The sequence below is a fragment of the Mycobacterium sp. E3251 genome (assembly GCF_001666835.1).
Lineage (GTDB): Bacteria > Actinomycetota > Actinomycetes > Mycobacteriales > Mycobacteriaceae > Mycobacterium.
This window is the reverse complement of sequence record NZ_LZJF01000057.1, coordinates 1-57,144: the sequence shown is the minus strand read 5'-3', so window position 1 is coordinate 57,144 and position 57,144 is coordinate 1. Positions and strand designations below refer to the sequence as shown.

50 protein-coding genes, 1 pseudogene and 1 riboswitch are annotated in these 57,144 nt (G+C 68.9%); of the genes and pseudogenes, 29 read left to right on the top strand and 22 right to left on the bottom strand.

Annotated elements, in window-relative coordinates; all coding sequences use genetic code 11:
• Window positions 1-24 precede the first annotated feature (24 nt).
• Together A5697_RS07600 and A5697_RS07595 are read right to left on the bottom strand one after the other, a co-directional pair.
• Entirely contained in the window at window positions 25-843 is an 819-nt protein-coding gene (locus tag A5697_RS07600; protein WP_068009394.1) for an SDR family NAD(P)-dependent oxidoreductase, read from the bottom strand.
• Window positions 844-1,257, bottom strand: coding sequence for a nuclear transport factor 2 family protein (locus A5697_RS07595; protein WP_068009392.1), 414 nt, complete (start codon window positions 1,255-1,257; stop codon window positions 844-846). It lies immediately after the preceding gene.
• 179 nt (window positions 1,258-1,436) lie between these two features.
• Between A5697_RS07595 and A5697_RS07590 the strand changes: the two genes are divergently transcribed.
• The 4 genes from A5697_RS07590 (at window position 1,437) to A5697_RS07575 (ending at window position 5,559) form a co-directional block, all read left to right on the top strand.
• Window positions 1,437-2,300, top strand: coding sequence for an IclR family transcriptional regulator (locus tag A5697_RS07590; protein WP_067944438.1), 864 nt, complete (start codon window positions 1,437-1,439; stop codon window positions 2,298-2,300).
• 9 nt (window positions 2,301-2,309) lie between these two features.
• A complete protein-coding gene (locus A5697_RS07585) occupies window positions 2,310-3,239 on the top strand; it encodes a LysR family transcriptional regulator (RefSeq protein ID WP_068009390.1) in 930 nt (309 codons plus the stop codon).
• 111 nt (window positions 3,240-3,350) lie between these two features.
• Window positions 3,351-4,739: an MmgE/PrpD family protein gene (locus A5697_RS07580; RefSeq protein WP_082953288.1), complete on the top strand. Its 1,389-nt coding sequence runs from the start codon at window positions 3,351-3,353 to the stop codon at window positions 4,737-4,739.
• A gap of 55 nt (window positions 4,740-4,794) precedes the next feature.
• A complete protein-coding gene (locus A5697_RS07575) occupies window positions 4,795-5,559 on the top strand; it encodes a DUF2127 domain-containing protein (RefSeq protein WP_068009385.1) in 765 nt (254 codons plus the stop codon).
• 2 nt (window positions 5,560-5,561) lie between these two features.
• On the opposite strand, the gene A5697_RS07570 is transcribed toward A5697_RS07575, so the two are convergent.
• Window positions 5,562-6,176: a PaaI family thioesterase gene (locus A5697_RS07570; RefSeq protein ID WP_067944626.1), complete on the bottom strand. Its 615-nt coding sequence runs from the start codon at window positions 6,174-6,176 to the stop codon at window positions 5,562-5,564.
• Window positions 6,177-6,217: 41 nt separating this feature from the next.
• On the opposite strand from A5697_RS07570, the gene A5697_RS07565 reads away from it, so the two are divergent.
• Both A5697_RS07565 and A5697_RS07560 read left to right on the top strand, forming a co-directional pair.
• Window positions 6,218-7,069: an SDR family oxidoreductase gene (locus tag A5697_RS07565; RefSeq protein WP_068009379.1), complete on the top strand. Its 852-nt coding sequence runs from the start codon at window positions 6,218-6,220 to the stop codon at window positions 7,067-7,069.
• Window positions 7,070-7,374: 305 nt separating this feature from the next.
• Window positions 7,375-7,974 carry a bifunctional 2-polyprenyl-6-hydroxyphenol methylase/3-demethylubiquinol 3-O-methyltransferase UbiG gene (locus A5697_RS07560; RefSeq protein WP_068009410.1) on the top strand — a complete coding sequence of 200 codons (600 nt, stop codon included), beginning with the start codon at window positions 7,375-7,377 and terminating at the stop codon, window positions 7,972-7,974.
• Here A5697_RS07560 and A5697_RS07555 read toward each other — a convergent pair.
• On the bottom strand, window positions 7,954-8,559 hold the full coding sequence (locus tag A5697_RS07555; protein WP_231972000.1) for a CGNR zinc finger domain-containing protein: 606 nt from the start codon (window positions 8,557-8,559) through the stop codon (window positions 7,954-7,956). The two genes, A5697_RS07560 and A5697_RS07555, sit on opposite strands and share 21 nt — an antisense overlap.
• 84 nt (window positions 8,560-8,643) lie before the next feature.
• Between A5697_RS07555 and A5697_RS07550 the strand changes: the two genes are divergently transcribed.
• Window positions 8,644-9,339: an SDR family oxidoreductase gene (locus A5697_RS07550; protein ID WP_067944638.1), complete on the top strand. Its 696-nt coding sequence runs from the start codon at window positions 8,644-8,646 to the stop codon at window positions 9,337-9,339.
• Between the two features lie 239 nt (window positions 9,340-9,578).
• Window positions 9,579-10,037: an SRPBCC family protein gene (locus tag A5697_RS07545; RefSeq protein ID WP_067944628.1), complete on the top strand. Its 459-nt coding sequence runs from the start codon at window positions 9,579-9,581 to the stop codon at window positions 10,035-10,037.
• 18 nt (window positions 10,038-10,055) lie between these two features.
• Here A5697_RS07545 and A5697_RS07540 read toward each other — a convergent pair whose 3' ends face one another.
• The 3 genes from A5697_RS07540 to A5697_RS07530 form a co-directional block, all read right to left on the bottom strand.
• Window positions 10,056-10,802 (bottom strand): methyltransferase domain-containing protein, encoded by a 747-nt coding sequence (locus tag A5697_RS07540; protein ID WP_068009377.1) that lies wholly within the window; start codon window positions 10,800-10,802, stop codon window positions 10,056-10,058.
• A gap of 78 nt (window positions 10,803-10,880) precedes the next feature.
• A complete protein-coding gene (locus A5697_RS07535; RefSeq protein ID WP_068009375.1) occupies window positions 10,881-12,257 on the bottom strand; it encodes an adenylate/guanylate cyclase domain-containing protein in 1,377 nt (458 codons plus the stop codon).
• A gap of 40 nt (window positions 12,258-12,297) precedes the next feature.
• Window positions 12,298-12,897, bottom strand: a complete 600-nt coding sequence (locus A5697_RS07530; protein WP_068009372.1) for a TetR/AcrR family transcriptional regulator — start codon at window positions 12,895-12,897, stop codon at window positions 12,298-12,300.
• 105 nt (window positions 12,898-13,002) lie between these two features.
• Here A5697_RS07530 and A5697_RS07525 point away from each other — a divergent pair, with 105 nt between their 5' ends.
• The gene (locus tag A5697_RS07525; protein WP_068009371.1) at window positions 13,003-13,965 is read left to right on the top strand and encodes an oxygenase MpaB family protein; all 963 of its coding nucleotides are present in this window, start codon (window positions 13,003-13,005) and stop codon (window positions 13,963-13,965) included.
• 28 nt (window positions 13,966-13,993) lie between these two features.
• Here the strand turns inward: A5697_RS07525 and A5697_RS07520 are convergent, their stop codons facing one another.
• Entirely contained in the window at window positions 13,994-14,434 is a 441-nt protein-coding gene (locus A5697_RS07520) for an SRPBCC family protein (RefSeq protein ID WP_231971999.1), read from the bottom strand.
• A 219-nt stretch (window positions 14,435-14,653) separates the two neighbouring features.
• Between A5697_RS07520 and A5697_RS07515 the strand changes: the two genes are divergently transcribed.
• Both A5697_RS07515 and A5697_RS07510 read left to right on the top strand, forming a co-directional pair.
• The gene (locus tag A5697_RS07515) at window positions 14,654-15,748 is read left to right on the top strand and encodes an AMP-binding protein (RefSeq protein WP_068009368.1); all 1,095 of its coding nucleotides are present in this window, start codon (window positions 14,654-14,656) and stop codon (window positions 15,746-15,748) included.
• Between the two features lie 35 nt (window positions 15,749-15,783).
• Entirely contained in the window at window positions 15,784-17,154 is a 1,371-nt protein-coding gene (locus tag A5697_RS07510; protein WP_068009408.1) for an aldehyde dehydrogenase family protein, read from the top strand.
• Window positions 17,155-17,198: 44 nt separating this feature from the next.
• Here A5697_RS07510 and A5697_RS07505 read toward each other — a convergent pair whose 3' ends face one another.
• Window positions 17,199-17,939 (bottom strand): cutinase family protein, encoded by a 741-nt coding sequence (locus A5697_RS07505; protein WP_068009365.1) that lies wholly within the window; start codon window positions 17,937-17,939, stop codon window positions 17,199-17,201.
• Window positions 17,940-18,227: 288 nt separating this feature from the next.
• Between A5697_RS07505 and A5697_RS07500 the strand changes: the two genes are divergently transcribed.
• Both A5697_RS07500 and A5697_RS07495 read left to right on the top strand, forming a co-directional pair.
• On the top strand, window positions 18,228-19,118 hold the full coding sequence (locus tag A5697_RS07500) for an SDR family NAD(P)-dependent oxidoreductase (RefSeq protein WP_068009407.1): 891 nt from the start codon (window positions 18,228-18,230) through the stop codon (window positions 19,116-19,118).
• Window positions 19,115-20,692 (top strand): AMP-binding protein, encoded by a 1,578-nt coding sequence (locus tag A5697_RS07495; RefSeq protein WP_068009362.1) that lies wholly within the window; start codon window positions 19,115-19,117, stop codon window positions 20,690-20,692. The genes A5697_RS07500 and A5697_RS07495 overlap by 4 nt, the downstream gene beginning before the upstream one ends.
• A 16-nt stretch (window positions 20,693-20,708) precedes the next feature.
• Here the strand turns inward: A5697_RS07495 and A5697_RS07490 are convergent, their stop codons facing one another.
• Window positions 20,709-25,532: a cation-translocating P-type ATPase gene (locus A5697_RS07490; protein WP_068009358.1), complete on the bottom strand. Its 4,824-nt coding sequence runs from the start codon at window positions 25,530-25,532 to the stop codon at window positions 20,709-20,711.
• 158 nt (window positions 25,533-25,690) lie between these two features.
• Window positions 25,691-26,671 (bottom strand): annotated as a pseudogene (locus A5697_RS07485) (sigma-70 family RNA polymerase sigma factor); the annotation flags it as partial.
• 119 nt (window positions 26,672-26,790) lie between these two features.
• Here A5697_RS07485 and A5697_RS07480 point away from each other — a divergent pair.
• Both A5697_RS07480 and A5697_RS07475 read left to right on the top strand, forming a co-directional pair.
• On the top strand, window positions 26,791-27,555 hold the full coding sequence (locus A5697_RS07480; RefSeq protein ID WP_067946947.1) for an SDR family oxidoreductase: 765 nt from the start codon (window positions 26,791-26,793) through the stop codon (window positions 27,553-27,555).
• A 30-nt stretch (window positions 27,556-27,585) separates the two neighbouring features.
• On the top strand, window positions 27,586-28,323 hold the full coding sequence (locus tag A5697_RS07475; RefSeq protein ID WP_067946945.1) for a DUF899 domain-containing protein: 738 nt from the start codon (window positions 27,586-27,588) through the stop codon (window positions 28,321-28,323).
• A 98-nt stretch (window positions 28,324-28,421) separates the two neighbouring features.
• Here the strand turns inward: A5697_RS07475 and A5697_RS07470 are convergent, their stop codons facing one another.
• Together A5697_RS07470 and A5697_RS07465 are read right to left on the bottom strand one after the other, a co-directional pair.
• Window positions 28,422-28,646, bottom strand: a complete 225-nt coding sequence (locus A5697_RS07470; protein WP_007167137.1) for a hypothetical protein — start codon at window positions 28,644-28,646, stop codon at window positions 28,422-28,424.
• Between the two features lie 60 nt (window positions 28,647-28,706).
• Window positions 28,707-29,066, bottom strand: a complete 360-nt coding sequence (locus tag A5697_RS07465; protein WP_082953284.1) for a nuclear transport factor 2 family protein — start codon at window positions 29,064-29,066, stop codon at window positions 28,707-28,709.
• Window positions 29,067-29,164: 98 nt separating this feature from the next.
• Here A5697_RS07465 and A5697_RS07460 point away from each other — a divergent pair, with 98 nt between their 5' ends.
• A complete protein-coding gene (locus tag A5697_RS07460; protein WP_082953283.1) occupies window positions 29,165-30,031 on the top strand; it encodes a rhomboid family intramembrane serine protease in 867 nt (288 codons plus the stop codon).
• Window positions 30,028-30,489, top strand: coding sequence for an SRPBCC family protein (locus tag A5697_RS07455; protein WP_068009350.1), 462 nt, complete (start codon window positions 30,028-30,030; stop codon window positions 30,487-30,489). Before A5697_RS07460 ends, A5697_RS07455 begins: the two co-directional genes overlap by 4 nt.
• On the opposite strand, the gene A5697_RS07450 is transcribed toward A5697_RS07455, so the two are convergent.
• The 4 genes from A5697_RS07450 to A5697_RS07435 are packed head-to-tail and all read right to left on the bottom strand — an operon-like array spanning window position 30,490 to window position 35,235.
• Entirely contained in the window at window positions 30,490-31,263 is a 774-nt protein-coding gene (locus A5697_RS07450; RefSeq protein WP_068009348.1) for an SDR family NAD(P)-dependent oxidoreductase, read from the bottom strand.
• Between the two features lies 1 nt (window position 31,264).
• Entirely contained in the window at window positions 31,265-32,863 is a 1,599-nt protein-coding gene (locus A5697_RS07445) for an AMP-binding protein (RefSeq protein ID WP_068009344.1), read from the bottom strand.
• Window positions 32,864-32,872: 9 nt separating this feature from the next.
• Window positions 32,873-33,622: a GntR family transcriptional regulator gene (locus A5697_RS07440; RefSeq protein WP_068009340.1), complete on the bottom strand. Its 750-nt coding sequence runs from the start codon at window positions 33,620-33,622 to the stop codon at window positions 32,873-32,875.
• Window positions 33,619-35,235: an SMP-30/gluconolactonase/LRE family protein gene (locus tag A5697_RS07435; RefSeq protein WP_067946931.1), complete on the bottom strand. Its 1,617-nt coding sequence runs from the start codon at window positions 35,233-35,235 to the stop codon at window positions 33,619-33,621. The genes A5697_RS07440 and A5697_RS07435 overlap by 4 nt, the downstream gene beginning before the upstream one ends.
• A 148-nt stretch (window positions 35,236-35,383) precedes the next feature.
• Here A5697_RS07435 and A5697_RS07430 point away from each other — a divergent pair, with 148 nt between their 5' ends.
• The 7 genes from A5697_RS07430 to A5697_RS07400 all read left to right on the top strand — a co-directional run bounded on the left by A5697_RS07430 (window position 35,384) and on the right by A5697_RS07400 (window position 45,002).
• Window positions 35,384-36,244, top strand: a complete 861-nt coding sequence (locus A5697_RS07430) for an SDR family NAD(P)-dependent oxidoreductase (RefSeq protein ID WP_067946929.1) — start codon at window positions 35,384-35,386, stop codon at window positions 36,242-36,244.
• A gap of 48 nt (window positions 36,245-36,292) precedes the next feature.
• Complete coding sequence (locus A5697_RS07425; RefSeq protein WP_231972001.1) at window positions 36,293-37,636, top strand: SRPBCC family protein; 1,344 nt, start codon at window positions 36,293-36,295, stop codon at window positions 37,634-37,636.
• Complete coding sequence (locus tag A5697_RS07420) at window positions 37,633-38,808, top strand: LLM class flavin-dependent oxidoreductase (protein ID WP_067946925.1); 1,176 nt, start codon at window positions 37,633-37,635, stop codon at window positions 38,806-38,808. Before A5697_RS07425 ends, A5697_RS07420 begins: the two co-directional genes overlap by 4 nt.
• Window positions 38,805-40,646 carry an NAD(P)/FAD-dependent oxidoreductase gene (locus A5697_RS07415; RefSeq protein WP_067946923.1) on the top strand — a complete coding sequence of 614 codons (1,842 nt, stop codon included), beginning with the start codon at window positions 38,805-38,807 and terminating at the stop codon, window positions 40,644-40,646. The genes A5697_RS07420 and A5697_RS07415 overlap by 4 nt, the downstream gene beginning before the upstream one ends.
• Complete coding sequence (locus A5697_RS07410; RefSeq protein WP_067946921.1) at window positions 40,646-41,575, top strand: SDR family NAD(P)-dependent oxidoreductase; 930 nt, start codon at window positions 40,646-40,648, stop codon at window positions 41,573-41,575. Before A5697_RS07415 ends, A5697_RS07410 begins: the two co-directional genes overlap by 1 nt.
• Window positions 41,568-42,770 (top strand): CaiB/BaiF CoA-transferase family protein, encoded by a 1,203-nt coding sequence (locus A5697_RS07405; protein ID WP_067946919.1) that lies wholly within the window; start codon window positions 41,568-41,570, stop codon window positions 42,768-42,770. The genes A5697_RS07410 and A5697_RS07405 overlap by 8 nt, the downstream gene beginning before the upstream one ends.
• Window positions 42,771-42,998: 228 nt before the next feature.
• On the top strand, window positions 42,999-45,002 hold the full coding sequence (locus A5697_RS07400; RefSeq protein ID WP_068009337.1) for an acyltransferase family protein: 2,004 nt from the start codon (window positions 42,999-43,001) through the stop codon (window positions 45,000-45,002).
• A gap of 3 nt (window positions 45,003-45,005) precedes the next feature.
• Here the strand turns inward: A5697_RS07400 and A5697_RS07395 are convergent, their stop codons facing one another.
• Entirely contained in the window at window positions 45,006-45,665 is a 660-nt protein-coding gene (locus A5697_RS07395; protein WP_068009334.1) for an O-methyltransferase, read from the bottom strand.
• A 125-nt stretch (window positions 45,666-45,790) separates the two neighbouring features.
• Window positions 45,791-45,976, top strand: a riboswitch (M-box (ykoK) riboswitch).
• A 277-nt stretch (window positions 45,977-46,253) separates the two neighbouring features.
• On the opposite strand from A5697_RS07395, the gene A5697_RS07390 reads away from it, so the two are divergent.
• Window positions 46,254-46,463 (top strand): hypothetical protein, encoded by a 210-nt coding sequence (locus tag A5697_RS07390; RefSeq protein WP_067946913.1) that lies wholly within the window; start codon window positions 46,254-46,256, stop codon window positions 46,461-46,463.
• A 125-nt stretch (window positions 46,464-46,588) separates the two neighbouring features.
• Here A5697_RS07390 and A5697_RS07385 read toward each other — a convergent pair whose 3' ends face one another.
• Window positions 46,589-47,533 (bottom strand): NADP-dependent oxidoreductase, encoded by a 945-nt coding sequence (locus A5697_RS07385; RefSeq protein ID WP_068009331.1) that lies wholly within the window; start codon window positions 47,531-47,533, stop codon window positions 46,589-46,591.
• Between the two features lie 129 nt (window positions 47,534-47,662).
• Here A5697_RS07385 and A5697_RS07380 point away from each other — a divergent pair, with 129 nt between their 5' ends.
• Entirely contained in the window at window positions 47,663-48,271 is a 609-nt protein-coding gene (locus A5697_RS07380) for a hypothetical protein (RefSeq protein ID WP_067946978.1), read from the top strand.
• A gap of 10 nt (window positions 48,272-48,281) precedes the next feature.
• On the opposite strand, the gene car is transcribed toward A5697_RS07380, so the two are convergent.
• Window positions 48,282-51,872: a carboxylic acid reductase gene (car, locus tag A5697_RS07375; protein ID WP_082953282.1), complete on the bottom strand. Its 3,591-nt coding sequence runs from the start codon at window positions 51,870-51,872 to the stop codon at window positions 48,282-48,284.
• 116 nt (window positions 51,873-51,988) lie between these two features.
• The gene (locus A5697_RS07370; protein ID WP_068009330.1) at window positions 51,989-52,744 is read right to left on the bottom strand and encodes a L,D-transpeptidase family protein; all 756 of its coding nucleotides are present in this window, start codon (window positions 52,742-52,744) and stop codon (window positions 51,989-51,991) included.
• Window positions 52,745-52,907: 163 nt separating this feature from the next.
• Here A5697_RS07370 and A5697_RS07365 point away from each other — a divergent pair, with 163 nt between their 5' ends.
• Both A5697_RS07365 and A5697_RS07360 read left to right on the top strand, forming a co-directional pair.
• Window positions 52,908-53,558 (top strand): cysteine hydrolase family protein, encoded by a 651-nt coding sequence (locus tag A5697_RS07365; RefSeq protein ID WP_068009326.1) that lies wholly within the window; start codon window positions 52,908-52,910, stop codon window positions 53,556-53,558.
• Window positions 53,559-53,600: 42 nt separating this feature from the next.
• Window positions 53,601-54,533, top strand: a complete 933-nt coding sequence (locus A5697_RS07360) for a LysR family transcriptional regulator (protein WP_068009405.1) — start codon at window positions 53,601-53,603, stop codon at window positions 54,531-54,533.
• Here A5697_RS07360 and oxc read toward each other — a convergent pair.
• Window positions 54,517-56,247 (bottom strand): oxalyl-CoA decarboxylase, encoded by a 1,731-nt coding sequence (gene oxc / locus A5697_RS07355; protein ID WP_068009323.1) that lies wholly within the window; start codon window positions 56,245-56,247, stop codon window positions 54,517-54,519. The two genes, A5697_RS07360 and oxc, sit on opposite strands and share 17 nt — an antisense overlap.
• Window positions 56,248-56,496: 249 nt before the next feature.
• Here oxc and A5697_RS07350 point away from each other — a divergent pair.
• The coding region (locus A5697_RS07350; RefSeq protein WP_156673199.1) for an AMP-binding protein at window positions 56,497-57,144 on the top strand (648 nt) is incomplete at its 3' end.

The following is a 57,144-nucleotide window of genomic DNA, read 5'->3' as shown; positions in this document are numbered from 1 at the left end:
AGCCGCGAGGCGGGGAGGTTCCCGCTACCTATCGGGGCCCATGGCCGCGGCCGCGGCTTGGGCGAACAGCGCGACGGCCTGGTTGCGGGTTAGCGACGCCAGCATTTGCTCGGCGGCGCGCATCATGTCGCCGACCATCAGGGTCGGCCCGTTACCGAGATTCTCGAACGCCTCCGCGATGACGTCGGCAACGTCGGCCGCGCCCGGCGGCACCTCGTCGAGCGAACCGATCTGGCCGCGGCTGTGTTCGAGTTGCCGCAACGCGGGCGTGTCGGTCTTGCCCAGGATGAGGCCGAGGACGTCGACGCCCTTGTCGTGCAGCTCGGCCCAGAGCGCTTCCGCGAAGACCATGTCGAAGGCCTTCGAGGCGCCGTAGGCCACCATGTTGGCGCCGCCGGCCAAGCCGGCGCCCGACCCGAAGAGCACGATCCCGCCGCGGCCCCGCTCGACCATGGGGGCCGCGAAGTGGTGGCACAGCTGCATCGGCACCATGCAGTTGCGTTGCACCATCGCCTCGGCGGCTTCGACCGGATTGGCGAGGAACGGCTCGAAGTTCGGGTCGGCGCCCGCGCAATACACCAGGAGGCCAACCTCCAGGTCGCTGGTCGCCGCGGCGATCGCCGCCGCCGCGCCCGGCTCGGCGAGATCGATGGCCAGGGCCCGCGTGGACGCCGCCGTTTCCCGCTCGATCTCGGCCGCGACTTCATCGAGGAGGGCCTGCCGGCGCGCGATCAGCACCACGTTGATGCCACGCTCGGCGAGCGCGCGGGCGAACGCCGCGCCCACTCCGTCCGAGGCGCCGGCGACCAGCGCCCACGGGCCGTACTTGGCTGCGAACGTCATCTAAGTGCTCCCCACTGTCGTCAGGCGCACCTGGGTGTAGCGCCGGCGGGCGATGCGCCAGCCATCACGGGTGCGCACGATCTCGTCGTCGTAGTAGCCGATCGCGTTGACGCCGGAGTTGTTGTCGCCGGCCATGATCAGCCCGTCGATGTAGGTCCGCGCCGTGGCCTTATCGCCGTCGATCGTGATGGCCTGGTTGGTCAAGCGGTGCAGCGTGTGCCCGGCCAGGGCGTGCACCCGCTCCATGAAGTCCGCGACGGCGTCGACTCCGGTCCACGACCCGATCTCGCCGTAGTCGAGCTCGCAGTCGGCGGTGAACACGGTGCGAAACAGCGGCCAGTCGCGCCGGTCTATTCCGGTGGCGTAGCGCACCAGCAGCTCCGAGATGTCTTGGCGGTCATCACGTTCGGTCATGGCAGGTCTCCGTTCGGGTGAACCGCGATCCACCGCGGGCCGTCCCTTAACGAAACCGCACGCAATGCGTTACTCTCTCGGATAGTCGAAGAAAAACCTCGAAAATATTCGCCTTACTCTAAATCGTATGGCAGAGGAGTCAACCCATTCGCGGATCGACGTCTGCGCCGACCGCCCGGGTGCTCGACGTTGTCGAGCTCCTGGCCCGGTCCGGGAATGCGCGGCCGCGGTTCTCGGACATCGTGCGCGAGCTCGGGCTCACCCAGGCGACCGCGCACGCGATTCTGAAGACGCTGTGCGACCGGGGGTGGGCCAGCCGCGATCCGGTCACCAAGACTTTCACCCTCGGGCCTGCGTTGGCCGTCGTGGCGGCGCGGACGGACACCGCCCGGCCGCTCGCGCACGCGGCCCGTTCCGTGGCACTGCGGTTGTCCGGCGAGGTCGGCTACGCCTGCTCGGTGGTCGAGCGTTTCGGAGACTCGTTGGTGGTCACCGCTTTTGAGGGCGAGCCCGCCACTCAACCGTCCGGAATTCCGGGCGATCGGATCCCGTACGCGCCGCCCTTCGGGGTCGCACTCGCCGCGTGGGACGACGACGAGCACCAACGCGCGTGGATCCGCCGCGGTGCGGGCAACAATCCCGATCGCGCCCGACGGCTCGAGCAGGTGCTGGAGCACACGCGCGAGCGCGGCTACGACGTCGACTGGACCACACCCGCACTGGCCCAGGCGGTGCAGGTGGTCGGCACGCTGGACAGCGATGAGATGCCCACGCCGGTGCGGCACATCTTGGATCAGCTGCTCGTCGAGTTCACCACCATCGGCTTCCTCTCCGATGACAACCCGGGACGGCGCAAGCAACCCGTGGTGACCATCGCCGCACCGGTTTTCGAGGACGGCCGGGTTGCGCTGATGGTGGCCGTCCATCCGCTGTGCCCGCTGTCGGCGCGGCAGATCCGGGTCATCGGCAAACGCCTGACGGACGAAACGACGGCGATCAGCCTGCCCCCGCCGCGGCCGGACGCGGTCGATCGTGCCGTCTAGGCTCGGCGTATGGAACTGCGGCAGGTGCGCTACTTCGTGGCCGTCGCAGAGGAGTTGCACTTCGGCCGCGCCGCGCAACGCGTGCACATCTCCGGACCGGCCCTGTCGCAGCAGATCATCTCGCTGGAGCGCGAACTGGGTGCCGACCTGTTCGTGCGGGACCGGCGGAGCGTTCGGCTGACCGAGGCCGGACGGACCTTCCTTCCGGATGCGCGCCGAATCCTTTCGCTGGCCGACGATGCCAAGCACCGGCTGCGGCAGGCCGCCGCGCGCAGCACGCCGGTGCGCCTGGGTTACGTCAGCTGGCTGCCGGAGGGCATCACCACGATGCTGGGACCGGCGGCGGATGTGCGCCTCGACGAATGGGTGCTGCCGTCGCACGCGCAGGCCGACCGCGTGGCCGAGGGCACCCTCGACATCGCGCTGGCATGGGTCACCGCCGGCCAGGTCGAGGAGCGCGGCCTGACGGCGCACCTGCTGCGGACCGAGGCGCTGCACGCGGTCATGCCCGGCATGAGCTCGGCGAAACCCGTTGCCGCGCAACGAGTCAGCGTGCTGATCGACGCGGACGAATCGGCATGGTCGTCCTGGAACCGGTACGCCAAGGAGTTCGCCGCCCACACCGGTGCCCGCGTCGTCCCCATCGACGACGGCGGCATCGCCGGCGACGCGTTCTACGCGCACGTGCGAAGGGTCGGCGGGCCGGTGCTCGCGTCGCCCAAGCGCCACACCGCGGCGCTCCCGCCCAGCCTGGGTCAGCGTCCCGTCGCCGAACCGGTGCCGCTGTGGACGTGGTCGCTGCTGCACCGCCGCGACGACGACCGCGCCAGCGTGCGCGGCGCCGTGGAAGCGCTGCTGGCCGTGGCCCGCTCCCGCGATTGGCCGGCCCCTCCCGCCGGCCCGTGGTGGGCGCCGGCCGACGACCCCCACCTGCGGTGAGAAGTCTCACCGAGCACTGGTAGGAGAACGGTCCTGGACGGCGGGCCGGCGCTGGGCTTCAGTGAAAGTAAGCAGCCCGGAAGGCGAAAAGGCATGGCAGAGAACTACCTTGTGGATGACCTGGCCGGATTCGTCGTCGGCGCCGAGTGGGCCGATCTGACCGAGCGTCCGCGCGCGCTGATGAAACGCAATGTGCTCGACAGCGTCGCGTGTGCCGTCGGTTCCCTGGACGGGAAGCTCGTCGCGTCGATTCGCGAACACACCGACCAGTTCAGCGGAGTGCCCACCGCGACTTTGGTGGGCGGCGGACGCGCGTCGGTGGACCAGGCCGCGTTCTTCAACGCGGTGCTGGTGCGCTACCCCGACCTGCTGGACACCTATCTGACGGTCGGCGGCCTGTGTCATCCCGCCGACAATTTCGGCGCCGTCCTGGCCGTGGCCGAGCACACGGGAGCCAGCGGGGCGGACTTCCTGCTGGCGCTGGCGGTCGCCTACGAGGTGCAGTGCCGATTCAGCTCCCAGGTGCCGGTCATGGCCCGGGGTCTCAATCACGCGTTGCAGCTGTCGATGTCGGTGGCGGCGGGCACGGCCAAGCTGCTCGGTCTCAGCGTCGAGCAGACCGCCAACGCCATCGTGGCCGCCGCGACCGACAATGTGTCGCTGGCGACGGTGCACGCCGAGCCGGTCTCGAACTGGAAGGGCATCTCGCCTGCCATCACCGGCATGCGCGCGGTATACGCGACCATGCTGGCCGGCCGCGGCGTCACCGGGCCCAGGTCGCTGTTCGAGGGTCCACACGGCCTGGTGCAGCTCTTCGATCAGCCCATCGACCTGGCCACCACCGACCGGCGGCTCACCTGCGTCGAACAGACCTACCTCAAGCAGTACTGCGCCCTCATCCACGGGCAGGTCGTGATCGACGCGGTCCTGGGCCTGCGCGCCGAGAACAACCTGTGCGGCGAGGACGTCGCACGGGTGACGCTCGAGGTCTTTCAGGGCGCGTACGACTTCGCTGGCGGGGGAGCCTACGGCGGCAAGGACGATCCGCGCACCAAGGAGCAGGCAGACTACAACCTCAAATACCTCAGCGCGGTGGCACTCCTCGACGGCGGGGTGGGCCCCGAACAGCTAGAACCCGAACGGGTTTCGCGGGCCGACGTGCGGGACCTGTTGACGCGTGTCGACGTCAAACCGGCCGCCGACCTCACCGCCGACTATCCTCGACGCACGGCGGCCCGGGTGCACCTGGTGACCCGCGACGCGCGGGAATTCGACCGCGAGCAAGCCGATTACGAGGGGTCGCCGACCCGCCCCATGTCCTGGGAACGCGTCGTGGACAAATTTCATTGGCTGGCCGAGCCGTTCTGTGACGAAGCGCTGCGCGCCGAGATCGTCACGGCCGTGGATCGCCTCGACGAGAGCCCCGTCGCCGAACTCACCGGCCTGCTGGGTGCGGCGAGCCCGACCGCCCAACGGCCACGCACCAAGTCCCGATTCTGACGCGCGCCGTGCGCGCCCCCTTGCGTCGCCCGCTGCCCGCGGTCGATGATCGGCCATGCGCAAAGATCAGGGCGGCAATCGGTGGGAGCTGGTCACCTGTGCGGTCGCGGGCCACGCCACCTACGCGCCCGACGAGGAGGACCTCGCCGCGCGGCTGAGCGGCAGCACCGGGTTGGGTGAGGTTTGGCGTTGCCTGCGCTGCGGGGAATTCACCGTGGGCGACCCGCACCGGCGGGGTCCGGCCGAGGACGCGCCAATGATCATGCGCGGCAAGGCGTTACGCCAGGCCATCATTATCCGGACGCTCGCGGTGGAACGCCTGTTCCGGGCGGTGGTGATCGCGCTCGCCGCGTATGCGGTGTGGAAGTTTCGCGGTGCACGGGGCGCGATTCAGGCCACCCTCGAACGCGACCTGCCGATCTTCCGCGCCGCCGGGTTCAAGGTCGATCAGATGACGATCGTGCACGAGTTGGAAAAGGCGCTGGCCGCCAAGCCCTCCACCCTGGCCCTGCTGACGCTGATGCTGGCCGCCTACGCGCTGCTGGAGGTCGTCGAAGGCGTCGGCCTGTGGCTGCTGAAGCGCTGGGGCGAGTACTTCGCGGTGATCGCCACCTCGGTGTTCTTGCCCCTGGAGATTCACGACCTCGCCAAGGGCATCACGATGACCCGGCTGGTCACCTTCACCATCAACGTGGCCGCCGTGATCTACCTGCTGTTCTCGAAACGTCTGTTCGGCTTGCGTGGCGGCCGCGAAGCCTACGACGAGGAACGGCGCGGCGAGCAACTGCTCGATGTCGAGAAGGCCGCCGCCAAAGCCTGACGTCAGGCCGGTGGCTGCCTGGGGTGGATGAAGATTCCTTCCGCCTCGACGGTGACGCCGTGCTCGTCGGCCAGGTGACCAACGGCGAACGTCTTGACGCCCTCGGTGCGCTCGACATGCGCCTGCACGCGCAGCGGCCGCTCCAGCTCGGTTCGGCGCCGGTAGCGCAGGGTGAGGGTCCCGGTGTAAGCGGGCCGGCCGGGCCGGTGCGCGGTCGCCCCGAGCACATGGTCGAGCACCAGCGCGCAGATGCCGCCGTGCACATGGCCGGGCGGTCCCTCGTAGGCCGCGCCCAGCGTGAATTCCGACCAAACCACGCCGTCGGGCTCGTGGTGGACCACCAACGGCGGTGCCACCGGGTTGCGCACACCGACCACCGCGTTGCCCCACGCGACGGTCTGGCCGTCGGGCAGGTAATGCACGCCGACGGGTCCGGGCTGCGCCGCCTCGCCCAATTCGGCTGCGGCCGCGTCGATCTTGGCCTGGGCCGCGGCCACCGCCGCGGGTTCCGCTTCGGTGCGGATGCTGACGTCGATGAGCCGGCGGATCGACGTGGCCAGCGGCGCGTAGACGGACTCGAGCCGGCCGAGGTCGATACAGGGCGTTTGGTCATGCATCCCGGCAACCTAACAGGACGGCGGCTGGTAAGAACGGAGCGATGGGCACTTATGCGGTCACCGGATCGGCTTCCGGAATGGGCCACGAGACCGCGCGGCGGCTCAAGGCCGATGGGCACACCGTGATCGGCGTCGACATCAGGGACGCCGATATCGTCGCCGACCTGTCCACGCCGCACGGTCGCAAACAGGCCGCCGACGGCGTGCTGGCGGCCGCGGACGGCAAACTCGACGGTGCGGTGCTGGCCGCGGGCCTCGGGCCCAGCCCAGGTCGAGAGCGCCTGCGCCAGATCGGCCAGGTCAATTACTTCGGCGTCGTCGAACCGCTCGTCGCCTGGCGGCGGGCGCTGGCGGCGGCCGAAAGCGCGAAAGTGGTCGTCGTGGGGAGCAATTCGTCGACGACGGTGCCGCTCGTGCCGCGCCGGACGGTGAAGGCGCTGCTCGCCGATGACGCCGACAAGGCGCTGCGGTCGGTGCGCCCGTTCGGTCCGGCGGCCTCGACGATGATGTATGCGGCGTCGAAGATCGCCGTCAGCCGCTGGGTGCGACGGCACGCGGTGCTGCCGGAATGGGCGGGCTCTGGGGTGCGCGTGAACGTCCTGGCCCCGGGGGCCATCATGACGCCGTTGCTGCAGGAACAGCTGGCGAATCCGCGGCAGGCCAAGGCCGTGCGGTCCTTCCCGGTGCCGCTCGGTGGCTTCGGCCAGGCGGGGCACATGGCCGACTGGATGTGCTTCATGCTGTCGGAGTCCGCCGAATTTCTCTGCGGGAGCGTAATTTTCGTCGACGGCGGCACCGACGCCTATTTCCGTGCCGACGATTGGCCGAAAGCGCCGCCGGCGCACGGGTTGCCCGGCTACTTGCGGCGGTTCAGACGTCCGCCGACTGTGTGACCAACGGCGGGTGCTGCGGCGGGTGTGGGTCGCGCCACAATGCGGCTTTTCGTGGCGTTCACCCCGGCGCGGCGCATCCGTAAAGCGGGCGCGGTGGAATTCAATGATTCGGCGCACAGGCCGAACAGACGAAGGATCGAAACCGTGGCAACACTGCCGTCCTGGATCAGCCAGAGCCCTGCCAACTTCGACATGGTGACGCCCATCAAGGCGCGGGCCTGCGACGCGTGGCAGGCGGTGCGCAGAAGCGCGCCACCCCGAACACGCACCAACGTGACGCTTATGCAGAGGGGCGTCGAGCGCTGCTGACGGCGCCCAATTACTGGAACCACAACAGCGCGTATCACGGCTGGCTGGTCCAACTCGCGGCGCGCCACGCCGGCGATGTCCTGGATGTGGGGTGCGGTGAGGGGCTGCTGGCCGAGCGGCTGGCCTCGGTGTCGCGCAGCGTCGTCGGCATCGATGCCGACCCATCCGCGATCCGTCGGGCCAAGGATCGACTGCAGTCCGCAACCAACGTGTCGGTGCGGCGCGCTCGATTCGAAGCCTTTGAGGCTCAACCACATTCGTTTGACCTCATCACCTTCGTGGCGAGCCTGCATCACCTGCCGCTGCGTGAGACGCTGTGCAAGGCGCGCGAAATGCTCAGGCCGGCAGGAGAGCTCGCCGTCGTCGGTTTGTCGGCCAACAAGACCGTCGGCGACTGGGCATGGTCCGCCCTGTGCACACCGGCGGCGCGCGTCGGGTCGTTACTGCATCGGGAGACGCGCGGCATCGGCGTTGCCGTGGCCGATCCCCGGGAAAGTTTGCACGAGATCCGTCGGGTAACCGCGGACGTGCTGCCGGGAGCGCTCATTCGGCGAGGCCTGTACTACCGGTACCGCCTACTGTGGCGAAACCGCTGAGCCGGTCACGCGCTCGCGTTCGCGTCGGCGGGCCCGGGACGCGCGCAGGTTGGCGGCGTTGCCGCACGTTTTGACGTCGTGCCATACCCCGCTGTTGTTTTTGGAGCGGTCGTAGAACGTCGACCCGCAGCGCGGGTTATGGCACTGCTTGATGCGCCGCCAGGTGTCGTCCTGCTGACTGAGCAGAATCTCGGCCCACAGCGCCGAGGCGAGCCAGCGCCAGCCCGTGCCGCTGGGCTCCAACCGCACCTCACCGGCATCGGTGACCACGAGGGCTGCGGGGACGGCACTTCGTCCACCGGGTGCCTCGCCGACGACCAGGGAATCGATCCTGGCCCGTAAGGCGCGCAGCTTGGCCAGGTCCGCGTCGTCGAACGTGGGCACCGGCGCGTCCATCCCGCGGGCGGCCGACCAGGCGTGCACCGCGTCCGCTACCCATTCGCCGGCGAGCGCGGGGTCGGCGAGCAGGTCCGGTCCGTACCCGTCGATGCCCCTCGTGTTGAGGAAGTCCTGAACCAGGCCCAGGCCTCCCGGTGCCGGGATGATGATGCCGTAGCGCTGTGACGCAGGCCATGGAATAGACATAGGTAAAGAATACTTGACTATGTCGTCGCCGGCACGACGGTGACAGAATCAAAATCGATACAGCTACGTCAAGGAGTGCGGATCATGGTCAACATCAAGGGGTCGACGGTCGTCGTCACCGGCGGACAGCGCGGGCTCGGCAAGGCCATCGTGGACGAGTTGTTGCAACGCGGCGCTGCCAAGGTGTACGCCACGGCGCGGACGCCCAAACCGAGTACGGATCCGCGGGTGGTCGGTGTCGAGTTGGACGTCACCAAGCCGGAGTCGGTTGCGGCCCTGGCCGTTTCGGCTCCGGATGCCGGCATCGTGATCAACAACGCGGGTGTCCTCGGCGCGCGGACGCTGCTCGACAGCGACATCGAGGAAGTGCGCGCGGTGTTCGAGACGAATTACTTCGGCGCGCTCCGCGTCGCCAAGGCGTTCGCGCCCATCCTGGCGGCCAACGGTGGCGGGGCCCTCGTCGACATAGCCTCGATCTTGTCCTGGATGCCCGGCTCCGGTGGGTACGGAGACTCCAAGGCGGCGTTGTGGTCGACGACGAATTCGTTGCGGATAGAACTCGAGAAGCAGGGCACCCTGGTCGTCGCCGCGCACCTCAGCTTCACCGACACCGACATGACCGCGGGCTTCACCGCCCCCAAGAACGACCCGCGCCAGGTGGCGCGCGCGATCGTCGACGGCATCGAAAACGACGACACCGAAGTGCTGGCCGACGACGACACCCGCTACGTCAAGGCGGCGCTATCGGGACCGGTCGACGCGCTGCCCCGGATGCCGTGAGCATGAAGGTCTGCCCGAAGGCAGATCCCCGTCCTGCGACGGTGGGTCAAGCAGGCCCTTGCGGATGGCCTCGCCCAAAAATGGGCTTGCTGCACTTCGGGCAGACCACCGGGTTGTCCCGGCATCACCACGGTCGCATCCCCGGGCCGGCGCTTCGACGGCCGAAGGTCCCCGATGCTTCGGCCGAAGGTCACATTCACACCGTGCCCCGCCGACCGTCCGCGTGTTTGGATAGCGATATGTCCGACACGGAAGCAGAACGCATCGTGAGCGCCACGCGCGTCATCGCGGCCAACGCCGCGCGGATTTTCGAGCTGATCGCCGATCCCTCCCGCCACCCCAGCTGGGACGGCAACGACAACCTCGCCTCGTCCGCTCCGGGGCAGCGGGTGCGTGCGGTCGGTGACGTGTTCAAGACGACGCTGACGAACGGCGCCGTGCGGGAGAACCACGTCGTCGAATTCGTCGAGGGCAGCAAAATCGCCTGGTGCCCAGCCGAACCCAGGAGACAGCCGCCCGGTCACCTCTGGCGCTGGGAGCTCAGCCCGGTGAACGCCGAACTCACCACGGTGACGCACACCTACGACTGGACGGCGCTGACCGACGCCACCCGCCTCGAGCGCGCCCGCGCGACGACACCGGACATGTTGCGCGAGTCCATGGACCGGCTCGCGGTGGTCGCGCAGACGCCCTCCTAAGGCCGAAGCGCGCCGGACTCAGCCGTTCTTGCCGCGGACCCACTGCACCGTGCCGAGGTTCTTCACCCGCACGCTGAGGAACCCGTGGTCTTCCAGGATGTCGGCGATCTCGTCGTCGTCGAAGACATGCGCCCCCACGTTCGGCAGCCTCTGGAAGAGCCGGGCGGCCGGGCCGACGGTGGGGACCATGACGGCGAGCCTCCCGCCCGGTCGCAGCACCCGCGCCATCTCGCCGAGGGCCGCCGCCGGATTCGGAACCAGCTGCAACACGGCCGTCGAGATGACGACGTCAACCGTGTCGTCGCGCAGCGGAAGTCGTTGCGCGTCAGCCTTGATGAAGCCGACCTGCGGCCCCGCTTCGTTGCGGACGGCGCGGGCGAGCATGGCCTCGGAGATGTCGATCCCCAGGGCCAACCCGTCCGGACCGGCCGCGCGCGCCAGGGAGGCGGTGACGTTGCCCGGGCCCGAGCCGACGTCCAGCGCGATGCCGCCCGGCGGAATGTTCAACCACTCGAGGGGCGTCTGCCACGCGGCGATCAGCCGCCGCGACAGGGCCTGGGCGTTGTCGTAGAGCATCGACCCGATCGGTGACGCCCACGCGGCCTGGATCGGTCCGGTGTTTTTCGCGACGCGGTCGCCCTCGTCGGCTCCGCTGCCGAGCAGATCGAGGTAACCCTTGCTCACGTCGGGATCCGCCGGCGGATCGGCGAGCAGATCCAGCGCTCGCCGCAGCGCGGGAGGCAATGAGACATGCACGTCAGTCATGCGTACTCCTTCGAGTGAAAAACCAAGCTGTGCGCCAGAACTCGGATCAGGGGCCAGCCTACGCCGAGCCGCGCCTGCTCACCGCCGGACGATCGCGTGCTCGCGCACCAGGGAGTACAGCCGCCACTGGCCCGGCACGCCCTTGAGCGCGGTCTCGCCGCGGTCGCCGAAGCGGTGTCGCGACCCGGTGACGATGTCGCGCAACGTCGAGGACACCAGCACTTCGCTGGCGCCGGCGAGTGCCGCCACCCGCGCGCCGATGTGCACGGCCATACCGGCGACGTCGTTGCCGCGCACCTCCACTTCGCCCGCGTGAATGCCCACCCGCACCTCGATGCCCAGCACGCGGACCGCGTCGACGATGGCGTCGGCGCAGGCGATCGCGGCGCTCGGGCTGCTGAATGTGGCGACGAATCCGTCGCCGGCCGTGTTGACTTCGCGCCCGGCGAACCGCTGCAGCTCGTGGCGCACCAGGGTGTCGTGGTTGTCCAGCAGATCGCGCCAGCGGTGATCGCCGAGCAGTGCGGCGCGCTCGGTGGAGCCGACGATGTCGGTGAACACGATCGTGGTGAGCAGGCGCTCGGCGTCGGAGCCGCCGCGCACGCCGGTGATGAACTCCTCGATCTCGTCGAGCAGGGGCGCGGTGTCGCCGACCCAGTACAAGGTGTCCTCGCCCGGGCACTCGACGAGGCGCGCCCCGGGGATGTGCTCGGCGAGGTAGTGCGCGTGCCCGATGGGACTGAAGCCGGGGTTGTCGCGATGCAGGATCAGGGTGGGCACGGCGACGCGGGGAAGCCGGTCGCGGACGTCGCCCTCCCTGACCTTGTTGATGAACGCGCGGGCCATGCTGGGCGACGCGGCCCGGTTGCCGGCCATGTCCCACCACGCACGGAACGCATCGTTGTTCGCAGCGGAGGGAGCGATGATGCCCAGCATGTCGAAGCCCTGCTCGACGGCGTCCGGCTCCATCCCGACCGTCGTGAAGCGATCGGCGTCGTCGAGGTCACTGCCGATGGGGTAGTCGGGACCCCGCAGGGTGCGGGCCGCGCCGTTGGCAATGACGAGGCTGTTCACCCGGTCGGCATGGTCGGCCGCGAGAACGACACCGGCCAACGAGGTGAAACCCGGGGCGAAGACGGTCGCACGCTCGCATCCCACCGCGTTCATGACCGCGATGGCGTCCTGCGCCCAGGACTCCGGGCCGAGCATGTCAAGCGACGGCACCCGCGAGGACAGGCCGATGCCGCGCTGGTCGAACCGGATCACCCGGCAGAACGATGCGAGCCGGCGATGAAAGCGGTACATCGACGGCTCGAGGTCGACGCAGTCGATGGGGATTAACGGGCCCGGCAGCACGAGCAGGTCGATCGGGCCATCGCCGAAGACCTGATAGGCGATGTCGATCTCGCCGCAACTGGCGTACCGGGTCCGCGGAGCCGCAGAACTCCCAGCCACGCATTCAGGCTAGTGCAGGTCACCGACAAGCCGGAACGGCTCAACCGCGGATGATCGGCACCAGATAGCGGGCGGCGTACTCGCGGACGGCCGCGGGATCCGACGTGTCGAGCCGGTCGGTGGGAAACACGATGATGCCCAGGGCGACGCGAAGCAGGATGTCGGCGATGTTGATCAGGTCGCGTTCGGGGATGTCGGCACCGCACCGGCGGAGGGTGTGCGCGATCCCGTCGGCGAACTGACCGATGGGGAAGGCATTCGAGCGGGAGAACATCCCCAACAACTCCGGTTCGCTGTCCACGATCCGGGAGTACAGCGGGGAATCGTGGACCAGGCGCACGCCGAGCGCGAACGCCTCGATCACGGCCTGCTGCGGATCGCAGCCCGCGGTGGCCCGGTCCAGTGTGGTGAAAAACGACTCGGCCTCACGGCGCACCACATGCCCGAACAGGTCGTCCTTGGTGGGGAAGCGCCGGTAGACGGTGCTGCGGCTGACGCGGGCGCGCGCGGCGATGTCCTCGATGTTGGCCCGGCGCACACCGTAGGTCTCGAACACGGCGCGCGCGGTGTCCAGGATGGTGCGGTCCAGGTCGGTGAGCGAATCCGCTGCGAGATTGCCGCCAAGGCTGTGGTTCGGCATGGATCACGACCCCCACTGCAATCTGGCCGCGCGGTTGCTAGGCTGACACAAAGATACGAGTTTGTGTCATTGATTCGCAAGGACGTCTGTAGCGGGGAGGGGAGCATGACGGCCCACGACGACGAACTGGCCGCCGCGACCGTCGGATCCCGATTCGACACCGGCGTTCGGGAAGCGTTGCCCATGCCGGTCGACGGGCCGGTCGGCGAGGCCGACGGCCTGACGCGGCTGGGGCCCGAGTCGCTGATCTGGAAGTTCTACGGGGACAACCGCACCCAGTTCTTCGGGTTCCAGCGCACCGCCGGGGTCGAGAACTGCATCGAGCAACTGGCCCAGGGCGTGCTCGACCACTCGGTGGTCTTCAGCGACACCTTGGGGCGGGCCAAGCGGACCGCGCCACCGCTGATGAAGACCGTCTACTCCGACGAACCGCGCGAGTGGGGCCGCAAGGTCCGGGACTTCCACAAGACGATCAAGGGCACCATCAGTGACGGCTCGCGGTATCACGCGCTGAATCCGGAGCTCTTCTACTGGGCGCACGCCAGCTTCGTCGACCAGGTCATCTACAACGCCGATACGTTCATCCGCCGGCTGTCCTTCGCGGAGAAGGAGCAGATCTTCAACGAGGGCAAGGTGTGGTACGGCCTCTACGGCGTCAGCGACCGCGGCCAGCCGCAGACCTACGACGAGTTCCTCGCCTACTGGGACGAGATGCTCGAGCGGTTCGTCCCGCATAAGACCGTCTTGTACGGCACCGGCTACATCAGGAAGGGGATCCCGGGCCCGCGCTGGATCCCGCGACCCGTCTGGAAGGTGTTGTCCGCGCCGCTCAACGCCTACACCCGACTGGTGTTGGTCGGGACCATGCCGCCGCAGATGCGCGAGGTCTGCCAGCTGGAGTGGAATGCGAAGAAGGAGAAGCGGTTTCAGCGGTTCGCCGCCGTAATGCGCGCCCTCAACCCGCTGATCAACCGGCTGCCGGTCGGGGTGATCTATACCCCGTGGGCGGCCAGCGCGTGGCGGCGCTCGGGCATCGACCCGCGCCGGCTGCACAACCACGCCCGCTAGGACGGGAGGCGCCGTTTCCGCTCGGTGCTCAGGAGCGGCGTTCGGCTGCGGCGATGCCGCCCTTGAGGAGCTCGTCGATGACCTTCTTGAACACCGGCAGCATCAGCCAGTCAACACCGGGGATCTTCAGCGTTGACCGTAGATGCCAGCTGACCTCGGTTCCCCCGCCTGCTGCACACAGCTGGACCGTGCCGACGTGGTCCCGGGTCGGTGCGCCCGAGAGCATCTTGTACGCGTAGCGGGTGGGCCGCTCATACTCGATGATCTCCTCGACGAACGGGGGGCCGATGGCCACCAGGCGTCTGATCGCGCCGACGCCGTTTGGGGCGGGGGTTCCCTCGCGATCGAGCGTGCTGCGCCGGAATGCCCAGACGTAGTCCGCGATTCCGCGGTGGTCGGTCATGGTGTCGAACACGGTCTCGATCGGCGCCGTGGAGGTCCGGGTCAGGGTGAACTCGATCATCCGCATGCCCAGCTTCCGATACGGCCTGCCGGTATCCAGTTGTCCGCCATCATGATCCGTCCCCTTTCGCTACAGAGAACATAGTCCTGTGGCCGGGGGCGCATCGAGGCCGCGTCACCCCCTTGAGGTGAACAGGGGGTACACGGCACCGAAATTCCATGCGAAGTAAGCCAATACGGCGGAAGGAGCTTGGCGATCGGTTGGCGATGGGCCAGGATCGAGGGCATGGCCGATGTCGATTTCTCGCTGTTGGACGTCCCGAGATCGGAACCGGTCGAGGATCCCGAGGCCTATCTGCGCGCGGCGATCGCCTGGCACTTCGGTGAGGACACCGGTTCGGCGTTCTGGTTGCGGACCGCCGCGACCCTGGACTTCGACCCGATGGCCGACGTCAACACCTTCGCCGATCTGCGACTGTTTCCCAACCTCGTCAACGAACTGCGCGGCGTGCCGGTGGAAGATCTCGTTCCGCGCGGCTACGGAACGCCGCCGCCGGTGCCCCAGATATTCGAGTCCGGCGGCACCACGGGAGCCCCGAAACGCACTGTGCAACTGCCGGATTGGGTCGCGCAGGTGGTGCGGTGGCAGACCGAGGATTTCGCCACCGGCGGGTTTCGCCGTGGCCGGGGTTTCCTGTGCCTGATGCCCAGCGGGCCGCACGGCGTGGGCTACTTCTCGCGGCTGGTCTCCGAGCGGCTCGGCGCCGCCTTCCACGCGATCGACATCGATCCGCGTTGGGTCAAGAAGATCGCCGCCCGCGGCGGTGCCTCCGAAGTCGGCGCCTACGTCGACCATGTCGTCGAGCAGGCCGTGTTCGTGCTGGAGACGCAGAACGTCGCGAACCTGCACACCACCCCGCCGCTGCTCGAGGCGATCGCCCGGGACGACGGGCTGGTCGACCTGGTGAATGACAAGATCCGCTACCTGTTGCTCAGCGGCGCGCATGTGGACGCCGACACCCTCGACCTGCTCCGCGGCATCTTCCCGGACACCACGATCACCATGGCCTTCGGCAGCACGATGGTGCTATCCCAAGCGGTCACCCGGACGGCCGACGGCGACGCGTTCGTGTTCGACCCTCGGACACCGTACGTGGTGTTCTGGGTGATTGATCCCGACACTGGAGAACGGGTGCCCTACGGGCAGACCGGTCAGGTGGTGATGAACCACATCAGCAAGGGCATGTTCATCCCGAACAACCTCGAGCGCGATCTGGCGGTCCGGATGCCCGGTCCGGCGGGCGAGCTCAGCGACTCGGTCAGTGCGGTGCGGCCGGTGGCCACCTTCGAGGGCGAGGCCGTCATCGAAGGCGTGTACTGACCATGGCAGGCGAACAAGCCGACACCGCAACTGATTTGGCGGCGATCGATGCGCTCGGCCCCGACGGGGACTACCGTACCCGCCGTCGGGAGGTCATCTTCAGCACCGCCGGCGCCGCGGTCGCCGAGTTGAGCCTCGTGCCGCCGCTGTATGTTTCGCGCACCCTGGCCGCGCAACGCAAGGTCGCCCCCCTGCCGGTCGAGCGGCGCGCGGAGGCGCTGTCGCAGGCCGCCGGCATCTTCGCGGACGGGGTCGTCGCCGGCCTGGACTTCGAGGCGTACGTCGGGCTGGCCACCCGGATTTCGGGGTTGCCCATCGCGGTGACCCGCGCCGGGGCGCGCAGCGTCGCCGACGCCGTCGGCGGCGCTTTCGACGCGGTCCGGCCGGCCCGGCCGGTGGGCGCGGCGTTCGATTGGCGTGAGGAACCCGCACGTCGCGGTGGCGCGGTGTGGGTGCGGCGCGGGGAGGTCTTCGCCGTGCACGCGGCCGGAAACGGTCCAGGCGTGCACGGCCTGTGGCCGCAGGCGCTCGCGCTCGGCTACCGGGTCGCGGTGCGCCCGTCGCGTCGCGAGCCGCTGACCGCGCACCGGCTGGTACACGCCTTGCGGCAGGCGGGTTTTCGTCCCGAGGACGCCGTCTACCTACCCACCGACCATGCCGGCGCCGACGAGATCATCCGCGCGGCCGACCTCGCCATGGTGTACGGCGGCCAGCAGGTCGTCGACAAGTACGCCGACGACCCGACGGTCATCGTGAACGGCCCGGGGCGCAGCAAGATCCTCATCACCGCCGACCACGATTGGCGCGACCTCGTCGACGTGATCGTCGACTCGATCGCCAACCTCGGGGGCATGGCTTGCGTCAACACCACCGCCGTGCTCTGCCAGGGTGACCCCGGCCCGCTGGCGCATGCGATCGCGCAGCGGTTGGCGGCGATCGAGCCGCTGCCCACCGACGACGAGCGTGCGCTGCTACCCACCCAGCGCCTCGATCACGCCCGGGCGCTGGCGGATTACCTGGCGGCCAAGGCCGCCGGATCGACGCCGCTGCTGGGCGCCGACCAGGTGGTGGCCGATCTCGGCGATGGCTTCGCGGCGCTGCGCCCCGCCGTGCACCTGCTGCCCGCGCCCGTCGCGGACACGCTCAACGTCGAGCTGCCCTTTCCCTGCGTGTGGGTTTCGCCATGGTCGCCCGGCGCGGGCGTGGAACCCTTGCGGCATTCGTTGGTGGTCACCGCGATGACCGATGACGAGCGGCTGATCGACGAGCTACTCGCCGAACCGACGATCGCCAACGTGTATGCCGGGCCCCATCCGACGTGGCACGCGGCGCCCGGCATCCCGCACGACGGGTTCCTGGCGGACGCCCTGATGCGCAACAAGGGCTTCCTCCGGGACCCTCGCTGACGCGCCGGCTCATCCGCCGAGCGGCGACCTCAACTAAGCGACGCTCAGCTTCCGAAGCCGCCCCTGCCGCTCGCGACGGTCGAGGCTCCAGCGGTCCCCGCGTCGAGGTGGCTGGAGGCGAAGGCGACGCCCTTGTCGATCATGGCGCCGTCGTCGGCGTAGGTGTTGTGGGCGGCGAAGTTCATGCCGTCGGAGCAGACCGGGTCTTCGGTGGCGCAGACCTTGATGGTCTTGTCCTGATACGCCGGGCCGATGACCACGGGGGGCTCGTTGAGGAAGTTCATCGCGCGCACGTTGGGCATGCCGAAGAGCACGACCGAGGACACGTGGCTGGCCACCGCGGGGTCCAGGGGCTTGGGCACGGTGTTGGGGTCGACGCCGTCGGGGACCGAGGGTGAGGTGACGAAGCCCATCACGGCCGCGCCCTGGGAGTAGCCGCCGAGCACCATTTTGGTGTTGGGGCAGTCGTGGGCCATCGAATTGACATGGGCCGCGGCGTCTCTGATGCCGTCGACGCCGGTGTCCCATTGGTCGCTGGCGGGGTAGTTGACGGGGTAGACGTCGAAGGACTTGGCGCCGACGCGCGAGTGCAGGGAGTCGACGAAGGCCTGTCCGGTGGGGCCGACACCGGGGGCTTCGCCGGTGCCGCGGGCAAACACCACTTGCACGTCCGGACACTGGGCGGCGGCGGAGGGGATAACAGAACCAGCGAGCGCCGACGCGCCGAGGCCGGATGCTGCAACTACTGCTGGACCTACTAAACGGGCTATTTGACGTGCGATCATGCCGCAATTGTGCCCAGTCGTACCCCCGCCTAAACGGGTGAAACCATGGAAATTACTGCGAATTCACACAACCGCGGTTTCCGCGCGGTTTGCGGGGCCGAGATGGCTTGCGCGCGCGCCCGATCCGGCACCGCGGCGGCCGGTGATCAGGCGCCGGCTCGACGGGAGCGCCAACGTCGGGGCGGGGCACGGGCCCACATCGCGATGTGGTCTGCTAACTATGACGACTCGGGCGCCCGGTGAAGCCATCCGCCGGTGCTCGACGCGCGAAGTGAATGCGGCGGCAAAGTGAACGTAATAGTGCAGGCCCTGAACAAGGTCACGGACCACGTGGCCAATCCGGCGCGAGTGTCGGATCCCGACAAGCTGCGCCGCGCCGTCGCCGGCAAGACCGTGCTGGTCACCGGCGCCTCCTACGGCATCGGCGAGGCGACCGCCCGTAGCCTGGCCGCCGCGGGCGCCACCGTGCTGGTGGTCGCCCGGTCCGAGGAACGGCTCGGCGACCTGGCGGCGTCGATCAACGCCGCAGGCGGTCGGGCGATGGCATACCCGACCGACCTCACCGACGAGGCGGCTGTCAGCGCGCTGACCAAGGAGATCACCGAGCAGCACGGTGCGATCGACATCCTGGTCAGCAACGCCGGCAAGTCGTTGCGCCGCTCGCTGCATCAGCAGTACGACCGGCCGCACGATTTTCAACGCACCATCGACATCAACTATCTCGGGCCCATCCGGCTGCTGCTGGGACTCCTGCCGGCCATGCGTGAAAGCGGGCGCGGGCACATCGTGAACGTCTCCAGTGTCGGCGTGCGCGTCGTGCCGGGGCCGCAGTGGGGCGCTTACCAGGCGTCGAAGGGCGCTTTCGACCGGTGGCTGCGCAGCGTGGCCCCGGAACTGCACGCCGACGGTGTAGAGGTCACCACCGTGTACTTCGCCCTGGTCCGGACCCGGATGATCGAACCCACGCCCATCCTGGGCCGGCTCCCCGGCTTGTCGGCCGACCAGGCCGCCGACGCGATCGCCAAGGCGATCATCGAGCGGCCCCGCAGCAACGAGCCGCCGTGGGTGTTGCCGGCCGAGTTGGCCTCGGTGCTGTTGGCGGGGCCGGCCGAACGCGCGGCCCGGCTGTGGTACCGGCGGTTCTTCTCGGATTCCGGCGACGAGGAGGCCCGGCGATGACCAACGAGGGCGTGGTCGGCACCGCGGCGCGGGCGCTGCTGCGGTCCCGACTGCTCGCTCCACCGTCGCCGCCGGCGGCCCTGCGGCTGATCCGGGAGGCGCGCCGGGGCGGCACCAACCCGTACACCCTGCTGGCGGTGACCGCGACTCGATGGCCCAACCGGGCCGCGATCGTCGACGACGACGGCGTCTGGGATTACCGGCAGCTGCAGTCGGCGACCGAAGCGCTGGCACGCCGGTTGTCCCGTGAGGGTGTCGGACCCGGCGACGCGGTGGGCATCATGTGCCGCAACGGCCGCGGCTTCATCGCCGGGGTCTTCGGCGCCGCCCTGGTGGGCGCCGACGTGGTCCTGGTCAATACGGACTTCCGCAGCGACGCCCTGGCCTCCGCGATGAGCGGTCATCGGATCACCGCGATGGTCGCCGACGCCGAATTCGGCGAGCGCGCCCTGGCCGCCGACGGATCGGTCGTGGTGATCGATCCGGCCACGATCGTCGCCGAGGAGGGTGAGCCGCGGCCCGACGTGGCCAAGCCGGGCCGGATCATTCTGCTGACGTCGGGCACCACCGGCACGCCCAAGGGGGTGCCGCGCTCACCGCAGCTGCGTTCCGCGGTGGGCGTGTGGGTAACGATCCTCGATCGCACCGGCCTGCGCACCGGGTCGCGAATCTCGGTGGCGATGCCCATGTTTCACGGGCTGGGGCTGGGCATGCTGATGCTCACCGTGGCCCTGGGCGGCACGGTGCTAACCCACCGCCACTTCGACGCCGAAGCCGCGCTCGCGCAGGCGTCGCTGCATCGCGCCGACGCGTTCACGGCGGTGCCGGTTGTGCTCGCGCGCATCCTCGCCCTGCCCGAGCGGGTGCGGGCCCGCAACCCCGTGCCCTACCTGCGGGTCGTGATGTCGAGCGGGGACCGGCTCGACCCCACTTTGGGGCAGCGGTTCATGGACGCCTACGGCGACATCCTCTACAACGGCTATGGCTCCACCGAGGTCGGCATCGGCGCGCTCGCAACTCCCGCGGAGTTGCGCGAAGCGCCCGAGACCGTCGGGAAACCGGTCGCCGGCTGCCCGGTGCGCATCCTCGACAAGAACGGCAAGCCGGTCGGTGCGCGCGTCACCGGCCGCATTTTCGTGGGCGGCGAGCTGGCCAGCGAGGGGTATACCGGCGGTGGCGACAAGCCAGGCGCCAAGGCCGTCGTCGACGGCATGACCAGCACCGGCGACATGGGCTACCTCGACAATGCCGGCCGGCTGTACATCGTCGGCCGCGAGGACGACATGATCATCTCCGGCGGGGAGAACGTCTATCCGCGCGCGGTCGAGAACGCCCTCGCTCAGCACCCGGCGATCGCCGACAACGCGGTCATCGGCGTCCCCGACGAAAAGTTCGGTCATCGATTGGCCGCGTTCGTGGTCCTGCACCCCGACACTGACGCCGATGAAACGACGTTGCGGGAGTACCTCAAGGGCAAAGTCTCGCGATTCGAGCAGCCCCGGGACATCAACATCGTCACCAGCATCCCCCGCAATCCGGCGGGCAAGGTCGTGCGCAGGGAGCTGTCCGGCTAGGCGCGCGGCGAAAGCCCTACTGCTGCTTGGGTTCCAGGGCGGCGACCTGCTTGGCCAGCCAGTTCGGCGCCAGCACCGAGACGACGGTGGCGCCCGCGGTGGCGCTGATGACGCCGGTCCAGGCGACCGGGCCCAGCGGGGTGCAACCGAAGAAGTGGCTGACGCCGGGGGTTTGGACGATGGCGACCAGCACACCCGCGCTCCCCAGCGCCGTGCCCAGCACCAGCGGGCTGTGGCGGCGCGTCAGCAGGGTCTGCGCGAGCTGCGTGGTCACCAGCGCGGTGAGTCCCATCGTCGACGTGCGGCGTTCGGTGCCCGGTGTCCAGCGACCGATGGCCCAGGCCGCGGTCGCGCCCGCGGCCGTGATGGCGCCCCGCGTGACGATCTGCCGCATCAGCGGCGCGTCGAGGGAGGGCGGGGGCCCGGACAGCGTCGCCAACTGGAACGCGCGGTGTAATTCCTCGGCGTCGCGGTCGACCCCCTCCTCGTCCTCCTCGGGCTCGGAGAACTGTGGGGTGACGGCGACCGCAAGGGCGGGGAACATGTCGGTGAGCAGGTTCACCAGCAGCAGCTGGCGGGTGCCCACCGGGGCCCGGCCGGTGCCCAGGGCGGTGCCGATGAGGGTGAACAGCACCTCGCCGACGTTGCCGCCGACCAGGATGCCCACCGCGTCGCGGACGCCACCCCACATCCCGCGCCCCTCGACCAGCGCGTCGAGCAGCACGCCCAGATCGTTGTCGGTCAGCACGATGTCGGCCGCCCCGCGCGCTGCGGACGAGCCGCGACCGCTCACACCGATGCCCACATCGGCCATCCGGATCGCGGCCGCGTCGTTGGCCCCATCGCCGACCATCGCGACCGCCTGCCCGCTGTCCTGCAGCGCCGCGACGATCTGCACCTTCTGCTCCGGGCTGACGCGGGCGAAGACCTGGACGTCGGCGGCGACCTTGGCGCGATCCTCCTCACCGAACGCGACGAGTTCGGCGCCGGTCATCTCGCGCGCGTCCGCCGGCAGACCCAGTTGCCGGGCGATCGCCCGCGCGGTCACCGGGTGGTCGCCGGTGATCAGCACCACCCGCCGGCCGGCTTCCACGAGCGCCTCGATCAGCGGTCGCGCCGACGCCCGCGCGGTGTCCGCCAAACCGACGTAGCCGATCAACTCGAGGTCGTGCGCGGCGGCGTCGACGGCATCGGCGTCGGTGTCCTCCTCGCCGGTCCCGTGCTCCCACGTGCGCTGGGCGACCGCCAGCACCCGCAGGCCCTGCTCGGCAAGGCGCAGCACCAACGACTCCGCGCGGTCGAGGTCGGCGTCCGCATCGGCGAAGCGGCAGCGCGGAAACACTTCTTCCGGCGCGCCTTTGACCATGAGCATCGGCCCGCCGTTTCCGGCCGACGTGCCGATCGCGGCGGAGTAACCGCGGCTGGATTCGAACGGTACATCGGCGAGCACGGTCCAGCCCGAGTCCCATTGGGAGTCAATGGAATTCGCCGCTGTGAGGATCGCCTCGTCGGTCGCGTGCGCGTGGCCGCCGCCGTTGTGGGGCTGCGTGCTGCTGCGCGCGGCGGCCCGCACCACCGCGGCCGACGCCGGGTCGGTGACGTCGGGGAACGGAGCGTCCACGCCGGCCCCGTGCGGGACGCCGCGGACGACGCGCAGGCGGTTCTCGGTGAGCGTGCCGGTCTTGTCGAAACACACCGTCTCGACCCGGCCCAGCGCTTCGACCGCCCGCGGGGTGCGGACCAGCACCCCGCGCCGCGACAACCGCTGGGCGGCGGCCAGCTGGGCCAGGGTGGCCACCAACGGCAGGCCCTCGGGGACGGCGGCCACGGCGATCGCCACCCCATCGGCCACCGCCTGACGCAACGTTCCCTGATGCAGCAGCGCCAACGCGGTCACCGTCGCGCCGCCGGCCAGGGTCAGCGGTAGGACCTTGCTGGTCAGCTCGCGCAACCGGGCCTGCACCCCGGCCGCGGACTCGACGTCGGCGATCGCCGAGATCGCGCGCTGGGCGGCGGTGCCCGCACCCGTCGCGACGACGATCGCGCGGGCGTGCCCGGCGACGATCGTGCTGCCCTCGAACAGCATGCTGGCGCGATCGGAGTCGGCGACGGCGACGGGCTCGACCTGCTTGTCCACCGGCAGCGACTCGCCGGTGAGGAAGGATTCGTCGACTTCGAGGTCCTCGGCGACCAGCAGGCGGGCGTCCGCCGGGACCACCTCGGGCGCGGCCAGGTCGATGATGTCGCCGGGGCGCAGCGACTTCGCGTTCACCGAGACCGTGCGTTCGACGGTGCGGGCCGCCTCCAGCCGGCGGTGCGCCGTGGCCACCGCGGGGAGCACCACGCGCCGCGCGTATTGATCCTGCTCGGCGAACAGCTCGGCGACGGCGGCCTCGGCCCGCAACCGCTGCACCCCGCCGGCGACGGCGTTGGCGGTCATCACACCCGCCACCAGCAGCGCGTCGACGCTGCTGCCGACGATCGCCGAGGCCGCCGCCCCCACGGCCAGGATCGGCGTCAGCGGATCGGACAACTCGGCCCGCGTCGCGGTCAGCAGCCGCCCCACCCGGCCGGCCGGCCCGCGCAGCGGCGCGACCAGCGGGTTGTAGGACAGGTCGTCGAGGAGTTGGCGCCAGGGCGCGGTGCCCGGTTCGACCGCCAGGGGCCGCGTGCGGCTGGCCAGCCGGGCATAGACGATCTCCGGGTCGAGGGCGTGCCACGCGGTCAGCGGCTGCGGTGTCGGGTCGGGCAGCCGAAGCACCCGGGAGGCCGCGAAGGTGCCCTGCATCAGCGCGGCCGCCGCGGCGGCGTTGACCGGGTTGAGCCAGCGCTGCACGGCGAAGGGGCTCAGCGTGCGCGGGTCGCCGGTGACCAACAGCAGCCCCGCGAGCGTGCTGCCGCCCTTCGCGAGGCGCACCGCCGATTCGGTCGCCGCCCGGGCCACCGGCAGCGCCGACAGGATGCGCACCGCGGCGGCGAGGTCCGTGCCGGTGATGATGTCCGCCGTCCACGGCGTCGCCGCCTGCGGGTCGTCGAGCGCCACCCCGACGTCGGCGATGGCCAGCGCGGCCAACGTGTCGGTGGACGCGAAGTCGCGGTGAAGCGCGGTGATGAGCAGCACGGGCCCGCGATCCGTGCGCAGGTCGCGCACCAACTGCAGCAGCGGCGTGCCCGGCGGGTGGCTCACGGCGACGCTGGCGGTCAGGTCCTCGGTGCCGGCGACGTGGCGTAACACCACCCGGGCGCCGGTCCGGTGTGCGATCTGCAGCAGCGGAATGGCGAACGGGTCGACTTCCCACCCGACGTCGACGCTGCCGACGCGCTCGCCGTCGACCACCAGATCGGCATGTTCGAGGCCCTGCGCCGGCGTCGCCGACGACCCTTGCGCCCGGACCCACCGCAACCGGGCGCCGGTGGCGGGCAACTCGTCCGGGTCCGGATCGGGGGCTTCCTCACCGTGCAGCAGCGCGTCGGCGACCTCGTAGACGCGGTCCTCGTCCCACCCGGGTACGTCGCCGCGCGCCTGCAGCACGGCGCGGTTGTCGCCACGCAGCGCGGCGCCGTCGACCACGACCACCTTGACCCGGTCCAGCCGCCGCAAGGCGCCCGGGTCTAGAAACAGCTGCCCGGCGTTGGCCAATCCGCGGCCCAGAACGGCGGCGAACGACTGCCGGCCCGTGTGCGCGGCCCGCGGCACGCCGGCCAGCAGCGCGCCGGCCGCGTCCTCGGTGCCGCCGCCGGCCAGCAGCGCACCCGCCGCGGCCACCAGCGAGGCGTTGGCGGCCTGGTCGGCGTACTCCTCCACCGGCCCGGCCATCGATCCCTTCGCGGTGTCGATGGCGGCATCGATGGCCCCGCCCACCACCACGTGGGAAACCTCACCGGCCGCGGCCGCGGCCCAATTGTGCCGTGGTGCTTGCGATTTGGGGCCGGCCGAGGAAATGATCGGGACCACCGGAGCCTGCGGCCGGTCGGGTGAGGCCAGCTCTGGTTCGCGGTCCCGCCATCGCTGACGGTGCGCCGCGGCCTCGGAGACCTGCAGGCTGCGTTGTGCCAGGTCCAGCAGCGGCGTGCCGACCGCCTGCGTCAGCCCGTTGGCCAGTGCGGTCGACGCGCTGAGGGCGATGTCGGTGCCGACGCGACCCAGGCGCGACTCCAGCACGGCAACCACCCGCGGCTGATGATTCAGCAGCGCGGCGGCGGCGCGGGCGCTTCGCGGCGCGACGGGGAGGCGGCCCAACCAGCCGGTCACCGCGGCGCCGATGGCCGCCACGTCCATGGCCGCGGCGCTGAACGGGACCAGGATCGCCAACGGATTTCCGGGGTCGGCGAACGGCGCGGTCCGGGATGCCTCCTTGGGGGCGACCAAGGTCAAGTCCGCCGCGACGCGGCAGATCGTCTCGCGAACCCGGTCCAGCACGGCATCGCCATCGGGTTCGTTCTCGAATTCGACCACCAGCCGGCCGAGGGCGCCCTCGACGTGGGCCGAGGCCACTCCCGGAATCCGGCGGACCGGCTCCTCGACCGCCGGCGCGTGCTCGTGCCAGTCCGGGAACGGCAGTAACGGGTCCAGGTCCAGATGCACGCGCCGCCCGCTCTGCCAACGGACCGGTGGGGTGACGCGGGGCCCGGAACCGTTGGTGGAACCGGTCAATCCGACGGCCCGGCCCGTCGTCTGGGCCATCGACTGCACAACCGGGACCGCGAGTTCGGCGACCGGGTTGGTCAACGCCTGCAGAGCGTCCGCGGCCCCGGCCGCGGTGGCCACGCCGGCCCGCACCACCTGCGCGGCCCCGTCGGTCATGCCGGCAACGAGGCTGGCAACGCCCGGAATCCTCACTCGGTCACCCTTCGATTACCTCTACCGCGCCTAATGATCCTGGGGGGTTGGGGGCCTGTCCACATTTGCGACGGTGGACGTGCGACGACAGCGGTGACGCCGGTGGGTCGTGCCTTCCTTCGGTGACCGGTGGTGCAGTCGCTTCCCCTGCGGACAGGTTACCGGCTCGCCGGAAAACCAAACCTGCTGAACAGGCCGGGGTCCAGGAAGACGGTGATGGTGGCGATGCCTGCGGCGCCCGCGGTGAGGACGTGGATGGAATGGGCCCGCATCGTCCCGTCCGGGCCGCGGCGGTACTCGGCGACGGCGGGTTGTGCGTTCGCGGCGGTCGGGATCATCGCGACATCACCGGCCTTGGCGAAAGCACGCGCGGCGAGGAACCGCAGCACCGGGTCGCGCCCGGCGAACCACACGGGCAGCGGCGGCATTTCGAGTTTCACATCCGCTTGCAGCAACGCGGTGAGGGCGGCCATATCGGCGTTTTCGAATGCCGCGCAATAGCGGTCGAGGAGTTCACGGCGCGCGGCGTCATCGGGTTCGGACAGGCTTTCCTCGGCGGGGGAGAGCTCGGCGAGCCGCGCCCGCGCCCGCTGCAGCGAGCTGTTGACGGCGGCCGGTGTCGTTTCGAGCAGCTCGGCAACCTCGGCGGCACTGAACTGCACGACGTCGCGCAGGATGAGCACCGCTCGCTGGCGGGCCGGGAGCTCCTGCAGGGCCGTCATCACGGCCAGCCGCAGGCTTTCCCGCGCGGTGACGTTGTCCTCCGGCGTGAACATCAGCGAGTCGGGGATGGGCTCCAGCCATTCGTGCGCACCGCCGACCGCGTCGAGGCTGGCGTCCGGGTCGGTCGATCCGTCACCCAACCCGGCCGGCAGCACGCGGCGGGCGCGGTTCTGCAGCGCCCGCAGGCAGGCCGTCGTCGCGATCCGGTACAGCCAGGTTCGCAGCGCGGCGCGTTCCTCGAACGCCTGGTAGCCGCGCCAGCCGTTGAGATACGTCTCCTGCACGAGGTCCTCGGCGTCGTGCACCGACCCGAGCATGCGGTAACAGTGCGCGATCAGCTCTGCCCGAAACGGCGCCGCCTGCGCGATGAAGTCCTCTTTCGCCGGCATGGCTTCTCCTGTCTGGGCTGCGACCGAACGCTACTCCAGTACAGAGACGGCGGACCGGGGAAATTCATCGGTCCGCGAGCGATGAATTTCGGTGCGGCGACGTCTCTCAACTTGTGGACGCACATTCGATGAGAGCGAGGAAGAACATGAACGAGCCACTCACAGCCGATGGGCTGGCCGGCACCAGGGCGATCGTGACCGGGGCGAGCCGCGGATTCGGCCGCGCCATCGCCGGCGCCCTGGCGGTGGCCGGCGCCGAGGTGGTCGGCGTTGCGCGCAACGGGCCCGGGCTGAACGAGGTGCGCGACGAGTTGGGCGGTGGCTTCCTTCCGGTGGTCGCCGACGCCGCCGACCCGGCGACGGCGCAGCGGCTCATCGACGAGTACCGGCCGCGCACGCTGGTCCTGTGCGCCGGGGCGACGCCGCAGATGAGCCCACTGCAGGACCAGAGCTGGCACAGCTTCAGCCAGAACTGGAATGTGGATGTCGCGCAAGCGTTTCACTGGATCCGCTACGCGCTGCGGCGCCCGCTCGCGCCGGGCAGTTCGGTGATCGCCGTGTCCAGCGGCGCCGCCGTGGCCGGGTCGCCGCTGAGCGGGGGTTACGCGGGGGCCAAGGCCACGGTCAGGTTCATCGCCAGCTACGCCGCCGCCGAATCGGAGCGGTCCGGCCTGGGGATCCGCTTCGTATCCGTCCTGCCGCGGCTGACACCCGCCACCGGTCTCGGCGCCAGGGCCGTCGCGGCGTACGCCGAACGGCAAGGGGTCGACGTCGAGTCGTTCGTGCGGGCCGGCGGACCCGCGCTCACCGCGGAACAGGTGGGCGAATCCGTCCTGGCGATCGCCACCGAAGGTCGTGGCAGCGGCGACGCGTACCTGCTCACTACGACCGGCCTGTCGGCGGTGGCCTGAGAACCTCGAAACCCTAAGGAGGACAACGCAATGAACACACCCCCCATCGTGTCGGCGCGGGACTGGGCGGCCGCGCGCGAACAACTGCTGGTGAAGGAGAAGGAAGTCCTGCGGGCCCACGACGCCCTGGCGGCGGCCCGCCGGCGGATGCCCTGGCTGGCCGTCGATAAGGACTACGCGTTCGAGGGGCCCGAGGGCCGGGTCAACCTGCTGGGCCTCTTCGCGGGCCGGCGTCAGCTGATCGTGTACCGCGCATTCTTCGAGCCGGGGGTGGACGGCTGGCCCGACCATGCCTGCCGCGGCTGCTCGATGATGGCCGACCACGTCGGGCACCTCGCCCACCTGAACGCTCGGGACACCACCCTGGTGTTCGCTTCGCGGGCAGCCCAGGCCGACATCGCGCGGCTGAAGGCGCGGATGGGTTGGCACATGCCGTGGTACACGCTCACCGACGATTTCGATGCCGACTTCGGCGTGGACGAATGGCACGGCACCAACGCGTTCATCCATGACGGTGACCGCGTGTTCCGGACCTACTTCATCAACAACCGCGGCGACGAGGTGATGGGCAACACCTGGAGTTACCTCGACATGACGGCGCTCGGGCGCCAGGAGAACTGGGAGGACTCGCCGGACGGTTACCCGCAAACCGCGCCGTACGAGTGGTGGGAATGGCACGACGCATACGGCGAGCGTGCACCGTCGCGGTGGTTCGGTGACCCCGATCCGGACAATCCCAACGACCCGCGGCCGCCGCGCGGCGGCTAATTCCAGCCGACCGCAATTCGCGTTTCAGCCCGAATAACACGAATGCGCGGTAGCCGTCCACCGGCTACTCGCGCAATATTCGGCTGAGTAAATTCGGTCTATAGAATTCGGTGGTTCGCCCTGTTGACGTGGTACCCGGCCGGGAACGACTTCTCGATGACCTGCAGTTGGTGGTCCACCCTGGACTCGAGCTCGAGGACGACGCAGCTGTCGCCGACGGCCTTGGACTCGAGGACTATGTACCGCTGACCGCAATCCATGATGGGATCACCTGAGTGCAATGTTTCGACGGGCACCAATTCAGGGCTTCCGTTTGATTCCACCCATCACACGCTAGGTCAATTCCGTGGGCGAGGGAATAGTCTGCCCGCCACCGTTACGATTCACTGCGCCGCGGGCTGCTTGAAGAACACACTGACGCGCGCGATCAGCCCGTCGTCGCCCCGCTCGAACAGAATGCATTCCGGCCACCGCTTGGTGACCCCGTCGATCTCGAACGACTCCGTCAGCTCCACGTAGGACAGGCGGGCGTTCACGTGCGAAACCCGCTGCACGTCCAGCCGGTGACCGTCCAAGTTGGTGAGGACCTTGCGCAGGTAGGCGACGTAGTGCTGCTTGCCCTCGACGACGTCGCAGAACGGCCCCTCGCGGGTCAGGCCTTCGTCGGCGATCGTCGTGGCGAGGCCGTCCCAGTCGTGTGCGGCCAGGCAGTCCAGGTAGCGCTCGACCACTCCGGTGGTCACGTCGACTCCACGCACAACACAGTAGGCGAGTGGCGAGCCGCAAAACAGCTTTGCCAAAGCGCCGCGCCCCTCCCGGCGGTGCGGGCAACAATGGGGCGATGAGCGCACCCAGCCCGCCGGATTCGCCGCCCGCGGCCCCGAGTTGCTATCGGCATCCGGGCCGGCCGACATACGTGCGCTGCAACCGTTGTGAGCGCTACATCTGCGGGGACTGCATGCGCGACGCCGCCGTCGGTCAGCAGTGCGTGGAGTGCGTCCGGGCGGGCGCCCGGACCATTCGGCAGCCGCGGACCCGGTTCGGCGGGCGGCTGCGGTCGGCGACGCCGGTGCTCACCTACGTCCTGATCGCGATCAACGTGGCGGCCTTCGTGCTGCAGATGGCCTCGGGGAATCTGGAAAAGGAGCTCGCGTTGTGGCCGCCGGCGGTCGCCGACGGCCAGTTCTACCGGTTGGTGACCTCGGCGTTCCTGCACTACGGGGCCACGCATCTGCTGTTCAACATGTGGGCGCTGTATGTGGTGGGGCCACCCCTCGAAATGTGGTTGGGCCGACTGCGTTTCGGTGGGCTCTACGCGCTGAGTGGGCTGGGCGGTTCGGTCCTGGTCTACCTGATCTCGCCGCTCGACACGGCGACGGCGGGTGCCTCGGGTGCCATCTTCGGCCTGTTCGGCGCCACCTTCGTGGTGGGCAAGAGGCTGGCCGCCGACGTCCGCTGGGTGGTGGCGGTGATCGCGATCAACCTCGTCTTCAATCTCCTGGTGCCGTTGTTCAGCTCGCAACGCGTCAGCTGGCAGGCGCACGTGGGTGGGCTGGTCACGGGCGGGCTGGTCGCCGCGGCCTACGTCTACCCGCCACGGGAGCGCCGCAACATGATCCAGGCGGCGGTCACACTCCTGGTGCTGGGGGCATTCGCCGTGCTGATCTGGTGGCGCACGGCCGAATTGCTCGCGGAGTTCTCCGCATGAGCTGGTGGGTCGCACACGCCGAGCGCACGCTGACCGAGGACGTGCCCGCGCCCCCTGGCGAGGTCCGTGACTTCTACGTGGACCTGGACAACATCAAGCTCGTCCACCCGCTGATCGTGTCCGTGGAGACGTTGGCGCGCACCGAAACCGCGGATGGTGTGGTGCACAGCTATCGGGTTCGGGATCGAATCCCGTTGGGGCCGTTCACGATGACTATCACCTACCGCGCTCGGCTGCGGGTGCCGGCGGCGGGCGACGTGCTGACCGAGGCCGACCAATCCCCGGGCGTTCACCTGCGCGGGACGGTGAGCTTCGAGCCGACCGCGGCGGGTACCCGTGTCAGAGAGCGGATCCGGATAGCGGCGCCCCGGCCGCTCGCCCCGATGACGACGCGCGAGGCCGTCAAGGCGCACATCGAGATGCTGGCCGGCATCCGCAGGCATTTCGAGACGGGCTGATCAGCGCGGCTTCCACTCCGACGTCAGCGCCGACTCCGAGAGATACTTCGTCGAGCTCCACCCGCCGTCGACGACGATCGTCTGGCCGTTGATGAAGGCCCCGCCGGGCGAGCACAAAAACGCCACCGTGCTCGCCACGTCGTCGACCGTTCCCAGCCGCTGATGCGGTGTCATCTCCGTGTTGATGCGCCGGAACCGCTCGTCGTCCAGGCGATGCTCGGTCATCGGGGTCTGAATCACCCCGGGTGCCACCGCATTACAGCGTATCCCCTGCGCCCCGTACTGGCAGGCGATGTGGGTGGTCAGCGCCGTGAGGCCGCCCTTGGCCGCCGAGTACGCGCCGCCGCGCAGGCCGCCGACCACGGCGAAGGTCGACGTGACGTTGATGATCGCCGACCCGGGGGGCATGTGCGGCAACACCTCTCGGATGAGTCGGAACGGGGCCCGCAGCATCAAACCGAGGAAATGGTCCAGCGATTCGTCGTCCGTCTCGTGCACCGGCTTCGGGCTGCCTATCCCCGCGATGTTGATCAGGAAGTCGATGTGACCCCACCTGTCCAGGGCCGTGTCGGTGATCCGCTTGGGTGCATCGTCGTCGGTGAGGTCGACGGCTACGGTCGCCAACCGGTCGGGGCCGCCGATGCGGCGCGCCAGTTCGGCGAGCTTCTCGTCGCTTCTCCCGGTCGCCACGACCGCCATGCCGGCCTCGGCGAGCTTGGCCGCGCAACCGAAGCCGATCCCGCCGCTCGCCCCGGTCACCACCGCTACCTGCATGTCATTGCTCCGCTTTCATCAGCGCCGCCTTGATCTGATGCTTCAATATCTTTCCCGCGTCGTTCTTGGGCAGCACATCCCAAAGCACCAGCTGCTCAGGGGCTTTGAACCGCGCCAGCCCCGACTCTTCCAGGAAGCCACGCAGGCTGGCCACATCCAGGCCGGGACCGCCCGCGGGAACCACGACGGCGCAGGCCCGTTCCCCGGTCCGGTCGTCGGGCAGTCCGACGATGGCGATCTCCGCGATGCCGGGGTGGCCGGCGAGGATGTCCTCGACTTCCTTCGGCGAGATGTTCTCACCGTTGCGGATGATGATGTCCTTGGCGCGTCCGGTGACGACCAGGTAGTCATCGTCGAGCCATCGCGCCAAATCTCCGGTGCGGAAGAATCCCTCGTCGTCGAAGGCGTCCGCTTCGTCCTCAAGGTGGTGGTAGCCGGTCAGCATCTGCGGCCCGCGCGCGTAAATCTCCCCACCGACCAGCTTGACCTCGGCCAGGCCGAGGCGACCGTCGGTGTCGGCGGCGTGATCGATGTCCCGCAACGACCCGACCGTGGTGACGGGGACTTCCGTCGACCCGTACACGCGGGTGACGACCGCCGACTCGAAAAAGGCCGCGGCCCTGCGGATCAGCGCGGGCGCCACCGACGCGCCGCCACAGACGAACAGCTTGAGATCCGCCAGTCGGGTGCCGGCGCGCTCCGCGGCGGCCAGCATGTGGTCCAGGAACGGTGTCGCCCCGGCGATGTGTGTGCACCGCTCGGCCTGCATGAGTGCGACGGCGTCGTCGCCATCCCACCGGTCCATCAAAACCGCGGTCGTGCCCAGCAGCAGCGGGCATTCGAAGGCATAGATGGAACCGCCGATGTGCGCGATCGGCGACGCGACCAGGAACGCGTCGCCCGGCTCGACGAGCCAGTGCTCACCCAGCTGGCGAATCAGTGCGTGGATCGAGTTATGGCTGTGCAGAACGCCTTTCGGCCGTCCCGTGGTACCAGACGTGTAGAGGATCATGCGGACGGCATCGGGATTCAGCGTCGGCAGCGCCGCGCGCGACGCCCGCTCCTCGATCAGCGAGGCGTAGGGCACGCTGTGCCCGTCCGCGTCCCCCCGGACGAGTACGACCTCGGGCGGCGACTCCAGCTGTGCGGTCACCCGGCCCAGCATCGCGGCAAAATCGTGACGACCGAACTGCGCTGGGGCAAAGATCATTCGGCTGTCGGCGTCTTCGAGGACGAACCGAAGTTCCCGGTCGCGCATGGACGGCAGGATGGGGTTGGCCACCATCCCCGCCAGCGTGCTGCCCAGGTAGATCACGGCGGCCTCGTGCCAGTTGGGCAGCATGAACGACACCACGCTGCCCGGCGGGATCCGCGCGTGCAGCGCGTGCGCCAGCGCCGTCGCCTGCTGGTACAGGCTCAGGCAATCCAGTCGCCGGTCCCCGTCGACCACCGCCACCCGTCGCGGCGTGCGCTCGGCGGCCTCGCGCAGGGCGTCGGCCAGCGTGCCGGCGACCCACCAACCGCGCGCGTATGCCTCGGCGGCGCGTTCGTCGTCCCACCGAACCCGCCGCCCCCCGATCAGCTTCCGGGTGGATGCCATTGCGGCAGCTTAGCCACGAACGCGGCGCATCGTCATCGAGTGCCGGAAGCGCGACGCGGGATGGGTGTTGATGGTGACCTGGGCGACCTGCCCGTCGGAGGTCGTGTAGGTCCGTTGCACCTGCAATGCCGGTGTCCCCGAATCGATCTCGAGGCCGGTCGCCAGGTCTCCGGAAATGACCACCGCGGCGATCTCCTGCTGGACCTCGACGATGCTGAGGCCGAACAGGTCCTCGATCAGCGGGAAGATGGGGCCCTCGTGGCGCTGCAGCAACCGGCCGACCCCGGCGAACGCGCGGTTGATGTAGTACTCGGTGCGGCACAGCGCGGACCCGGGTGACTCGGTCGTGACGGCCCGTCGGAAGCCGCGCACGGTCAGCCATTGTTCGCCGGTCGTCAGCCCGGTCCGGTCGGCCAGTTCGTCGTCGATGGTGATCATGGCGACCGATTCGATGGCGAATCGGGTGTCCGTCGCGAACGCCAGCAGGTCATTGATCGACATGACGTGCTGGACGTAGGAGTCGGCCGACGGCCGCGGCACCACGAGGGTTCCGGTCCGTGGGCGCGACGACACCAGATTGTCCTCGCGCAGGCGCCGCAGCGCCTCGCGAATGGTGTAGCGGCTCACCGCAAATCGCTCACACAGTTCGTGTTCGGTCGGCAATTGCGAGCCCACCGGATAGACGCCCTCCACGATCTCTTTCCGCAACGCGCGGGCGACCTGCAGGTACCGGTGGTCGACGACTCTGGCTTCGGTCATCTCGCCCCTTCGGATTCCCGCCGCAATGCCAGCACGCTGCCGTCGGCATCCGCCGAGACGTACAGCGTGCCGTCCGGCCCGGCGGCGATGCCGGCGAACGGGCCCTGCGGCCCGGAGAAGGGCGGCATGCCGCGCAGCGGCTTGGGCGTCACGCCGGGCGGCGCACCCACCGGCAGGCCCGAGGCGATGGTGCGGCGCGCGCCGTTGTCCAGGTCGACGGCGACCAACTCCTTGGCGCCGGCGTCCACCACATACAGCTGCCCGTCGCGCACCAGGATGCCCTGGGGCCGCTGCAGGCCGTCGCATACCGTGCCGCCCGGGCCGTCCAGTCGGGCCACCCGCCCGGCACCCGCCTCGGAAACCAGGCATCCGCCACCGGGCGTGACGGCCACCCCCACCGGCTCGCTGAGCCCGGTCGCGACCACCTCGACCGCGCCGGACCGGATGGACACCACCCGCCCCGCGCCCAGTTCCGCCGCGACCACGGCACCCCCCGGGGCGACCGCGATCCCGTAGAGCTGATCGAAACCCTCTGCCAACACCTCGCTTTCACTGCCGGCCGGCCGGTAGCGGGCCACCTGCCCGTTGGATGTGGTCACGAGGAACTCGCCGCCGGCCAGGGCGGCCAGCCCCCGCAGGAAGCCCGGATAGCCCGGGCTGAACAGCATTCCGGCGGTCCGCATCGTGCCGTCGGGCAGCAGCACATAAAAGTACGTCCCGTCGGCGATGTAGAGGTTGCCGTCAGCGCCGACCGCCAGGTCCAGCGGCCAGTTCAGTCCGCCCGGCAGCGCGGTCTGGGTACGGCCGTCGCCGAGGATCTCGGTGATCTCGCCGGTGAAGTTCGAGACGAACAGGCGCTCACCGACGAACGTGAGGTTGTCCAGGCCGGGGTTGAGCGTGGCCAGCACGGTCCGGTCGCCGCTGCGGGGGTCGATGCGCAGCACCTGGCCGCTGTGCACCTGCGTCGACACGATGCGCCCGCGGGAATCGAACTTCACCGCGTCGGGAACGCCCAGGTCACCGGCCACCCGCTCGGGGTGACCGGCGCCGGGGTCGATGCGCCAGATCTCGTTGGCCCCCATCAGCGGGAAATACAGCATGCCGTCGGGCCCGAACTCCATCGCGTTGGGCGACGGCGCGTTGTCGAGCAGCACCCGCGCCGCACCGTCGGCCGGGTCCAACTCCAGCAGGCGGCCACCGTCGCGGCATTCGCCGATGAAGAGCCGGTCTTGGTAAAACGTGATGCCGTTGGCCGACGGCACGTCGTCGCGCAGCACCCGGGTGTGGCCGGCCGGATCGCGCACGCTCACCCGGCCGTCCATGACCTCGGTCGCGAACAGGTTGCCGTCGGGGTCGAAGGCCACGTCGTCGGGCGCGATGATGTCGCCGCCCTTGGCGCTGACGACGTCCAGCCGACCGGTCGCCGGGTCGAACGCGCTGATCTGGCTGCCGGTCACCTGGGCGATGTAGATGCGGCCGTCCGGGCCGGTGCGCAGGCCGTTCGCACCGAAGAGCCGGCTCGGCGGCGTCAGGCGGGTGAGGCTCCAGCCGTCGGCGACGCTCGGCGCCCGCTCGCCTACGTAGCGGCCCCACGATTGTGACACTCCGGCCATCACCGCTCGCACGTTAGCAATCGATCAATGGTCCAGACAATAGTCGCGGACGGTTTCGAGCCGGCACTTGACGGGCCGCCATACGCGAGAGAATCATGCTCTCTGATGAGTGCACATCATTATCTTGTCCGGACAATTGGCTGACCCGATGGCGACCGGCCTGCTGAACCTGGACGGGCGCGTCGTCGTGGTCTCGGGCGCGGCGGGGGGCGGCATCGGGACCACCATCACCCGCGTGGTCGCCGAGGCCGGCGCGACCGTGGTCGCGGTCAGCCGGGGGCAGGACAACCTCGACCGGCACCTCGGGCCGCTGCGGGCCGCGGGCCTCGCCGTCGTGCCCGTCGCGGCCGACGCCTCCACCGAAGACGGTGTGCGGGCCACGATCGACGCCGTGCGGCGGGCCGACGGTGAACTGCACGGGCTGGTCAACGTCGCCGGCGGCGCGGACCCGTCGACGTGGATGCCATCGACACGGGTGACGCGCACCGACTGGCGCGACCTGTTCACCCGCAATCTCGAAACGATGTTCTTCATGAGTCAGGCCGTGGCCGCGGAACTGAAGGGGCACAACCGTGCGGGCTCCATCGTGTCGATCTCGTCGATCAGCGGCATGAACACGGCGCCTTTCCACATCGCCTACGGCACGGCCAAAGCCGCGATCGTGGCGGCGACCCGCACCATGGCTCTCGAACTGGCCGACGGCGCGGCCCCGATCCGGGTGAACGCCGTCGCGCCGGGCGTGACCGAGACACCGGCGTCGGGCACCTATGTCGACTCCGATCCCGAACGAGACCGCCGCGCCATCGCGATGGGACGCCGCGGCCGGCCGGCGGAGGTGGCCGGTGCGGTCCTGTTCCTGCTCTCGGACCTGTCGAGCTACATCACCGGCCAAACGCTGTTGGTGGACGGCGGATTGAACCTCAAGTGGGGACACCTGGGTGCCGACAACACCTCGGTGTTCCTCAAGGACGACACATTCCGCGCGGCGATCACGCGCTGGGACGGGTAGAAAGCGAGGGGCCCGATGGCACAGAACGGCGCGGCCGCGCCCGAGGAGATGACCGAGCCGGTCACGATCCCGGCGGAGGCGTACCTCTCCGAGGAATACCTGCGCGCCGAGCGCGACAAGCTCTGGCGCAAGGTGTGGCAGCAAGTCGGGCGCGTGGAAGACCTGCCCAAGGTCGGCAGCTACCTCACCTACGACATCCTGGACGACTCCGTCGTCGTGATCCGCACCGGACCCGACACGCTCAAGGCGCACCACAACGTGTGCATGCACCGCGGGCGCAGGCTGGTCGACACCCCGGACGGCGCGAGAAACGCTTGCGGCCACAAGAAGTCGTTCGTCTGCGGGTTTCACGGCTGGACCTACGACCAGGACGGCGTCTGCACCCACGTGCCCGAGCGGCAGGACTGGCAGGGCGCCCTGACGCCGGAGAACACCCACCTGGCGCCGGTCAACGTCGACACCTGGGGCGGCTGGGTCTGGATCAACATGGATCCGGCGTGCGAACCGTTGCGGGACTACCTCGAGCCCGCCGCGACCATGCTCGACCCGTTCCGCCTGCAGGACATGCGCTGCAAATGGCGCAAATGGCTGCATTTCGAATGCAATTGGAAGGTCGCGATGGAGGCCTTCAACGAGACCTACCACGTCGCCACCACCCATCCGCAGTTCAACAAATTCGGCAACTTCCGCGGCTGGGCGATGGCGCACGGCAAGCACAGCAACATCGGCTACGACGCGCCCAAGGGGCTCGAAGAGACCAAATCGAAGATCCGCCTGGGAACCGGTGCGGACCCGCGGATCTCGACGGCGGAGATGCAGATCTACACGCTGGAGGAAACCAACGCCACCACCACCAAGACCCTGGTGGAGGCGGCGCGGCGGCTGGTCGACGAGCTGCCCGCGGACACCCCGGCCGGTCGGGTACTCGAGCACTGGCTGTCCTCGGCGCGACGTGACGACGCGGCGCGTGGCGTCGAGTGGCCGACCATCGACCCCGAACACCTGGCCAAGAGTGGTACCGCGTGGCAGATCTTCCCGAACTTCCAGATCGGCCAGGGCCTGACCACGGCGCTGTGCTACAGCGCCCGGCCCTTCGGCTACGACCCCGACAAGTGCATCTTCGAAGCCTCGTGCTACGAGCTCTACCCCAAAGGCGAAGAGCCGCAAACCGAATGGGTGTACGCGCCGCCGGATGACCCGAACTGGCGCAGCGTGCTGCCGCAGGACTTCTCCAACATGGCCGCCGTCCAGAAAGGCATGAAGTCGTACGGCTTCCGCGGCCCCAAGCCCAACCCGTACATGGAACGCAGCACCGCCAACCTGCACCGCAACCTCGCCCGTTACCTGGGCAGCGGTGCCCCGAAGGAACTAGCAACGGAGATGCAACGATGAAGGTCAATCTTGGTTTCGGCGCGCACAACTCCCACGACTGGGAGCGCGTGCTGGCCGAAGACTTCAGCCGGCCGCCGGCCACCCCGGACTGGGAATGCGTCCAGGCGACCCTGGCGATCGCCGACCTGGCCGAGCCGCTCGGGTTCGACGGCATCTGGATGCCCGAGCATTGCGGGACCCCATATGGCATGACGCCCAACCCCATTCAGGCGCTGAGCTATTTCGCCGGCCGCACCGAGCGGGTCGGCCTGGGCACCTTCGTCGTCGTCGCGCCGTGGTGGCATCCCATCCGGCTCGCGCACCAGATCGCCTACCTCGACATCCTGTCCAACGGCCGTTACACCACGATCGGCATCGGTCGAGGCGTCTCGAAGGGAGAGTTCGACGCCGTCGGCGTGCCGCGGGAGGAGAGCAGGCAGCGGTTCAACGAGACCCTCGACATCCTGCAGCTGGCGTTCTCCGGCGATCGGTTCTCCTACGACGGCGAGATCTTCAAGGTCCCCGAAATGTCGCTACGCCCCGAACCGCTCAGCAGCGACCTCTTTTCACGCATCTACAGCTCGTCCTCGACCGCTGAGTCGCTGGAGATCCTGGCCCGCCGCGGCATGGTCCCGCTCTTCGTCGGCAACAAGCCGATCGAGGACGCCGGACGGGAAGTGCAGAAGGTCAACACGTTCCGCAAGGAGGAGGGCCTGCCGCCCTGCCAGCCCAAGAACGTGATGTTCATGTACTGCACCACCGGTGACCCCGCCGCATCCGAGGAGTGGATCTGGACGGCCAACCGCGACGTCACCGTGCACTACGGGTTCGCCGACGCCTCGAACTTCAAGGGCGTCAAGGGTTACGAGGCCTACGCCGCGCGAGAGGCCACCGCGACGGCCGTCCTCGCGTCGTCCGTGACCGGTGACGCCAAGGCCGGCCCGTCGAAGACGCCCGGGTACCACGCGTCGAACCTGCTGATCGGCACGCCGGAGGAGATCTTCAACCGGATCAAGGCGGCCCAGGAGGCGTGCTCGTTCGCGGAGCTGACGATCGTCCCGCAGTTCGGCACCATGCCCTACGCCGAAGCGATGGCCAGCACCGAACTGTTCGCCAAGGAGGTGCTGCCCGCCGTGCAGAAGATGGACGCGCCCCTGCACGCCGCGGCACTGCCGGAGAACGCCCTGGCATGACGAACCCGGATTGCCCGCCATCGCAAACCCCGGACGACGTCGACTTCGAGGCGCTGCGCGAGAAGTACCGCCGGGAGCGCGAGAAGCGGCTGCGCCCGGAAGGATCCAAGCAGTACGTCGAACTGGTCGACGACTTCGCGGGATATTACGAAACCGACCCGCACTCACCGCCGTTGGTGCGAGAGCCGATCTCGGCGGACATCGACGTCGCCGTGATCGGCGGCGGCTTCGGTGGCCTGCTGTGTGGCGCCTACCTGAAGAAGGCGGGCGTCGAAGACGTTCGCATCATCGAGCTGGGTGGCGACTTCGGCGGGGTCTGGTATTGGAACCGATACCCGGGCATTCAGTGCGACAACGAGTCCTATTGCTACGTGCCGCTTCTCGAGGAGCTCAACTTCATCCCGTCGAAGAAGTTCGCCGACGGTGCCGAGATCTACGACCACTGCCGGCGCATCGGCAAGCACTACGGGCTCTACGACTCGGCCATCTTCTCCACCCAGGTCCGCGAGCTGCACTGGGACGAGACCGGCAAGCGGTGGCGGATCAGCACGGACCGCGGCGACGACATCCGGGCCCGCTTCGTCGTGATGGCCTCGGGACCGTTCCACCGGCCCAAGCTGCCCGGCATACCGGGGATCAACGACTTCAAGGGGCACAGCTTTCACTCCTCGCGCTGGGACTACGAGTACACCGGCGGGGACACGTCGGGTGGGTTGGACAAGCTCGCCGACAAACGCGTCGCGGTGGTGGGCACCGGGGCGACGGCGATCCAGGTCGTGCCATTCCTGGGCCGGCACGCCAAGCAGCTGTACGTCTTTCAGCGCACGCCCTCTTCGGTGGGTGCGCGCAACAACGCGCCGACCGATCCGGAGTGGGTGAAGACGCTGAAGCCGGGCTGGCAGAAGGAGCGGCAGCGCAACTTCCACGCCTGGACATTCGAGGGGATGGCGCTGGGCCAGCCGGATCTGGTCTGCGATTTCTGGACCGAGTTGGGCCGCAACACCGCGGCGCGCGTCCTCGCGCTGGCCGATCCCGCCGCGATGACACCGGAACAGTTCATGGCCATCCGTGACGAGGAAGACTTCAAAGTGATGGAGCGGTTGCGGCGCAGGGTCGAGAGTTTGGTCGAGAACCCCGAAACCGCCGAAGCGCTCAAGCCCTACTACCGGTTCCTGTGCAAGCGACCGACCACGAACGACGAATACCTGCAGACCTTCAACCGCCCCAATGTGACCCTGGTCGACGTTTCGGCCAGCAAGGGAGTCGAGCGGGCGACCGCAAAGGGATTGGTGGCCAACGGCATCGAGTACGAGGTCGACTGCATCATCTACGCCAGCGGCTTCGAGATCACGACCGAGATCAGCCGCCGGTACTCCATCGACGCGATCGAAGGCCGCGGCGGGGTGTCGCTCTTCGACTACTGGCGCGACGGGTACAAGACGTTGCACGGGATGACCAGCCGCGGCTTTCCCAACCAGTTCTTCACCGGGTTCACCCAGGTGGGCATCTCCGCGAACATCGCCGCCAACTATGAGTTGCAGGGCGAGCACATTGCCTACCTCATTTCCGAGGCCCTGGCCCGCGGCGCGACCACCGTCGAACCCAGCGAGGCCGCCCAGGACCAATGGTGCCAAACCATCAGGGACACGGCGATCGACACCAGCCAATTCGACTCGGAGTGCACGCCGGGCTATTACAACAACGAAGGTGGCGGCGGAGGCGAGGGTATCCGCTCGCACCTCGGTGAACCGTACGGGCCGGGGTTCTACGCCTTCAGCGACCTGCTGGCCGAATGGCGTGACAGGGGCGACCTGGACGGCCTAGTACTGGGATCGTGATGGCGGAACTGAGATTCGACGATCGGGTGGCGGTGGTGACCGGCGCCGGCCGGGGACTGGGCCGCGAGTACGCGCTGCTGTTGGCGGCCCGCGGCGCCAAGGTCGTGGTCAACGACACGGGCGGCGCGCTGACCGGCGCAGGCGCCGACGCCGGTCCCGCGCATGATGTGGTGAGCGAGATCCGGGCGGCCGGTGGCGACGCGGTCGCGTGCACCGAGTCGGTCACCACGCCGCAGGGCGGCCAGGCGATCATCCAAGCAGCGCTGGACAACTACGGGCGCGTCGACGTCCTGATCCACAACGCCGGCAACGTCCGGCGGGGATCCTTGAAGGAGATGAGCTACGAGGACTTCGACGCCGTCATCGACGTTCATCTGCGGGGCGCCTTCCACGTCGTGCGGCCGGCGTTCCCGCTCATGTGCGACGCCCACTACGGCCGCATCGTGCTGACCTCGTCGATCGGCGGCCTGTATGGCAACCACGGCGTCGCGAACTATGCCGCCGCCAAGGCCGGCCTGCTCGGTCTGTCCAACGTCACCGCGCTGGAAGGCGCGGCCGACGGGGTGTTCTGCAACGTCATCGCGCCGTCGGCGGTGACGAGAATGGCCGAGGGACTGGACATCTCGGCCTATCCGCCGATGGGCACCGAACTGGTCGCGCCCGTGGTGGGCTTGCTGGCGCACGAAAGCTGCCCGGTCAACGGCGAAATCCTGATTGCCATCGCCGGTCGCGTCGCCCGCGCGGTGATCGCCGAGACCCCCGGCGTGCACCGACCGTCGTGGTCGATCGAGGACGTGGCCGAGCAAATCGATGCCATCCGGTATCTGGCTGCGCCACTGGTCTTTCCCGTCGTGCCGGACGGTCACGGCGGCCACATCCGCTACAGCTTCGAAACCGCAGCGCGCAAGGAAGGCGCGCGCAATGCCTAGCGGCGGCGCCGGCCAGCGCGGCGGCCCGCTCGCGGGCGTGCGCGTCGTCGACCTCACCGCGATGGTGATGGGTCCCTACTGCACACAAATCATGGCCGATATGGGTGCCGACGTCATCAAGGTCGAGCCCCCGCAAGGCGACGACACGCGTTATGTGTCGGTCGGGCCGGCCCGGGGCATGGGCGGCGTCTTCGTCAACGTCAACCGCGGAAAGCGGGGGATCACCGTCGACCTGCAGTCGGACTCGGGCAAGGCCGTCCTGCGCGCGCTCATCGAGCGGTCCGACGTCTTCATCCACTCGATGCGCTCCAAAGCGGTTGCCCGGCTCGGGTTCAGCTACGACGAGGTGGCGGCGATCAATCCGGCGATCGTCTACACCAACTGCTACGGCTACAGCCGGCGCGGCCCCAACCGGGACCTGCCCGCCTACGACGACACCATCCAGGCCGCGTGCGGGTTGCCGTTCGTCCAGGAGCAATTGACGGGTGAACCCAATTACGTCGGCACGATCATGGCCGACAAGGTCGCCGGCCTCACCGCGCTCTACGCCACCATGATGGCGTTGTTCCATCGCGAGCGCACCGGCGAGGGACAAGAGGTCGAAGTCGGCATGTTCGAGACGATGGCGTCCTTCATGCTCGTCGAGCACGCCAACGGCGCCATGTTCGATCCGCCCCTGGGCCCCGCGGTGTATCCGCGGACGGTGGCGCCGAACCGGCGGCCGTACCGCACCAGCGACGGCTTCATCGCCGCGCTGATCTACAACGACAAGCATTGGGCCGCCTTCATGGACGCGGTGCGGCCCCCCTGGCAGAGCGATCTGTACGCCACACTCGAGCGGCGCGCGCGCCAGATCGACGCCGTGTACGCGCTGCTGGCCGAAACGATGGCGCAGCGGACGACGCAGGAGTGGCTGGATCTGTTCCGCGAACTCGAGATCCCGGCCGCGTCGCTGTCCAGCCCGGCGACCCTGTTCGACGACGAGCATCTCGACGCCATCGGCTTTTTCGAGACCGTGCCCACGCCGCACGGCCCGGTGCGGTTCCCCGGTGTGCCGACCTGGTTCTCCCGCACGCCGGGCCGCGTCGCCGGGCCGGCCCCGGAGCTCGGCGGGGACACCGACGAGGTGCTCGAAGAGCTCGGGCTGGCCCTCGTCGACGTGAACGCCGACGTGAAACCGGCCGGGCCCGTATAACACGCCCGGCACCGGCGAAAAGCGAAGCGGGTCTTCGCGTGTCTCCGGTCGATCCGGCCGCATCGCCTTTAAGCTGGCTCCGATCAAGAGGAGGGGCAGCGACGTATCGGCATCAACTATGGCGCCGGGCGACATGGTGGTCAGGGCGCGCTAACCGCGAGCGCTGAGCCGGGCGGGACCCATCCCGCGCCGGCCCGTCGTGCTCGGCAGCCTCGCTGGGTCGCTCCCGTGCGCAGGGCCGGTCGGCTGGCGATCTGGGACAAGCCGGAGCGGCGCAGCGGCATTCCCGCACTCGATGGGTTACGCGCGATAGCGGTTGCGCTGGTGCTGGTCGGGCACGGCGGCATCCCCGGTGTGAGTGGCGGATTCATCGGCGTCGACGTCTTCTTCGTGCTCAGCGGGTTCCTGATCACCTCGCTGCTTTTGGACGAGCTGGGGCGCACCGGCCGTATTGAGCTGACCGGCTTCTGGATTCGCCGTGCGCGCCGGTTGCTGCCGGCCCTGATGTTGATGGTCCTCACGGTGGCGGCGGCCCGCCAGATGCTGCCCGATCGGTCCCTCACCGGCCTGCGCGACGACGCGATCGCGGCGTTCGTGTGGATGGCGAACTGGCGGTTCGTCGCCCAGAAGACCGACTACTTCACGCAGGGTGCCCCGCCCTCGCCGCTGCAGCACACCTGGTCACTCGGGGTCGAGGAGCAGTACTACTTCGTCTGGCCGGTGCTGCTGATCGCGGTGACGCTGCTGCTGGCCGCGCGAGCCAGGCGCCGCTCCACCCGGGCCACCGTGGGCGGGGTCCGCTTCGCCACGTTCGTCATCGCCACGGCGGGCGCGCTGGCTTCGGCCGCAGTCGCCATCGTGATGGTGTCCGACGACACGCGCGACCGTGTCTATTTCGGCACCGACACCCGCGCGCAGGCGCTGCTGACCGGGGCCGCGGCGGCGGCCCTGCTGGTGCGCGACTGGCCGTCACTGAACCGGGGCTGGTGCCTGATCCGGACCCGGTGGGCTCGGCGGGTCGCCCGTGTTCTGCCGCTCGCCGGCCTGGCGGGCCTGGCGGCGGCGACGCACTACGCCACCGGCACTAGCGGCGAGTTCCGCCATGGTCTGCTCATCGGGGTCGCGATCGCCGCCGTCCTCGTGGTGGCGCCGGTGGCGCTGGAGCAGCGGGGATGGGTCGCCCGCTTCCTGGCCGCGCCACCCCTGGTGTGGCTGGGCACCATCTCCTACGGCGTGTATCTGTGGCACTGGCCGATCTTCCTGGCGCTCAACGGCGAACGCACCGGGTGGAGCGGGCTGCCATTGTTCGCCGCCCGGTGCGGCGCGACGGTGGTGCTGGCCGCCGCGTCCTGGTGGCTGATCGAGCAACCCATCCGGCGCTGGCGGCCGGCGCGGGTGCCGCTGTTGCCGCTGGCGGCGGCGGCGGTTGCCAGCGCCGCCGCGGTGACCCTGCTCGTCGTCCCGGTGGGGACCGGGCCCGGCCTGCGTGAGGCCGGCCTGCCACCGGGGGTCTCGGCCGTCGCCGCGGTGTCCCCGTCGCCTCCGGGTGGCAGCCGCCCGGCCGGTCCCCGGGATCCCAACCGGCCGTTCACCGTTTCGGTGTTCGGCGATTCGATCGGGTGGACGTGGATGCACTACCTGCCACCCACACCGGGGTTCGCGTTTCTCGACCACACCGTCATCGGCTGCAGCCTGGTGCGCGGCACGCCGTATCGCTACATCGGCCAAACCCTGGAGCAGAGAGCCGAATGCGACGGCTGGCCGATCCGATGGTCAAAGCAGGTCGCCCAGGACCAGCCCGACGTCGCGCTGCTGATCGTCGGCCGCTGGGAAACCGTCGACCGCGTCAACGAGGGGCAATGGACCCACATCGGCGACCCCACCTTCGACGCGTACCTCAACGCCGAGCTGGACCGGGCGCTGAACATCGTCAGCTCCACCGGGGTTCGGGTGGTGGTCGCCACCGTGCCGTACAGCAGGGGCGGCGAAAAGCCGGACGGCCGGCTGTATCCGGAAGACCAGCCCGACCGGGTGAACCTGTGGAACACCATGCTGCGCAAGACGGTCAGCCACCATCCGAACGTGCAAATCCTGGACCTCAACAAAAAGCTTTGCCCGGACGGGGTTTACACCGCCAAGGTCGACGGCATCAAGGTTCGCAGCGATGGCGTGCACCTCACCCCCGAAGGGGTGAAGTGGTTGACGCCGTGGCTCGAGGAATCCCTGCGGTAGGGCCTAATCGCCGGTGCGGCAGCTGATTTCCATGCTGTCGCTGTCCCGGATCGCGAAGTTGAAACTGACGTAGCCGTTCGCGGGATTGCGCACCCGATCCAGGTACGGCTGGGTGTCCGCGGCGCTGGTGTTGTCGGCGACCACCAGCGCCCCCGTCGACAGGCGCGGTTCGAGCAGCTCGGTCACCGGCAGATACAGGTCCTTCCAACCGTCCAGCAAGACAAAGTCAATCGGCCCGTCCAGACCGGCCAGCGTGCTCAGCGCGTCCCCTTCCAGGATGGTGATCACATCGTCCAGGCCGGTTTCGGCGAACGTCCGCCGCGCGGCGGCGATCTTGGTGTCGTTGAGCTCGGTCGTCACCACCCGTCCGGTGCCGTTGTCCCGCACGGCGGACGCCAGGTGCAGCGCGGAGATGCCGAACGACATCCCGAACTCGACGACGGTCGCCGGACGGGTCGCGCGCACCAGGGCGTAGAGCAGCCGGCCCGCTTCGGGCGTGACCGGAATGTAGAACTCGCTCATCGCGTCGGCGCGCTCCTGCGCCGTCATCGGCCGGTCGAAGTCGCCATGCCGCTGACGTAACAGCGACATCTGGTTCTTCGCTTCGGTATACATGCGGTCGAGCACGCTCGCGACCTTCGGATCTTGCAGAGTGTTGGCCATGCTGTCGAGGGTAGGCGCCGGCGGCGGGTGACCGGGCGCGCGCGACTCGAAGCGGCGGTGAGCTGCCGCAACGGATATGTCAATCAGTTTGACGGGTCCTGGACCGCGGTGTAGAAAGGGTTTCGCAAGCACCTCGGTAGGTGAGGCGTCTGCATGGACACAGGCCACTGACCCCGAACGTCGAGAGACGCCCCGGGTCAGGACAGCTCTTCCCGGACCCAAGGGTTGAGCCCAAGTGGCTTCCGGACTGACCGTTGGTTAAGTCTCGGATACGCCGTGCAGTGCCGAAGCTCCGACGAGAGGGGTGCATCGGCCGGCACGTCGCCGGCATTCGTGCCTCTCGCGTTTCAGGTGAAATGTGACACCCGCGTGTGTCGTGGCCGTGAGGAGGTGAGGGCGAGATGAGCGAGACCAGTCCAAGCGATAGTCCGTATCCCAATTCCGTCTTGTCCCGATCTGGTTCCGGCATTCCTTCTGCCGCTTGAGCTTTCACGGTGTTTCAGTGATTCGCGCGCAATGTGTGCCCGCGAGTCGCCCCGGACCCGCGCCATGAGCTGAACCGATCGGGCCTCCACAAAGGAGAAGATCATGGCTTTTGTTGTCACACACCGCGTTGCCGGCCGGACCGGTGGGCGCGGACGGGCGTTGCTGCGCTCGGCGCGGTTGTTGGCCGGCAAGGTACACGCGCGGACCACCCTGACTCCGCAGGAGCGGGCCAACCTCTACGTGTCACGGATGCCGATCGCCGTCGTCACCGCATCGCTGGGCGGGCACGCCTCGACCGGCGACCGGCGGTGACGGATTCCACCAGAACACCATGACGCCCGTGTCTCCCGGGGCCGTCGCATCGGGCGGGCACGGGCGTCGTGGGCGCACTTGGCGGCGGAGCCCCGGCCCGCGCTTATCTGGTGGGCCCGGCCGCCTCACTGTGAAACATCGGGCAGCAGAACGATTTTGCCGCGGGTGTGCCGCTTCTCCAATTGCTCGTAGGCGTCGGCGACCCGATCCAGCGGATAGGTGGCGGCGATCTCGAAATCAATGGCGCCGCTGACGACGAGGCTGGTCATCTCGGCCAGCACCTCCGGCGTCGACGCTTCGGCGCTGCCTTCGGTTTTGGCGCCGACTTCACCGGCCTTTTGGAACGAGATGATGGTGTCGATTCGTTCCGGTGCGACACCGAGGTCGACGGCGAGCTGCACGTATTCGGGCCCGAACAGGTCGATGAATGCGTCGATGCCGGTGGGCGCCGCCTCGCGCAGCCGATCGGCCAGGCCGTCGCCATAGGGGATCGGGGTGGCGCCATGAGCCCGCAGCCAGTCGGCGTTGCCCGGTCCGGCGATGCCGAGCACGCGCGCCTTGCGCAGGGCCAGCAGTTGCACGACGAGGCTGCCCACCCCGCCCGCCGCCGCCGAGACGGCGACTGTCTCACCCGGTTGCGGCGCCACCGCTCGGACGGCCGCGTACGCGGTCACGCCGACCACATAGAGCGAACCCGCGATCTCCCAACTGAGTTGGGCCGGTTTGCGAATCAGCTGGCCGACCGGCACCGCGGCATGGGTCGCGTGGCTGGAGCGGCGGAAGCTGAACCCCAAAACCTCGTCGCCAACGGCGAATTCGGTTACCCCGGGGCCCAGCGTGGTCACCACGCCCGCGAGGTCGCTGCCCTCGCCGGAGGGAAACGTCGCGGGAAACATCTCGTGTATCGCCCCGGTTCGGATGGCGGCCTCACCGGGGTTGATCCCGGCGGCGCGGATCTCGACGATCACCTCGCCGGGCGCGGGGGTTGGCATGTCGATGTCCGCCACGTACAACACCTCGCGGCCGCCGTACCGGTCGAACCGAACGGCGCGCGCAGTCGCAGCCGTCATCTCGATCTCCTCCCCGCAGCGCTCATGACCTCCCACGCCAGCATAGGCACTGGAAAATGGGTATCCAGTTTCCGGCGTGGGTCGCGCATGCGCGAATGCGCCGCCGGCCAGAACGCGGAAGGAACGCCCATGAAGGTTGCTCGGATCTCCGGTGTCGGGTGGGCGCTCGCCGCCGTAGTGGCTGGCGCGGCGCTCGCCGGCTGCGGTGGCAGCAACAACGCGTCCCCGACCGATTCGAGTTCCGCCGCACGCTCCACCGGTTCCAGCGTGGCCAGTCCGTCGCCAGGGCAACCCACGGATTACAGCACACTACTGATCAAGCCGACCGACATCGGCGGCGATCTCACCGCGCCGCAGCCGCCGGTGCTGAACCCCAACAATGCGCCCGGGGTGGCGCAGCTGTTCGCGAGCGCCGACAACAGCCGGCGGATCGGCGACAGCATCCTGGTCGTCGCCGACCCCGCGACGGCCGCGGCCGGAATCGACAGGACCAGGGCCAATTACGCGGGCAAGATCAACGGCACGTGGCGGCCGATAGACGTCGGCTCCAACGGGACCATGATCTCCGGCACGTCGCCCGACAACGGGCAAGCGGTGACGGTGTTGCTGTTCAGCGAGGGCAAGGCGCTCGTCAATCTCGAATTCCACAGCACACCTGGCGATCCGATCGATCCGGACATGGCCGCCGACATCGGGCGCAAGCAGGATGCCGCCATCAAGAAAGGTCTGCCCGGGTAGGCCCGCCGGTCTACAGCAGGCCGAGCAACCGCAGATCGAAAACATACTTGGCGATCAGGTCCGCCGACAGATGCGGAATGTCTTTGTCCGCACCGAGTTTGGCGGCTTGGATGGCTCCCCGGAATCCCTCGGTCGGGGCGGGCGCGCCGCGCAGTGGCTTCTGCGGCCTCCGGTAAGCGTCCAGCAACGGCAGCACGGACTGTTGGCGCTGCTTGTCCGGTAGGGCCCGAAGTGCGGTGCCGAAGCGGGCGAGCCACTCGTCGTAGTCGTCGATGCGCCGGATGTCGTGGCGGTCGGCGATCAGCCAGTCCACGAACACGTCCAGGGAGATTCCGTCGTCGTGCGGATTCATCACGTCATAGGACCGAAACACCCCGGCAGATCCCGCGTCGTCGGCGGCGGTCGCGATCTGCTCACCGAGCGCGGTCACCGCCTCGGCCACGAAGTCGGCGGGCAGCCCGTCGTAATGTGCCACGGGCCGGCCACCGGTGTCGGTGGTTTCGTAGAACGACGACGGCGCGATGCCGGTGACGAGCAGGCTGAAGATCAACCGCGTAAAGGCATCGGGCACGTTCAGCTGTCCGGCGTAGCGGCTGTGGGCGAGGATCATGTCGGACCGGAACACGGCGACGGGCAGTTCGCACAGGTCGTGTGCCTCGCGCAGCAGTACCTCGCCGGCCCACTTGCTGTTGGCGTACCCGTTGGCGTAGCTAGCCTCGACCGGCCGGACCGGGCTGATCGTGCGGATGTCGCCGTCCTCTTCGAAGTCGGCCGGATCGACGGACATGGCCACGGCAACGGTTGACAGGTAGGTCACCGGTTTGATGCGGGTGGTGATCGCCATGCGGATAACTTCGGCGGTGCCAACGACATTCGGCCCGAACAGCTGCTCGTAGGGCAGGACGTGATTGACCAGCGCCGCCGGGTGGACGATCAAGTCCACGGTGCGGGCCAGCCGGTCCCACGTCGCCTGGTCCAGCCCCAGGTTCGGCTCACCGATATCGCCGGCGATCACCTCGAGATGATCGGCCGCGAGCTCGCGGAAGCGTTCGACCAGATGCGGATCTCCGCTGCGGTAGACATCCTCCAGTCGCTTGGCGGCGGCCGCGGCGTCGGTGCCCCGCACGATGCAGACCAATGTTCCGCCCGTCTCGGCGAGCCGCTCCATCCATTCCAGGCAGAGGAAGCGGCCCAGATATCCGTTGGCGCCGGTCAACAGGACAGTGTGCGGCGTGCCGGTGGCTCGCGGCAGGGCCGGGGCGTCGGACAATGTTCTCGTGTCGATGAACTTGTCAAGTGTGAGGTCGGCGGCGCGGACCTCGGTGGCATCCCGCCCGTGCACCGACCCGAATGTCGTCCGCCCGGGTCCCGTTCGGCGTTCGGCCTCAACGTATTCCGCGAGCCGGCCTAAATCGGTGGCCGGGCCGATGATCATGCCCACCGGCACCTCGACGTCGAAGATGTCCTGCAGCAGGTTGGAGAAGGTCAAGGCCGACAGGGAATCTCCGCCGAGTTCGATGAACAGCGCATCGGGTTCGGGTGGGCCGCCGGCCAGGCCGAGCAGCGCTTCGGCGGCGCGAACGAGCGTGTCGATGACCGGGCGGTCGGCGGCGCCCTCGCGCAGCGCCCGCAGCTCGGTCACCCGGTTGGCGGCCAGGTCCGCATACAACTGCTCGAGCCGCTCGCCGTAGTGCTCTTTGAGTTTCGGCCTGAGCAGCTTGCCGACGCCGGACAGCAGCCCGTTGTCCTCGCTGAACGGCTCAGCCTCGACGAGAAAGTCGACAGGCACCTCGTAGGACTGCAGCTCGGCGAGTCTGCCTGACTGGCGCAGTGATTCGTGCAGGGCGGCCTTGAGCCCGTCGGGGTCACCGGTGAACCTGTCCAGCGCGTCGGCGGTCGGCACCACCACGGCCAACAGATACGGGCGTTCGCTGTTGCCGTAGACGAAGATCTGGCGGACCAGGGCCGCGCTGCTGAAGACGGCCTCCAGGCGGGCGACGGCGACGAATTCGCCTTGGGCGAGCTTCAATACGTTGTTGCGACGGTCGACGTACGCGAGCCGGCCGGGCTCCAGCTCGGCCATCACGTCCCCGGTCCGGTAGTAGCCTTGTTCGTCGAAGGCGTTGGCGGTGACGTCCGGACGCTTGAAGTATCCGGGCGTGGCGGTGAGCGATTTGACCAGCAGCTCGCCGCGCGGAAAAGGCTTGTCGGTAAGGAAATAACCCAGCTCGGGAACGTCGATGAGCTTGTACCCCAGAACCGGCGGCGCGGCGATCCGGCCATCCTTGGTCACCATCCCGACCTCGGTCAGGCCGTAGCCGTCGAGGACGTGCACGTCCAGGCAGCTCTCCACGAACCCGCGCATCTCCGCCGCAAGCGGCGCGGTGCCGCAGAACGCGGTGATGATGCGGGCGCCCAAGACCTGCTCGCGCAACTCGACCTGCGCCTCGGCCTCGGCGGATGCCCGGTCGGTTCCCTGGAAGACCCGCCGGTCGACGGCGCTTTGGTAGCGCTGGTACAGCATCTCCGCCACCCGCGGCACCAACCCCATTTCGGTGGGGCGCACCAGGTTCCAGTCTTCGAACAGCGTGGAGAGGTCACTTTCGGGCACGAAGTAACTGGTGCCGCCCGCTTGGAACGCGGTCGACAGCGGTATCCGGCCACCGAGGTGGTTGAGCGGCATGAAGTTGACGTTGATCACCGGGGTGTCCGCGAAGTCGGGCATCAACTCGTTGGTCCACAGCTTGCACAGCATGCGCTCGGTGTACATGGCACCCTTGGGCAGTCCGGTGCTGCCCGATGTATACATGATCATGGCCAGGCGCTGGTCGGTGTCGCCGGTATACGCGGGCTCGGGCGGCAGGCCGCGACCTCGTTCGATCAACTCGTCGAACGTCTCGATCCTCACCGCCATCCCCGCCGCGGACAGCTTCGCGCGGGCGCGCTCCAAAGCCTGGCGCTGATCGTCGATTTGGGGGGAGTAGTCGAAAACCACCAAGCGCCGCAACGACGTGCTGCCCAGCGCCGCCTCGACGGCCAAGTCCAGGTAGCCGGCGCCCGCCGCGAGCACCCGCGGCTCGACCTCGGCGACGATCGGTTGCAACCGTGATGCCGCCGCGTTGTGCTGCAGCGGCACCGCAACCAAGCCGAGGTAGGCGCACACCAGATCGAGGGTCAGGTACTCCGCACTGGCGAAACCCACTGTGGCGACGAAGTCTTGAGGCGTCACCGGATCGGCCGCGTCGTTCCGCCAGGCGCTGGCGATCGCACCCACGTTGGCCCACAGGTCGCGGTAGCTGAGGGTGTCGAACCGGGGGAGTAACTGCGCGGTGGTGCGGCCGGTCGCGGGATCGGTGACCAGCGACCGCGCTCGCCAACCCAGCGCCGGGCGGTCGGCATAGCCGTCGACGAAGGTCCGCAGGATCTGTGTCAGGCGAAGCTCCGGTTCGCGCGCCACTCGTTGCAGTGCCGGATTCGGTTTCGTGCTGCGGAACTGTTCGTCCGTCGCGTCCAGTTGGCGAATGCGGTTGTCAACCCGCTCCCGCGCCGGGCTGATCGAACCCGCGACGGTGGATTCTTGTTGTTCCGCATCACCGGTCATGGCCAGCCTCCCGTTCGATCCTCGTCTACCGGGAACCCACCGTCACGGGCCAGTCTTCCGTTCGATGGCTGTGACGGTTGTCACACTGGCCCGAAGCCGAGGGCGCGGGCACGCCCCTACGCGACGACCTGGATGGGGTCGCCCACATTCACCTGGTTGAAATACCAGGCGGCATTATCGGGACTGAGGTTGATGCAGCCATGACTGACGTTGGCGTAACCCTGTGAGTCAACCGACCAGGGCGCCGAGTGCACGTAGACGCCGCTCCACGTGACGCGAACCGCATATGAGGCGGTGATCTTGTACCCCTCGGGCGAGCTCAGCGGGATGCCGATGGTGCGCGAGTCCATGACCACGGTGCGCTGCTTTTCCAGGGCGGTGAAGTTGCCGATCGGTGTGGGCCGGCTGGGCTTACCCATCGACGCGGGCATGGTGCGCAGCACTTCTCCGTTCCGGTTGACGGTGAAGGTGTGACCGGAGATGCTGGCAACACCGAGTAATGCGTCACCGGTGTCGAATCCCGTGGTCAGCGCCTGAATGCCCACCGAGACGTGGGTGTGGGCGGGCCAGTACCGGTTCGGCACCCACTGCACGACGTGGTTCTCGACCCACTCGAAGTGTCCGGGCGTGTTGCTCGGCGACGCGACGTGGATCGACCGCTCGGCGGCGCCTCGATCCCTGATCGGTGCCATGAACGTCACCACCACTGGGTGCGCCACCCCCACGACCGCGCCGTTAGCCGGCAAAACCGAGGCAACGGCGGGAACCGGCTGGGGAAGTGGGATCGCCGCCACTGCGCGGGCGCCGCTTGCCAGCGTGCATGTGGTCGTGATCGCCACCATAACGGATAGATAACGAACCGCTCGACGCATGGTGCATACCCTTCGCGATGGTGCAATCAACACAACGATATTCTACTGGCGGACCGGCTATTGAGGTTTTCAGCAAACATGGTTGGTTCGCCTGATGTGGCGGTTACGAGCCGACCACCGGCTGAGCTGGACTCCGTCGGGGCGGGATCGGGAGGGGGCGAGCATGGTCGTTGACGACCCTTACACGCGCCCGATTGCGGATTCCGCAGCGTTGGTGCTGATCGACGTGCAGCGTGATTTCTATGCCGACGATGCCCCGATGCGGGTTGACGGGACCAGTGCGGCGATTCCGGCGATGGCAAAGCTGGCGGAAGCGTTCCGTCGGCGCAGGTTACCGATCGTGCATGTGGTCCGGCTATACCGGCCGGACGGGTCGAACGCCGACCCGGTTCGCCGTCGATCGATAGAGGGAGGCGCGCGATTCGCCGAACCGGGCAGCGCCGGTTCGCAAATCGCCGCCGAGTTGCTGCCCAAGGCCGTCGAGTTGGACCACGAATTGCTGTTGGCCGGTGGATTCCAAGAGGTCGGTCCGGCCGAGCATGTGATGTACAAATCGAGGTGGGGGGCCTTCTACGGCACGGGTCTCGAACAGCATCTACGCGAAAGTGGCAGCGACACACTGGTTTTTGCGGGTTGCAATTTCCCGAACTGTCCTCGGACGTCGATTTACGAGGCCTCCGAACGAGACTTCAGAACGGTCCTGGTGTCCGATGCGATCTCGGGCTTGTATGACCGCGGTGCCGAAGAGTGCCGTGCCATCGGAGTGCATGTGCTGGAGCTGTCGGAGACGCTGGACTGGCTGGCGTGCCGGTGAAGGGTTAGCCTCAGCAAAAATCCCGCGGCAGAGGAGGTGCGGGTGCTCTTCCGTCAGCTGGAGTACTTCGTCGCGGTCGCGCAAGAGCGCCACTTCGCCCGCGCGGCCGAGAAGTGCTTCGTATCGCAACCCGCGCTGTCCGCCGCGATCGCCAAGCTGGAACGGGAACTGAACGTCACGCTGATCAATCGCGGGCACAGCTTCGAGGGCCTCACGCCCGAGGGTGAGCGGTTGGTGGTGTGGGCGAAGCGGATTCTCGCCGAGCACGATGCCTTCAAGTCTGAGGTGCACGCGGTGCGGTCGGGCATCACCGGCATGCTGAGGCTGGGCACGGTCCCCACCGCGTCGACGACTGCGTCCCTGGTGCTCTCGGCGTTCTGTTCGGCGCACCCGTTGGCGAAGGTGCACATCCTGTCCCGGCTGTCCGGCACCGAACTGTACCGGCGGCTAAGGGAATTCGAACTGGATGCCGCGATCGTGCACGCGGCGCCCGACGAGGACCACGGGGTGAACCTGGTGCCGCTGTATGAGGAGCACTATGTGTTGTTGTCGCCCGCGGACATGCTGGGATCCGCCGCTTCGACGATGACTTGGCCGGAGGCCGCGCAGTTGCCGCTGGCGTTGCTCACGCCCGAGATGCGGGACCGCCAGATCATCGACAAGGCCTTCGCCAACCACGCCATCGAAGTGGCCCCGCAGGTCGAAACCGACTCCGTCGCTTCGCTGTTCGCTCAGGTTGCCGCGGGGAATTGGGCGTGCATCGTGCCGCACACCTGGTTGTGGACGTCGCCACTGGGGCGAGAAGTCCGCGCGGTCCAGATGGTCGACCCGGTGCTCAAGGCCGACGTCGCGCTGGCCACCAATTCCGCTGGCCCGGGGTCACCGATCGCCCGCGCGCTCGCCGCCTCGGCGGCGCAACTGTCGCTGCACGGGTTCTTCGACGCGCAGTTGTCGCGAATCACCCACCAGCGCTGACCGCCTTACTGGTCGGGTTCAGGCTCGCCAGATGCCCGCTTTCCACCCCGGCCGCCGGGTCGAGCTCGCAGTCGATGATCGACGGCTCCCGGGAGCCGATCGACTCGGACAGCGCCGATCGCAGCTCCTCCGGGGTGGTGACGTGATATCCCTTGCCGCCGAATGCTTCCGCGATCAGCTCGTGACGCGCCCGCGCATTGAGCACGGTGGGCGCCGGATCCGACCCGGTGGCTACTTCATCGCCCCGGTAGACACCGCCGTTGTTGAGAATGACGACGGTCACCGGAAGCCGGTAGCGGCAGATGGTCTCGACTTCCATGCCGCTGAAGCCGAATGCGCTGTCACCCTCGACCGCGACCACAGGGTCGCCGGTCTCGACGGCGGCCGCGATGGCGTAACCCATGCCGATGCCCATGACGCCCCAGGTTCCCGTGTCCAGCCGGTGCCGCGGCACCTCCATGCCGATGACGTTGCGGGCCAGGTCCAGCGCGTTGGCTCCCTCGTTGACGAGGTAGGCGTCCGGGTTCTCCTGCAGGACGGCGCGGATCGCGCCGAGCGCATTGTAAAAGCGCATGGGATGCGGGTTTTCGCCCAGGTGTTCGCGCATCTTGGCGTCGTTGCGGGCGGTGCGCTCGGCCAACTCCTTGGCCCATTCCGCGGGCACCGTGACGGGGTGGGCGGCCAGGCCGTCACGCAGCGCCGACATCACCGAGCCGATGTCGCCGACCACGGGCGCGGCGATCGGCTGATTGCTGTCGAACTCCGACGGCGCGATATCGACCTGCACGAACTTGGCGTCGGCGGACCATTGCGGCGAGTCCCCGTGGCCGAGTAGCCAGTTCAGCCGGGCGCCGACCAGCAACACGACGTCGGCGCGCGCGACCGCGAGCGACCGCGCGGCTGCGGCCGACTGCGGATGGGAGTCCGGCAGCAGCCCCTTGGCCATCGACATCGGCAAGAACGGAATGCCGCTCGCCTCGACGAACTCGCGAATCATGTTGTCGGCCCGGGCATATGCCGCACCCTTTCCGAGCACGATCAAGGGTCGCCGCGCCTGTGCGAGCATCCGCAGCGCGCGATCGACCGCGTCGGGCGCCGGCAGCTGCCGGGGCGCGGGGTCGACAATCCGCCAGACCGTCTCCGCACCGGCCGCCGCGTCCATGGCTTGCCCCAACACCTCGCCGGGGATGTCGAGGTAAACGCCACCGGGCCGGCCGGAGATCGCGGTGCGGATGGCACGCGCGACGCCGCGCCCGATGTCCTCGACTCGGCTGATCCGGTAGGCCGCCTTCGCGAACGGCCTTGCGGCGTTGAGTTGGTCGATGTCCTGGTAGTCACCTCGTTGCAAGTCGACCAGCGCCCGATTGCTGGAACCCGAGATCTGGATCATCGGGAAGCAGTTCGCCGTGGCGTTGGCGAGGGCCGGCAACCCGTTGAGGAAACCGGGCCCCGATGTCGTAAGGCACACACCGGGTCGGCCGGTCAGGAATCCGGCGGCGGCGGCGGCATTGCCGGCCGAAGTCTCCTGACGGAAGCCGATGTAGCGGATTCCCGACGCTTGCGCGACGCGGGCGAGGTCGGTGACCGGGATGCCGACGATCCCGTAGATGGTGTCCACGTCGTTGGCCTTGAGCGCTTCCACCACCAGGTGGAAGCCGTCGATCAGGCGCGTGGACTCGTGCCCCTGGCCAGGAGATGCCGAAACTGCGGTCATGGTGCCGACTCCTCGTGTGTGGTCGGAGGTGAAGTAAAGCCTCAGCCATACTCTGGCGCGGCCGCCCGGCGGGTGTCCAAGACCGAGCCGCTATGCAGCGATTCACGCCGTCTATCGCCGCTGGCCAGCCGGGTTCCCCGGCGTCGATAGCCAACGGTTATCGGTCGTGAGTGAATCGATATTGGACGCACGGGGCGGCCACCCGGCATGGTTCGAGCAGGTGATGACCAAGAGAGAAGGAGTGCGGCGATGAAATCTGAGGCGATCATCGGCGGCCACGCCACGGCGGAGACACCGGGCCCACGCATCGCCGACCTGGTCGAGGAGACGGCACGCCGGTCACCGGCCGCGCCCGCGCTTGTCGCCACCTCCGACCGGGTACCGGTCAGCTACCACGATCTGCTCCGGCTGGCCGACGACCTGGCCGCGCAGCTGAAGCGGGCCGGGCTGCGGCCCGGCGATCGCGTCGCGCTGCGCTCCGGGAGCAACGCGGAATTCGTCGTCGGACTGTTGGCGGCCTCGCGGGCCGACCTGGTCGCGGTCCCGCTGGACCCGGCCCTTCCGGTCGCCGACCAGCGGGCCCGCAGCGAGGCGGTCGGGGCGCGGGCGGTGCTCATCGACGGCGACGCGCCGATCGATCAAGGGGAACCGGCTCCGCCGTGGTGGCCGCTCGCGGTGACACTCGGCGTCCCAGCGGTGCGCCTGGACGTGACCGGCGCTCCGGCACAACACTTTTCGACGCCGGAGGGGCTGCGCGCAGACGACGCCATGATCATGTTCACCGGCGGCACCACCGGGGTGCCGAAGATGGTCCCCTGGACCCGCGCCAACATCGCCGCCTCGGTGCGGGCCATCATCGACGGATACGGGCTCGGTCCCAGGGACGCCACGGTGGCG

Excerpts from the sequence above, each read along its gene's own strand:
- A5697_RS07585 (WP_068009390.1), top strand. The coding sequence starts at position 2,310 with ATGGAACTGCGGCAGGTGCGCTACTTCGTGGCCGTCGCAGAGGAGTTG.
- A5697_RS07530 (WP_068009372.1), bottom strand. The coding sequence starts at position 12,897 with ATGCCGAACCACAGCCTTGGCGGCAATCTCGCAGCGGATTCGCTCACC.
- oxc (WP_068009323.1), bottom strand. The coding sequence starts at position 56,247 with ATGACCGCAGTTTCGGCATCTCCTGGCCAGGGGCACGAGTCCACGCGC.
- A5697_RS07480 (WP_067946947.1), top strand. The coding sequence starts at position 26,791 with ATGAACGAGCCACTCACAGCCGATGGGCTGGCCGGCACCAGGGCGATC.
- A5697_RS07425 (WP_231972001.1), top strand. The coding sequence starts at position 36,293 with ATGACCGAGCCGGTCACGATCCCGGCGGAGGCGTACCTCTCCGAGGAA.
- A5697_RS07575 (WP_068009385.1), top strand. The coding sequence starts at position 4,795 with ATGCGCAAAGATCAGGGCGGCAATCGGTGGGAGCTGGTCACCTGTGCG.
- A5697_RS07405 (WP_067946919.1), top strand. The coding sequence starts at position 41,568 with ATGCCTAGCGGCGGCGCCGGCCAGCGCGGCGGCCCGCTCGCGGGCGTG.
- A5697_RS07370 (WP_068009330.1), bottom strand. The coding sequence starts at position 52,744 with ATGCGTCGAGCGGTTCGTTATCTATCCGTTATGGTGGCGATCACGACC.
- car (WP_082953282.1), bottom strand. The coding sequence starts at position 51,872 with ATGACCGGTGATGCGGAACAACAAGAATCCACCGTCGCGGGTTCGATC.
- A5697_RS07435 (WP_067946931.1), bottom strand. The coding sequence starts at position 35,235 with ATGGCCGGAGTGTCACAATCGTGGGGCCGCTACGTAGGCGAGCGGGCG.
- A5697_RS07365 (WP_068009326.1), top strand. The coding sequence starts at position 52,908 with ATGGTCGTTGACGACCCTTACACGCGCCCGATTGCGGATTCCGCAGCG.
- A5697_RS07460 (WP_082953283.1), top strand. The coding sequence starts at position 29,165 with ATGAGCGCACCCAGCCCGCCGGATTCGCCGCCCGCGGCCCCGAGTTGC.
- A5697_RS07380 (WP_067946978.1), top strand. The coding sequence starts at position 47,663 with ATGAAGGTTGCTCGGATCTCCGGTGTCGGGTGGGCGCTCGCCGCCGTA.
- A5697_RS07565 (WP_068009379.1), top strand. The coding sequence starts at position 6,218 with ATGGGCACTTATGCGGTCACCGGATCGGCTTCCGGAATGGGCCACGAG.
- A5697_RS07515 (WP_068009368.1), top strand. The coding sequence starts at position 14,654 with ATGGCCGATGTCGATTTCTCGCTGTTGGACGTCCCGAGATCGGAACCG.
- A5697_RS07475 (WP_067946945.1), top strand. The coding sequence starts at position 27,586 with ATGAACACACCCCCCATCGTGTCGGCGCGGGACTGGGCGGCCGCGCGC.
- A5697_RS07555 (WP_231972000.1), bottom strand. The coding sequence starts at position 8,559 with ATGTCTATTCCATGGCCTGCGTCACAGCGCTACGGCATCATCATCCCG.
- A5697_RS07430 (WP_067946929.1), top strand. The coding sequence starts at position 35,384 with ATGGCGACCGGCCTGCTGAACCTGGACGGGCGCGTCGTCGTGGTCTCG.
- A5697_RS07545 (WP_067944628.1), top strand. The coding sequence starts at position 9,579 with ATGTCCGACACGGAAGCAGAACGCATCGTGAGCGCCACGCGCGTCATC.
- A5697_RS07525 (WP_068009371.1), top strand. The coding sequence starts at position 13,003 with ATGACGGCCCACGACGACGAACTGGCCGCCGCGACCGTCGGATCCCGA.
- A5697_RS07570 (WP_067944626.1), bottom strand. The coding sequence starts at position 6,176 with ATGCATGACCAAACGCCCTGTATCGACCTCGGCCGGCTCGAGTCCGTC.
- A5697_RS07550 (WP_067944638.1), top strand. The coding sequence starts at position 8,644 with ATGGTCAACATCAAGGGGTCGACGGTCGTCGTCACCGGCGGACAGCGC.
- A5697_RS07445 (WP_068009344.1), bottom strand. The coding sequence starts at position 32,863 with ATGGCATCCACCCGGAAGCTGATCGGGGGGCGGCGGGTTCGGTGGGAC.
- A5697_RS07390 (WP_067946913.1), top strand. The coding sequence starts at position 46,254 with ATGGCTTTTGTTGTCACACACCGCGTTGCCGGCCGGACCGGTGGGCGC.
- A5697_RS07385 (WP_068009331.1), bottom strand. The coding sequence starts at position 47,533 with ATGACGGCTGCGACTGCGCGCGCCGTTCGGTTCGACCGGTACGGCGGC.
- A5697_RS07395 (WP_068009334.1), bottom strand. The coding sequence starts at position 45,665 with ATGGCCAACACTCTGCAAGATCCGAAGGTCGCGAGCGTGCTCGACCGC.
- A5697_RS07520 (WP_231971999.1), bottom strand. The coding sequence starts at position 14,434 with ATGCGGATGATCGAGTTCACCCTGACCCGGACCTCCACGGCGCCGATC.
- A5697_RS07595 (WP_068009392.1), bottom strand. The coding sequence starts at position 1,257 with ATGACCGAACGTGATGACCGCCAAGACATCTCGGAGCTGCTGGTGCGC.
- A5697_RS07415 (WP_067946923.1), top strand. The coding sequence starts at position 38,805 with ATGACGAACCCGGATTGCCCGCCATCGCAAACCCCGGACGACGTCGAC.
- A5697_RS07505 (WP_068009365.1), bottom strand. The coding sequence starts at position 17,939 with ATGATCGCACGTCAAATAGCCCGTTTAGTAGGTCCAGCAGTAGTTGCA.
- A5697_RS07440 (WP_068009340.1), bottom strand. The coding sequence starts at position 33,622 with ATGACCGAAGCCAGAGTCGTCGACCACCGGTACCTGCAGGTCGCCCGC.
- A5697_RS07420 (WP_067946925.1), top strand. The coding sequence starts at position 37,633 with ATGAAGGTCAATCTTGGTTTCGGCGCGCACAACTCCCACGACTGGGAG.
- A5697_RS07450 (WP_068009348.1), bottom strand. The coding sequence starts at position 31,263 with ATGCAGGTAGCGGTGGTGACCGGGGCGAGCGGCGGGATCGGCTTCGGT.
- A5697_RS07600 (WP_068009394.1), bottom strand. The coding sequence starts at position 843 with ATGACGTTCGCAGCCAAGTACGGCCCGTGGGCGCTGGTCGCCGGCGCC.
- A5697_RS07540 (WP_068009377.1), bottom strand. The coding sequence starts at position 10,802 with ATGACTGACGTGCATGTCTCATTGCCTCCCGCGCTGCGGCGAGCGCTG.
- A5697_RS07455 (WP_068009350.1), top strand. The coding sequence starts at position 30,028 with ATGAGCTGGTGGGTCGCACACGCCGAGCGCACGCTGACCGAGGACGTG.
- A5697_RS07495 (WP_068009362.1), top strand. The coding sequence starts at position 19,115 with ATGACCAACGAGGGCGTGGTCGGCACCGCGGCGCGGGCGCTGCTGCGG.
- A5697_RS07410 (WP_067946921.1), top strand. The coding sequence starts at position 40,646 with ATGGCGGAACTGAGATTCGACGATCGGGTGGCGGTGGTGACCGGCGCC.